This is a genomic window from Lactobacillus kalixensis DSM 16043 (assembly GCF_001434335.1).
Taxonomy (GTDB): domain Bacteria; phylum Bacillota; class Bacilli; order Lactobacillales; family Lactobacillaceae; genus Lactobacillus; species Lactobacillus kalixensis.
Genome location: NZ_AZFM01000013.1, coordinates 1 through 56,500 on the forward strand (window position 1 = coordinate 1; position 56,500 = coordinate 56,500).

At 36.6% G+C, this 56,500-nt stretch carries 32 protein-coding genes and 1 pseudogene; 9 read left to right on the top strand and 24 right to left on the bottom strand.

What is annotated here, in order from left to right:
* From FC46_RS05045 to FC46_RS05055, 3 genes are all read right to left on the bottom strand, one after another.
* Nucleotides 1–7,337 (bottom strand): mucin-binding protein (locus FC46_RS05045; protein ID WP_162253135.1); only part of this gene is annotated, 7,337 nt, incomplete at its 3' end.
* Nucleotides 7,338–7,915: 578 nt separating this feature from the next.
* Nucleotides 7,916–11,014 carry a mucin-binding protein gene (locus tag FC46_RS05050; protein ID WP_057798497.1) on the bottom strand — a complete coding sequence of 1,033 codons (3,099 nt, stop codon included), beginning with the start codon at nucleotides 11,012–11,014 and terminating at the stop codon, nucleotides 7,916–7,918.
* Nucleotides 11,015–11,230: 216 nt separating this feature from the next.
* On the bottom strand, nucleotides 11,231–12,571 hold the full coding sequence (locus FC46_RS05055) for an SLC45 family MFS transporter (RefSeq protein ID WP_057798499.1): 1,341 nt from the start codon (nucleotides 12,569–12,571) through the stop codon (nucleotides 11,231–11,233).
* Between the two features lie 219 nt (nucleotides 12,572–12,790).
* Here FC46_RS05055 and FC46_RS05060 point away from each other — a divergent pair, with 219 nt between their 5' ends.
* Nucleotides 12,791–13,027, top strand: a complete 237-nt coding sequence (locus FC46_RS05060; RefSeq protein WP_057798501.1) for a hypothetical protein — start codon at nucleotides 12,791–12,793, stop codon at nucleotides 13,025–13,027.
* Nucleotides 13,028–13,070: 43 nt separating this feature from the next.
* Here FC46_RS05060 and FC46_RS05065 read toward each other — a convergent pair whose 3' ends face one another.
* Nucleotides 13,071–13,712, bottom strand: a complete 642-nt coding sequence (locus FC46_RS05065) for a TetR/AcrR family transcriptional regulator (protein ID WP_057798503.1) — start codon at nucleotides 13,710–13,712, stop codon at nucleotides 13,071–13,073.
* A 210-nt stretch (nucleotides 13,713–13,922) separates the two neighbouring features.
* Here FC46_RS05065 and FC46_RS05070 point away from each other — a divergent pair, with 210 nt between their 5' ends.
* Entirely contained in the window at nucleotides 13,923–14,312 is a 390-nt protein-coding gene (locus tag FC46_RS05070) for a hypothetical protein (protein WP_057798505.1), read from the top strand.
* Between the two features lie 82 nt (nucleotides 14,313–14,394).
* Here FC46_RS05070 and FC46_RS05075 read toward each other — a convergent pair whose 3' ends face one another.
* From FC46_RS05075 to FC46_RS05140, 15 genes and pseudogenes are all read right to left on the bottom strand, one after another.
* Entirely contained in the window at nucleotides 14,395–16,380 is a 1,986-nt protein-coding gene (locus FC46_RS05075) for an SP_1767 family glycosyltransferase (RefSeq protein WP_057798507.1), read from the bottom strand.
* 9 nt (nucleotides 16,381–16,389) lie between these two features.
* On the bottom strand, nucleotides 16,390–17,391 hold the full coding sequence (locus FC46_RS05080; protein ID WP_057798509.1) for a glycosyltransferase: 1,002 nt from the start codon (nucleotides 17,389–17,391) through the stop codon (nucleotides 16,390–16,392).
* A gap of 2 nt (nucleotides 17,392–17,393) precedes the next feature.
* Nucleotides 17,394–18,398 carry a glycosyltransferase gene (locus tag FC46_RS05085; protein WP_057798511.1) on the bottom strand — a complete coding sequence of 335 codons (1,005 nt, stop codon included), beginning with the start codon at nucleotides 18,396–18,398 and terminating at the stop codon, nucleotides 17,394–17,396.
* A gap of 134 nt (nucleotides 18,399–18,532) precedes the next feature.
* Nucleotides 18,533–20,656 (bottom strand): serine-rich family protein, encoded by a 2,124-nt coding sequence (locus FC46_RS05090; RefSeq protein WP_057798513.1) that lies wholly within the window; start codon nucleotides 20,654–20,656, stop codon nucleotides 18,533–18,535.
* Nucleotides 20,657–20,758: 102 nt separating this feature from the next.
* Nucleotides 20,759–27,976: a hypothetical protein gene (locus tag FC46_RS05095; protein WP_057798515.1), complete on the bottom strand. Its 7,218-nt coding sequence runs from the start codon at nucleotides 27,974–27,976 to the stop codon at nucleotides 20,759–20,761.
* 103 nt (nucleotides 27,977–28,079) lie between these two features.
* Entirely contained in the window at nucleotides 28,080–28,271 is a 192-nt protein-coding gene (locus FC46_RS05100) for a hypothetical protein (protein WP_057798517.1), read from the bottom strand.
* Nucleotides 28,264–29,595 (bottom strand): accessory Sec system glycosylation chaperone GtfB, encoded by a 1,332-nt coding sequence (gtfB, locus tag FC46_RS05105; protein ID WP_057798519.1) that lies wholly within the window; start codon nucleotides 29,593–29,595, stop codon nucleotides 28,264–28,266. The genes FC46_RS05100 and gtfB overlap by 8 nt, the downstream gene beginning before the upstream one ends.
* Nucleotides 29,588–31,123, bottom strand: a complete 1,536-nt coding sequence (gene gtfA / locus FC46_RS05110; protein ID WP_057798521.1) for an accessory Sec system glycosyltransferase GtfA — start codon at nucleotides 31,121–31,123, stop codon at nucleotides 29,588–29,590. Before gtfA ends, gtfB begins: the two co-directional genes overlap by 8 nt.
* A gap of 16 nt (nucleotides 31,124–31,139) precedes the next feature.
* Nucleotides 31,140–33,500 (bottom strand): accessory Sec system translocase SecA2, encoded by a 2,361-nt coding sequence (gene secA2, locus FC46_RS05115; RefSeq protein WP_057798523.1) that lies wholly within the window; start codon nucleotides 33,498–33,500, stop codon nucleotides 31,140–31,142.
* Nucleotides 33,487–34,374 (bottom strand): accessory Sec system protein Asp3, encoded by an 888-nt coding sequence (gene asp3, locus FC46_RS05120; RefSeq protein ID WP_057798525.1) that lies wholly within the window; start codon nucleotides 34,372–34,374, stop codon nucleotides 33,487–33,489. The genes secA2 and asp3 overlap by 14 nt, the downstream gene beginning before the upstream one ends.
* Nucleotides 34,358–35,701 (bottom strand): annotated as a pseudogene (asp2, locus tag FC46_RS05125) (accessory Sec system protein Asp2); the annotation flags it as partial. The pseudogene asp2 and the gene asp3, both read right to left, overlap by 17 nt.
* A 27-nt stretch (nucleotides 35,702–35,728) precedes the next feature.
* The gene (locus tag FC46_RS10455) at nucleotides 35,729–35,902 is read right to left on the bottom strand and encodes a hypothetical protein (RefSeq protein WP_412363341.1); all 174 of its coding nucleotides are present in this window, start codon (nucleotides 35,900–35,902) and stop codon (nucleotides 35,729–35,731) included.
* Nucleotides 35,903–37,393, bottom strand: coding sequence for an accessory Sec system protein Asp1 (asp1, locus tag FC46_RS05130; RefSeq protein WP_057798527.1), 1,491 nt, complete (start codon nucleotides 37,391–37,393; stop codon nucleotides 35,903–35,905).
* Between the two features lie 2 nt (nucleotides 37,394–37,395).
* Complete coding sequence (secY2, locus tag FC46_RS05135) at nucleotides 37,396–38,586, bottom strand: accessory Sec system protein translocase subunit SecY2 (protein WP_057798529.1); 1,191 nt, start codon at nucleotides 38,584–38,586, stop codon at nucleotides 37,396–37,398.
* 223 nt (nucleotides 38,587–38,809) lie between these two features.
* Nucleotides 38,810–42,439 carry a DEAD/DEAH box helicase gene (locus FC46_RS05140; RefSeq protein WP_057798532.1) on the bottom strand — a complete coding sequence of 1,210 codons (3,630 nt, stop codon included), beginning with the start codon at nucleotides 42,437–42,439 and terminating at the stop codon, nucleotides 38,810–38,812.
* A 146-nt stretch (nucleotides 42,440–42,585) separates the two neighbouring features.
* Between FC46_RS05140 and FC46_RS05145 the strand changes: the two genes are divergently transcribed.
* The 7 genes from FC46_RS05145 to FC46_RS05175 all read left to right on the top strand — a co-directional run bounded on the left by FC46_RS05145 (nucleotide 42,586) and on the right by FC46_RS05175 (nucleotide 48,299).
* Entirely contained in the window at nucleotides 42,586–43,011 is a 426-nt protein-coding gene (locus tag FC46_RS05145; RefSeq protein WP_057798534.1) for a PAS domain-containing protein, read from the top strand.
* An 87-nt stretch (nucleotides 43,012–43,098) separates the two neighbouring features.
* Nucleotides 43,099–44,094: a dihydroxyacetone kinase subunit DhaK gene (dhaK, locus tag FC46_RS05150; protein ID WP_057798536.1), complete on the top strand. Its 996-nt coding sequence runs from the start codon at nucleotides 43,099–43,101 to the stop codon at nucleotides 44,092–44,094.
* Between the two features lie 12 nt (nucleotides 44,095–44,106).
* On the top strand, nucleotides 44,107–44,691 hold the full coding sequence (gene dhaL, locus FC46_RS05155) for a dihydroxyacetone kinase subunit DhaL (RefSeq protein WP_057798538.1): 585 nt from the start codon (nucleotides 44,107–44,109) through the stop codon (nucleotides 44,689–44,691).
* Nucleotides 44,688–45,059 (top strand): dihydroxyacetone kinase phosphoryl donor subunit DhaM, encoded by a 372-nt coding sequence (dhaM, locus tag FC46_RS05160; RefSeq protein ID WP_057798540.1) that lies wholly within the window; start codon nucleotides 44,688–44,690, stop codon nucleotides 45,057–45,059. Before dhaL ends, dhaM begins: the two co-directional genes overlap by 4 nt.
* Before the next feature lie 126 nt (nucleotides 45,060–45,185).
* Nucleotides 45,186–45,740 (top strand): ECF-type riboflavin transporter substrate-binding protein, encoded by a 555-nt coding sequence (locus FC46_RS05165; protein ID WP_057798542.1) that lies wholly within the window; start codon nucleotides 45,186–45,188, stop codon nucleotides 45,738–45,740.
* Nucleotides 45,741–45,754: 14 nt separating this feature from the next.
* On the top strand, nucleotides 45,755–47,476 hold the full coding sequence (locus FC46_RS05170; protein WP_057798544.1) for an ABC transporter ATP-binding protein: 1,722 nt from the start codon (nucleotides 45,755–45,757) through the stop codon (nucleotides 47,474–47,476).
* On the top strand, nucleotides 47,469–48,299 hold the full coding sequence (locus FC46_RS05175) for an energy-coupling factor transporter transmembrane component T family protein (RefSeq protein WP_057798546.1): 831 nt from the start codon (nucleotides 47,469–47,471) through the stop codon (nucleotides 48,297–48,299). Before FC46_RS05170 ends, FC46_RS05175 begins: the two co-directional genes overlap by 8 nt.
* 48 nt (nucleotides 48,300–48,347) lie before the next feature.
* Here the strand turns inward: FC46_RS05175 and FC46_RS05180 are convergent, their stop codons facing one another.
* From FC46_RS05180 to FC46_RS05200, 5 genes are all read right to left on the bottom strand, one after another.
* On the bottom strand, nucleotides 48,348–49,439 hold the full coding sequence (locus tag FC46_RS05180) for a serine hydrolase domain-containing protein (RefSeq protein WP_083478016.1): 1,092 nt from the start codon (nucleotides 49,437–49,439) through the stop codon (nucleotides 48,348–48,350).
* 129 nt (nucleotides 49,440–49,568) lie between these two features.
* Nucleotides 49,569–51,068 (bottom strand): LBA0864 family S-layer associated protein, encoded by a 1,500-nt coding sequence (locus FC46_RS05185; protein WP_057798549.1) that lies wholly within the window; start codon nucleotides 51,066–51,068, stop codon nucleotides 49,569–49,571.
* A 162-nt stretch (nucleotides 51,069–51,230) separates the two neighbouring features.
* Nucleotides 51,231–52,721, bottom strand: coding sequence for an SH3-like domain-containing protein (locus FC46_RS05190; RefSeq protein ID WP_057798551.1), 1,491 nt, complete (start codon nucleotides 52,719–52,721; stop codon nucleotides 51,231–51,233).
* Nucleotides 52,722–52,931: 210 nt separating this feature from the next.
* Nucleotides 52,932–55,016, bottom strand: coding sequence for a hypothetical protein (locus tag FC46_RS05195; protein ID WP_162253136.1), 2,085 nt, complete (start codon nucleotides 55,014–55,016; stop codon nucleotides 52,932–52,934).
* Nucleotides 55,017–55,270: 254 nt separating this feature from the next.
* Nucleotides 55,271–56,500: GNAT family N-acetyltransferase (locus FC46_RS05200; RefSeq protein WP_162253137.1), on the bottom strand; the 1,230-nt coding region annotated here is incomplete at its 5' end.

The window sequence follows — 56,500 nt, forward strand, 5'->3', positions numbered from 1 at the left end:
ACTGGTTCGTCCGGAGTTACCTTAGTTGGATCTGTTGGATCTGTTGGGTATTGTGGTGTTGGCACATTTGGAATTGGCTTACCACTTGGATCAACCGGAATAATCTTACCGTTTGGTGTGTAAGTTACAGTTACTTCAATATCGTCTTGAGTTACTGCAGTTGCGTTAACTTGACGCTTATCTGCATGGTAGCCCTCAACTACTGGAGTATCTACTTGATCGTAAACTGTCTTTTCACCCTTAGCGATTGACCAATCAGTAGTGTATTGACCGTTTTCAACAACCTCACCTGTTACTGCATCAACAGTAACGGTTCTAGTCCACTTAGAAGTTTGAACAACGTCAGCTGGAGTCTTGTCACCTGCACCAACATAGTGAACAGTTTCCTTAACGTCCTTAGACAATTCGTTTGGATCTACGCCATGCTTGTCTGGAGTATCTGGACCTACTGGAATTTGACCATGACGGAATGTTACCTTGAAGATTTGTTCATTACCATCAACATTATCAAATACTGGGTTGCCGCTGAAGCCATCGTTTACAAGAACATAACCTTGTTTTTCGTATTTAGCGATTTCATCAGCAGTTGAGTAATTAATTGTCTCTCCAGCCTTACCAGTCAAGGTATTAGATTCAGACATTACCTTATCATTATCATCAAGGTCAATGTATTGAACCTTAGCCTTTTCTTCCTGATTCTTAGTGTAAATAACCGGAGTATCTTCAGTTGGAACACTTGGAGTTACTGTTGGAACGCTTGGAGTGTAACCAGGAATTTCTGGTACTGGTTCATTTGGTGTTACCTTAGTTGGATCAGTTGGATCGTTTGTGTAAGGCTTGTTTGGAACATTTTCACTTGGATTCGTTGGATTTGGAATTGGAGTCTTACCATCTGGTCCTACTGGAACAATGTTACCAATCTTCTTGTAAACAACAGTGAATGTTCTATTACGTTGAGCTTCAGTTGAGTCGTAAGTAGTAGTAAATCCACCGGCTGTGTATTTACCATCGTTGTTTGTGTAACCAGATACAGCTACATAACCATTAATTACTGGAACATTTTCAGCAGTAAAGTTGTGATTAGTTGCAGACCAAGTTCCATCACTAATCTTTTGATCAGTAGTAGTGTCATAGACATCACCAGTGTAATGGAAGCTAAAGTCTTGTGACTTAGAATCAGCAAGTTTATTACCTTGTTCATCTACGTAGTTAACTATTTGTGAAGCCTTAACATCACGTTCGCCACGAGTTTCTGTACCGTTCTTAGCGTAAGTTACAGTAATGTTGATGTTGCTACTGTCCTTAGTCAAACCAGTAATTTCGGCAACGTTGTCGCCATCAGCATGGCTTGAAACGTTAGTTACGTGATAGCCACTTTCTGCTGGAGAAATTACTGCATCAAATGAAGTCTTACCGTCCTTAGCAGTCCAAGTAATTTGTGGAGTTGCGGTGTTGTCAGTATCAATTACCCATTTGCCATCTTCTTGCTTAGCATTTACCAATTGACCGGTAATCTTATCAACGTAAGCAGTACCAGTAAAGATTACGGTTTGCTTAGCGTTTGCTGGAACTATACCAGTAAATTGAGTACCATCAGCATTTACATAAGTTACATTCAAGTCAACGTTCTTAGTTAATTGATCTGGTTGTGCATCTGCTGGGGTATTCTTTGGTACATCTGGAGTTGGTGTATCTGGAGTAATTGGTTGTACACCATGCTTCATGTGAACAGTTACAGTTATATTTTCATTTGCTGGAATTTCAGCTGGAATAGTACCGTCAGTTCTTACATATACGTAACCTTGTTTTTCAAGATCAGTAATAGTTGAAGTGGTAGTGTAGTCAACCTTAGTACCTGCATCTAAATCACCAGAGTTGTATCCAACGTTTGGAATAGTGGTGTTAGTAGTGTCATCGTGGAAGATTACTTGTACTGCACCTTGATCCTTAACGTATGGTACCTTCACATCTTCGCCTGGATTACCTGGAACTGGAGGAACTTCATCCCCTGGTTTACCAGTTTCTGGGTGGTAGCCTGGAACATCTGGTTTAGTACCTGGAGTAGTCTTAGTTGGATCTGTTGGATCGTTAGGGAATGGAGTAGATGGTACGTTTGGAATTGGGTTGCCATCTGGACCTACTGGGATAATGTTACCAACCGGCTTGTAAGTTACAGTCTTTTCAATGTCATTTTGAGTTACAGCAGTTGCTGGAACGTTGGCTTGATCAGCGTAGTAACCTTCTACTACAGGAGTGTTTACTTGATCGTAAGTAGTCTTTTCACCATTTGGAATTGCCCAATCAGTAGTGTATTGACCGTTAGGAATAATTTCATTAGTTACTGCATCAACAGTGACTGTACGAGTCCACTTAGAGTTTTGAACAACATCTGCTGGAGTCTTGTCACCTGCACCAACGTAGTGAACAGTTTCCTTAACGTTCTTGGTTAATTCGTTAGGATCTACACCATGCTTGTCTGGAGTATCTGGACCTACTGGAATTTCGTTGTGATCGTAGTAAACATTAACAGTAGTGTTAGTAGTATTTTGATCTACATTTTGTTCTGCAACTTCTGCTGCTGAACTGCCGTTTTCAAAGCGTGGAGCCTTGTAACCATTGGCTGTCAAATCTGGTGAAGTTACGCTTGCCCAGTTGCCATCAATGATGTAGTCATTGTTAATAGTGTATGACTTTCCATCTTCACTTACAGTACCATAACCGAGTACATTTCCATTGCCATCAACAATTTCAGTACGGTGCATGTTTACAGTTTGTGAAACTGGGTTGTTTTGGATCAAGTTAGATGGAATCTTGTCACCAGTCTTACCGTCTAAGTAGTTAATAGTACGAGTTACTTCTTTGGTTTCAGTCTTGCCAGTGTGGTAAGTTGCTTGCTTGTTGTAAATTACGTTTACAGTCAAGTCTTGTGGGTTAGTAGTTGAAACTAAGTAACTTGAAACTGAACCATTACCAGCGTTGTAATTGCCTGGGTTTACTGAAGTAAAGTTGTAAGTTGAACCATTGTAGTCAATAGTTTGGCGTTGGTTAGTTTGACCAAATGTGTAAGTAGTACCATCTTGTGCAGCACCACCGTCTACTGAGTAAGTCCAAGTAAGTTGTCCGTTTTGATCCTTGATTGTACCATCTGGGTTCAAGTTTACTAAGTTACCAGTTACAGTATCTACAGTACCAGAAGCAGTGAATACTACAGTTGAAGTTACTGGGTCAGCAATCTTGTTACCTTCACTATCAACGTAGTTAATAGTACGAGTTGCTTGCTTTTGTAAATCGTTCTTAGTGTACTTGTCAGTTGGATTATCTGGGTTAACTGGCTTAGTACCGTGTACCAAGTGAACTGTGAAGCTTTGGTCAGTATTTGGATTGGTATCAAAGTTACCAAAGTTTGCACTGGCGTAGTTAGTAGTTGATAATGTTTGACCATTTTGATCATTTACAACACTAACAAACTTGTAACCACTGTTAAGGTAATTTTGAACAATTGAATCGCCATTAGTAAAGCTAATTGCAGTGTTTTCATCACCTTGAGCATTAAGGGTGTTCAAAGTTTGACCAGTAGTATCATCAACGATCTTCAAGTTTGCCTTTTCTTCAGCGTTCTTGTCGTAAGTTACGGTGATGTTGATATTTTGGCTATCCTTAGTCAAGCCGGTAATGGCTGCAACGTTGTCGCCATCTGCATGACTTGAAACGCTAGCAACATGGTAACCAGTTTCTGCTGGTGAGATTACTGCATCAAATGAAGTCTTACCATCCTTAGCAGTCCAAGTAATTTGTGGAGTTGCTGTGTTAGTTGAATCAACGACCCATTTACCATCTTCTTGAGTGGCATTTACTAATTGACCAGTTACCTTGTCAACGTAAGCACTACCAGTAAAAGTTACAGTTTGCTTAGCGTTTGAAGGAACAGTACCAGTAAATGTTGTGCCATCTGAATTTACGTAGTTAACAGTTAAGTTAACGTCCTTAGTTAAGTTAGCTGGATCAACAACAGTCTTGCCATCTGGAGTCTTAGGAACGTCTGGAGTTGGTGTGTCTGGATTTACAGGTACAACACCGTGCTTCATGTGAACAGTTACAACAGTGTTCACATTACCAGTAATTTCTGAAGGAATAGTACCATCAGTAGTTACGTATACGTAGCCCTTCTTTTCAAGATCACTAATAGTAGTTGAAGTACTGTAGTCAACCTTTGTTCCAGCATCTACTGAACCAGTGTTGTATTCAGTGTTAGGAATTTCAGTATTAGTTGTATCATCGTGGTAAACAACCTTTACTGAACCCTTTTCTACAGCTTTCTTATAAACAACAACTGTTTCATAGTTAGCTGGGATTCCAGTAGTACCGTTGTTCTTATATGCATCAGTTAATTCACCATCTTTAACAAGTGCATCATTATCTATCACTAATTTTGCAGTTACTGAGGAACCGTCTGCACCTGCAGTAATTCCAGGCGCATTTGAAGATTCAATAGTAGCTGTATAGCCATCCAATTTTGGAGAAGTAACTGTAGAATAAGGATCAGTGACAGTATTACCCTTAGCATCAGTATATTCCCAACCTGAATCTTGGGTTACTACTTGACTATTTTTAATGTACTCTAAAGTTTCATCTGCAGTATGGCTTAAAGCATATTTTTGAATATCTTCAATCTTGTCTGTAGTGATATCAAGTATTAAATTACGCTTCAAATCAACTGATTGAGTACTTTCTGGGAAGATTTCATTTCCATCTTCATCAACATACTTGATTGTATTTGTATGACTACCATCAACTTGTAATGTTGTTCTGTGTGGGAACCAAATTTGATGGCTAGCACGTTGAGTAGAAATTCCATAGTAAGGGGCATCTTTTCCAGTTAATGGAGTTCCATCGTAATTATGAACTTGGTTGGCTTTAATTCCACCAGTTAATCCATTACCGCTAATGGAAACATCTGGATTGGCACCATTATTCCAAATATCTTTGGTTTGGAACCCGTTCATTGGAATGTTAACGTCATTAACATTGAGCCAAATTTGTTTTGAGCCATCTGACTTAATTTGTTGGTAAACAACAAAACCTGAACTAGCAGGATTAGATGGATCATAATCTCCACCAGTAACACTAAATACTCCTTTATTACTAGACATGTAAATCAAGTTAGCAGTGTATTGTGATGAAGTAGTATTGATCATGTCGCCACCAGTTGCCATCCAACCAGTAGTAGCACCACCATTAGAATAACGTTGTAAGTTCAACATCAATGGATCATCAATAGTGATCTTTGAGTTTGCTGAACCCAATGGGAATGAAATTAATTCAGCATAGAAGTTGGTATTATCATCACGAAGGTCAACAATAGCACCTTGCTTAGAAGTAAAGGCTGCTGTTGTGCTAGATTGTCGTGAGTCAAGAGATACTACGTCATCCCATGCATTATCACCACGGTCTTCAAGGATTACACGGAAAGTTGCACCTTCACCGATAGTGATATTACCGCCTTCGTTAACCCCAATGTAGTTGTAACCGTCATAACTACCAGAAGGTCCAACGTTTTGACCACGGGCATTAGTTGTATTCTTACCAACTGAGTGGAAGTAAGTTACAGCGTGGTTACCGACATTAATGTTAGCATTATTTGCTAAATCAAGCGCAACACCACGACCCTTGTTTTCAAAGTGAACATTAGCGTAATCACCAACGTTAAAGTTAGAGTTATTACCTAAGATAACACCATCACGACCAGTAAAGTTCATTGTTGAGTACTTACCCAAATTAATTTGACCAGAACCGTTAGGACGTGATTGAGCAGCTGTATAACCACCGAAGCGGTTATTATCATAAGCGTTAGGACGCGTACCAGTCATGGCAATACCTTGACCAATACTGGTGTTAAGAGTAACAACTGACTTGTAACCAGTAGTGAAGTTACCAGTACTTTCAGCGAAAATACCAGCATCGTGGTAACGAGCTTGAGTATTCAAGTCGTTGTTAGTGTTCATGTTAATAGTTAAGCTAGCATTGTCACCAACATTAACCGCTGCATTACTATTTACTAAGTGAATACCATCACCAACAGATGAACGGTTAACAGTTAATGAAGCACCAGCTTCTACATTAACTGTAGAAGCTTGGAAGTTATAGCCTTTAGTTTGACTCCAATTAGTAAACTTTTCATTCTTCTCACTCTGAGTAAGATTATAACCATTGCTATCACTAACGTTTGAAGTAACTTTACCATTAATATTAACAGTACCAGTACCCATAACTGAACCATTAACAGTAATGTCTTCAAGGGTTAAATTACTTGTATTGTTAATCTTGTAAGAACCAAGGTTTAATGTAGCATTGCTGTCTGTACCCTTGATAGTGAAACCTGAAGTAATGTTAAGGTCACCTTGTGCAGTAATGTTACCACTAACTGTTACTTCACTTTGTCCACTATTAATGGCACTGGTAATACCGTTCCATGTAGTAACAACATTAGCATTAGCACTTACTGTTGAAGTAGCAGCAAGCTTCATCGCCTTAAGTTGATCTTCAGTAATTTGAGCACTTCTAGTACTTAATTCTCTAACTTGGCTTTGTAAATCCAATGCTTGAGTTGCACCCAAAGTCTTGTCAGTAGTAAGTTGACCCTTAAGTCCAGCTTCACTCAAGTCCATGTTGTTAAGATCTACCTTAGAAGTAGCAGCAGTTTCATCCTTAACTGAACTTGCTACTTCAGCTACCTTACCTGCAACATCTAATGAAGAACTATCAACTGAAGCAATTGCCTTCTTAATGTTGTCAGCAGCTACATCCTTAGTAGTTGTAGCCTTAGTTTCAGTAGAAGTCTTGGAACTACTATCAGTTGAAGTAGTATTATTGCTTGCTTCTTGAGTTTGAACATTCTGTTTAACTGCTTGACTATTGTTGTTAATAGCAGTTTCGTTCTTAACTGCAGCTTGTTCAACATTCTTATCTGCTGCTGCTTCAAGATTTGCGTCAGCAGCGCTTGTAATCTTTTTGTCGTTATTTGTATCTGTATTAGTTTGGGCAGAAGTAGCAGCGGCCGCATCTGTTTGCGCAGTCACAACGTCGCTGCTTGCTTCCTTAGTTGCAGCAGCATCAGTTGATGCATCTTCTGTCTGTGTACTATTAGCAGATTCTTCAGTTTGCGCATCCCCAGTGTCACTGTTTGTGTCAGCTTTAGCAGTATTTGCGTTATTACCTAAGAAGAAGGTACTACCAATCAATACTGAAGCAGCACCAACAGAAAGCTTACGGATACTAAAGCGATTTTGCTTATCCGCAGCTTTTTGTGCTCTGTTCAATGCATTCTTACGTGAACCCATATCTCTGTCTCCTCTTTGTTTATACTCAAAAACTGTATGCCGCATATGAAGGCGTGAAAAATACATCTTTTTTAATTTCCAGCTATATTTATATACGGTCACTACATTTTTCCTTCACAACTATAATAACACGTGTGATATTATTTTCAATACGTTTTGTGTTTTTTTATTTTTTTATTTTTGTCTACATCCCTATTAAATCAACAATTGTAAGTATTTTTTAATGTCACGTTTTGTAATTTTATTTGTTATTTTTGTATAAATTCGATAACAATATTGCAAAATTTCACAAAGTTTTCTATGATTTTATTTCCCATTTCGCCTTATGAAATGGCTTACATAATCAATACGTAGCTAGATATGAGCTGCTTCATCGCATAACTAATTGCAAAACATTCAATAACAAAGTAAAAAAATATTTTAATAAATCGTTTGTTATTTTACCTATCTCATCAACATTTTCTTTCTTCTCCATATTTTTTAACGGCTATTAACTAAAAATAACTCCTAAAAAACTTTAAAAAAAGATTGCATTTTTAGATTAAAAAATACAATCTTTTTTCTTTATTTACTAATTTTTAATTTTTCTTCCGACGCTTTTTATCAGCACCAGCAAGCAGAGCTAATGCAATTACATTAGTTAAAGCCAAACCCGCAGCAGTTAATACTTCATTATCATCTTCGCCTGTCTGTGGCAAGGTTGCTCTCTTGTCTTCAGAAGTAGCAATCGTCTTATCAGCTGCAGGAGTCTTCTTATCAACTGCAGCATGAGGTGTCACATCCCCATCCCTATTAGTAGTGGCGTGAGGAGTCACAGTGGCTGGCTCATCCGGAGTCTTATCATCAGTAGCATGTGAAGTTACTGTGTCATCTGGCGTTGGCGTATCCGGAGTTTCATCAGGCTCACTTGGTACATCCTGCGGATTTGGAGTAGGTGCCGGTGTATCTGGAGTCGTTGGATTAGTTGGCTGAGGTGCAGTTGGTTGTGGAGTTGGAATATCTGGCTTATCTGGAGTTGGCGTGTAAGGTACCGGTGTATCCTTACCTGGATCAGTTGGAGTAACTGACGGAGTTTGTGGCGTCATACCAGGAATATCCGGAACTGGTTCGTTTGGAGTTACCTTTGTTGGATCGGTTGGATCATTTGTGTAACTTGGAGTTGGCACGTTTGGAATTGGCTTGCCACTTGAATCAACCGGGACAATCTTGCCAAGCTTCCTGTAAACTACAGTAAGCGTGCGGTTTAATTCTTCTTTAGTGCCAGTATTTTCAGCAGTAAAGCCACCAGCTGTGTATTTGCCATCCTTGTAATCAAATCCTGATATAGCGTAGTAGCCATTGATTACTGGAACACCTTCTGAAGTAAAACCATGACTCGTAACATTCCAAGTACCTTTAGAAATCAACTCGCCTGTTTCTTTATCGTAAGTATCACCTGTGTAGGTAAAAGTGAAACTTTGTGAAGCTGATGGGTGAAGTTCATTACCATCTTCATCAACATACTTAACCAATTGAGAAGCTGGAAGTTCTTGCTGATTTCTTAATTCATGTTCATTCTGAGCATAGATTACAGTAGTTTCACTAATTGGATTATCCACTGTAACAGTTGCGCCATCAACCACCTTCTTATCTGGATGGTAACCAGTAATTGTTGGTGAAGTTACATTATCAAAGGTGTGGTTCTCCTTATTCCATTCTTGGCTGATCACTTGCTTAGTTACAGCATCTGTCTTGATAGTTTGGACAAATTCAGTGCTTTGAACACTATCATCATGAGCTGTTGTTCCATCTGTAAATACATAATGAACGATTTGCGATCCATTCTTAGTTACAGTGCTAGTAAGAATATCGTGAGCTAAATGAACTTCAAAGTTATTCTTAGTGCTATCTTGATTGAAAATATGTGTTGCACCAGAATAGTTATCTGAAACAAGCTTATAACCTTGCTTTTCATAGCCAGCAATTTTATCAGCAGTACTGTAATCGATTGTAGAATCGATTGTGCCAGTCAAATCATCAGTCGTTAAGACTTGATTAGTATTGTCATCAATATAAGTAACCTTACCAGCAGCTTCATTCGTGTAAACATAAGTTACATTGTAAGCAAAAGTAGTAAACTTACCTTCAGTAGCACCCTTTACAGTCTTGAGAGTATAGCCGTCAAAGCTCTTTTGTTCACTCTTCCATTCACCATTTGGATACCAGTTTTGTTTAGGATTGATACCATTATTAGTTTGATCTGGGTTATCTTTATTAAATGAAATAATCACAGAATCAGCCAATTTATTACCATTTTGGTCAACGTAATTCACAGTAACATTCTTATGTTGTAAGAAGTGAACTGAAATATATAATTCAAGTCGGTTAGTTGGATCACTATCGTCGTGATTATTCAAGACACCAATATAGCTGAAGCCTTGCTTAGTATATCTGTCTTCCATCTTCTTGATAGTCTCTTCATAAGAGTTTTGACCATAATTATCCTTAACAAGGTCAATATTTACACCGCCCGGGAGTTTACTCCAGCTAATACCATAATCTTCTCCAGTACCAGTGATCCCGCCGCCCTGTGGTAAACCATCTTCAGCGTGTTCTGCAATCTTCTTGTAAACAAACTTAAGAACCATTGCATTTACGTTATCTTTAGATGAAACCTGGGTAATTGGCTTTTCAATCTCCGGTTCTGAAACTAGTTCATATCCAGGAATATCGATTGCACGAGCTAAGAACTTGGAATCGTTAATTCCATCTTGATCACTAAACGGACTCTTTGAAGTAGAAGCTTTAGAAGAGTCGCTGAATTTAGTTAATAAGTTACCATCAGTATCAACATATTCAACAACTGTTGGGGCAAGCGGTGCAAAATGCAAGGTCAAATTAACATCGTGATCTGGAGCAGTCAAATAGGCATTACCAAAACCTGGACTAGTAAATTGATATCCTTCTAATGCTTCTGGATTCATCAATTTGTAACCAACATATCCGGTGTAAATCTTTTGCTTATCGCCTGCTTTTACTTTGTAAGTACCAGTGCCATATAATGTTTCACCAGTTACATCATCAATATTTGTGATAGAAATATTGTATTCTTGTTGATCATCCTTAGCAGCTTCTGACTTATTTTGATCTTGAACAGCTGGAGCCACCTTATTTTGATCATTAGTTTTCTTTTCAGCTTCCGTCTCAAGAGCTGCTTGATCTTCGCTTGGCTTATTTTCTTCAGAAGTAGTCGAATTTGAGGTAGAAGTTTCTGTTTGGTGTTCAGTTGCAGAATTTTCTGTTGAATGATCTTCTACATTAGTTGCTACTTTTTCTGCAGTTTGAGTTTCAACGTTATTTTCTTTTGTGTCGTTTTCAGAAACTACACTAGCTTGGTTTTCTACATCAGAAGTTGCAGAATTAACCCTTGCGGCAGCCGCTGCAGCACGTTGGTCGATTTCAGCAGCTTCTTTGTTTGCTTTTGAAGTCGGAGTTTCTTGAGTAGGATCAGACAGAACGTCAACGTTTTGATCACCACTATTGTTATTACTATTAGTGTTAGTATCAGCCTTAGCTAGAGTATTAGGCAAACCTAATGAGAGCCCTCCTAAAAGGACTGAGGTTGCACCAATTGTCAATTTTCTAATTGAAAAATGATCTTTTCTTTCCATTTTTTCAATCTTTTTCTTTTTTTCCATGATTTTTCCCTCTACTTATATCTATACACCAAAATAATTCTAAAATAACATCTGTTATTTACCCTTCAAATACTATGATATCACAAATTAATAGGCTTTATATGTTGTTTACACCTTAAATAATAATATGAAACTAATACTTTTGCATGTTTATTGCCTAAAGAGCAGAAAAAAAGACCAGAAAAAAAGTTTCTGATCATCATTTATTATTCATTTTTATTCTGCATAAGTTTCCTTAATAGAAACAACCGAAATTGCTGCTAAGAATGCGGAAATACCAGTAATTAGCATCATAGCTGGCATTGAATTACCTACCATTGGGAACAAGATGAAACTTACTAATGAAGCAACAATCTGTGGTAAACAGATTGAGCAGTTGAACAATCCTAGGTATGCACCCATGTGTTCACCAGAAATCGCATTTGACACCATCGTCAATGGATACGTGTTCATCCCTGCCCATGAAATACCAATCAAGATGAATGATAAAATCAGCAAGTTTTGATCATGAATCAAAAAGATTGAAGTATAACCAATTGCTCCAAGTAATAAGCTGATACCATAACCAGCCTTGTGGTGGTTATTAGGTACTTTAGCCAAAACATATGACCAGACTACTGCAGCAATTGATTGAACTGCTGTTAATACTCCAAACCAATTACCCGCGATTTGGTAACCAGATGATGAAGCATTAGTAGTGTTCCAAACATTTTGAGCAATCGCACCAGTTGCATAAGTTGATAAATATTGGAATGAAATCCAGCTAAAGAATTGAACTAAGCAGACTTGCCAGAAAATCTTAGGTGCAACTTTTAGCAAATGAATCCAGCCGCCATCAGACTTTTTAGTAGTACTACTTAAGCCATGGTACTTAGCATATGTATCAGGATCATATTCGTGAACCTTTGTTACTGTTAACAAACTAGTAATAACAAGAATAGCAGCACCAACATAAAATGAAATAATTACTGATTGTGGTACAACACCCTTCTTAGCGGTGTTAGCCACCCCAAGCGTAGTTAACAAGAATGGGAAAAATGCGGCAATTACGGAACCAGAGTTAGATAACATACTCTGAATACCATAAGCATAAGACTTCTGCTCGTCATTAACCATATCACCGATCATCATCTTAAACGGCTGCATCGCCATGTTAGCAGCAACATCCAAAATTGCAATCGCAACCGCACCAACCGTCAAAGCTTCAATTGACCCATATCCCAGACCAAAGCCACCAATATTAGGCAAAATCAGCATTGTGATTACCGCGAAAATCATCCCTACTAATAAATATGGAAGACGACGGCCAATTTTAGGAATCCAAGTACGATCTGACATTGTACCAATAGCTGGTTGAACGACTAACCCTGCAAGTGGTGGTAATATGAAGAACCATCCTAATTTAGTAGGGTCCGCACCTAAAGTCTGAAAGATTCTACTCATTTGGGAAGTTTCAAGAGTAAAGGCAATTTGCACTCCTAGATACCCCATATTAATCATCCAGATTACATTGCTTGCTAAAGTAGGCAGACCCGTGCCTCTTTTTTCCTCTGTCATAATGATATCTCCTCGTATTAAGCGTTTACATTGATAAATTATATCCTTTTGGTAATCGCTTTCAATATGCAAAACGCTGTTACCGGTAACTAAAAAAGCGCATTCAAGAAAATAATTATTAAGAAATTTTCAAGAAGTAAGCTTTTCTCTTTTAAAAAGTGACACTGTGTCATATTATACTTTTAGAGATAATAACTAATGTCGCAGGAGGTCCTTATTTTGTTAAAATCCAATTTTACTGTCAAAGAAGTTAACTACTACGATATTTTTGGTACAAAAATCTGCCAAAAGCATGTTTCAATGCCGTATAGTCTAAACCAATCCAAGATGGTTCAAGCAGTTGAAGAACACCTTCCAAAAAATTATCGTGTAATTTCTAACTTCTTCTATCCACACTTCAAACAGAGTCAACTCAACATCGCCATTGAGCGTATTAAAGAGTTTGATGAAAACTAACAAAAAACGACAAATTCCTTCATAAGAATTTGTCGTTTTTGCTTTAATTATCTTCTGCACTGCCAAGAGAAAGATTTGAAATTGGGGCATTTCTTAAGAAAACTAGGATGTTCTGACGAACATCATAAGGTGATAAGCGATCACTATAGTTAAGTAAAACTCTAATAAGACCAATCATGCTATGAACAAATACTTGAACACTAATTGTCAATTTCATTTGCTCTTTTTCAGTCATATTCAAGTTCTCTATGTCATTCACCTCTCCCATTCGCTTGATGAATTCATCGCAGCCAGCCTTGAAAATTAAATTGTAAAATCTTATATCACCGTTATCTGATAATAAGACTTGAATTTCCTTCTTGCGTTCAAAGCAAAAAGCAATTGTATTCTTTGTAGAGTTAAGGACCGCTTCAAGTTGTTCTTGGACTGGCAAATTTAAGTCAATATCTGCCAAATTTTCACGATCTTTTTCTACACTCTTTAAATAATCAGTAATAAAAGTATCTTCCGCATCTTTTAGCAAACTATTCACATCAGAGTAATATTGGTAAAAAGTACGGGAACTAACTCCAGCGGTTTTAATAATGTCTTTCACTTTTAACTCATTTATTCTCTTTTCTTCAAGACATGTTAAAAGTGCAGAGATTAAATTACTCTTAGTATTTTGAATTCGAATATCTACCATTAAATTTTGCCAACCTCACCATCTTTTCTAGATTATAAGTAGTCATTTTCTTCATTTTCCATTGCTTAGCAATATTATATAACAAAGAAAAATATTTTTTACTTATGGCTCTAACTTTTTCATTTTTTCGTTTAGACTTTAGAATAATTGTACGCAAATTATACCAATTCTATAATGAAAGTAAAGAAAAGTGCGATAGGATAACTAAAAATGATTAACTTAGAAAATAATTATTTACCAAGTGAAAAGGATAATGTATTACTAGATAAGTTCGAAGAAATGCTATTGAACCAGAACATTTACTATCCTTTTCAACCAATGAAACACATTAATCAAGAATTTATCAATTTCATCAGTAGCCTAGGAAGAGATCTCTTGACCAATTTTGCTGTGAAGTCGAAGTCACGACAAGTGATCTTTAATAGGTTGATGAATATCAGTTATCAGTATTTAGCAAAAAATAACGTTGCTATTGATAATTATGCTTTAAGTCAAAATTGGATCAATTTAATTAATGTAACCTACTGCAATTATGGCATCGACATCAACATGGCTTCACTTCTCGAAAAAGTTGAAGAAGCCAACAAGATGTTTAGTTAATTAACCTTGAGCGAAAATATTATTTTCTTCCTAACTGCAACAAACCCACTAGACTAATTACGAATCTAGTGGGTTTTATTGTTTATTTTTCAATCCTAGCACAAATTTCTGCATCAAACTCCGGATCATCTGGCAAATCAATATCTTGATCAAAGTTAAATTCTGCAGTGTGTTTATTTTGTAATTTAACTTTATGGTCAACCCCCATCTTGAACCATTCATATTCCCCAATATCAATCATTTGCTGGTGTAGATCAAGCAAATCATCGACAACAACTTTAGCTGTAGGTCCAAGCATTAGTAAGACAAGACGACCTTGGCAATTTTCCCTAATCGCATCTTCAATTTCGTTAAGTTTAGCAAAGGCGTTGTGAGACGGACAAATAATCCGCTTGATTGATTTAGCGTTGTTGAATAAATCATTACCTTCACCGGATCGAGTCAATTCACCTTCAACAATCAAAATGTCCTTATCTTGCCACAATTCTTTTAATTTATCAAAATATGTAGCTGATTTACTCTTATCAGCAAGATCAATATAAGGCCGTGAAATGAAAGTCGAAATATAGAAATTATCTTTGTCAGCGATGTCTTTGAATAAATTGGTGTACTTTAAAAAGGCATCACTCAACTTATTACCAAAGATATCTGGCAAGCCGACAGCCAATCGTTTATCACTGCCGCGAGTCATTAATAATTTCAATCTTCTAGCTAAACTTGGATCATAATCTTGATAAGCAATATTTTCGCCGTTCATTAAACGAAATTCACTCTCACCTAAATTAACTACTGAAGATCTTTTTTTGAGCAAATAAGCTATCGACTGATCACAATTCATGATTCTGATTTTTTCATCAAATTTTTTCCAATCAGCCAACATTGAAATAGCATCAATCATTTCGTCAACATCGTCATCCGAAAATACCTGATAGTAATTGTCGAAGCTTTCAGTTTTTACATTTTCAAATGTTAAAATCGGCTTACCTTGTTTATCTATCTGATTCAAAATATTATCTATTTTTCCTGATTGATCATTAATATCAAGATAAATATCGGTATTTTTAATTTCATGATCGACTCGCCAATTTGTAGAACTTTGATCCAACTGAATATTTGGATATTTTAATAACGCCTTTAACACATGAGACATCTCAGTATATGCACCAATGACAAATTTAATATTAGGTAATTTTTGAGCTAATTTTTCAATAAATTTAATATCATCAGTATTGGTTAAAGTGTAAGTCGTTAAATCGAAATGTGGGTCGTGAATTTCACTTCTATCAAAATTGGCCCATTTATTTACAATTTCTGACCATTCTAGGAAATGATAGTGCCACCAATCTTCTCTCATTCTAACGGAAGATAAAAAGTTAAACGGTTTGTCGGCAGTAACATAATGAACAATCACTGGATTCTTAATAGAATTTATTTTATCTAAGACATCTTGTCGATCTTGCATTCCAATTAAAAGATCAAACCCTACTTGATCGTTATATTCTAATGGCAATTCTCCAATTTCGCCTTTAAAATAGTTATTAAATACAGTTTGATCACCATTAGATAAATTTTTTTCAGCACCTAAATTAAGTAATTTTTTTGTTAAATTAGGATCTTTTTTCAGTTCTTTATTATTCATCAAAATGACGCCTGTATTTAACTCGAACTTTTCTTCAATATAGAAATCTCTGACGCCTAACAGTTTATTATCATCAAAATCATATTTAAATAAATCATTTAATGAATGAACAACTATCGTATCGGAATCCAAATAAAGAACCTTATCTTCCGGCACAAGCATGGGAATCAGGCAACGAGCATATGAAAGCAAATTGATATGATGCCAGCTAACAACTACATCTTCAAGCAGATCCGGATTAAACTTCGCATCCACAATTTCTGCACCCATCTGCTTAGCATATTGATTAACGCGAACGAACCACTCTTGTGGAATGTCAAAATTGAGTAGATAAATTTTAACATCATCATTGTTCCACAAAATTGACTTAATCGTAGTTTCCGCATTATTTAAATATTTATAATCTGCACCTAACGCGATTGTTTTCATAATTTTCACCTAGTTAAAAACTCTGTAGACTGCTTCCATCAATGCTTGCTTTAAGAAATAACCATTTCTAGTCAATTTTCCCATCTTATTAACGTTATCAGCTAATTCCAGATACTCGTCTTCGGTTGTATGATCGATAAAATCTACAGCTTCATCTTCGGTTTCAATAACCTTACCCAAATGGTACTCACTCACAATTTCTTGTTGAGCAATACCTTGGTGAACAAGAATTGGTAAGCCTGCTGACAAATATGTTCCAAACTTCATTGAGGAATTCATCTTCCAATAAAGTTTCATCTCAGGTGGTTCCCACAAAACACCATATCCACCGATTTTGTGCATTTTTAACATTAGTTCTTCATTGGGAAGCGGATGATGTTGAATTAAATTAGGATTACTACTTTGGTCTTTTGAATAATAGTGAAGTGGAATGTCGTGACTTGGCCATGAATTTGCAAATTGGAACTTATTTGGATCACTTGGAAATTGAACAAGCTTTTTCATCTCGTGAAGTGGCTGTTGGAGTTCAATAATATCCGTTGGATTATCCCAGACATAATGATATACGAACTTCTTAACAGTGCAGCCGTGCGCAATTAAATGCTCTTTCATCACATGATTCGGTACAATCAACACCTCTGCTTGGTTATAAATTTGGATCCACTCATCCAATTCATCCCAGTGGCCAAACATATACGGACCAATATCATGGATAAAAATTACAACGTGAGCACTATTCATCCGTCTCTTAACACCTTTAGCTAACTCCATATCAAACTTAGAAGTATTCCAAGAAGGGAGTTGCAAAACTACCACATCATTACTTTCAACAGCAGATAAAGTTCCACTAATGCGCGCTCTTAACTGGTCCTCAGGTTCTTCAAAATTGGGACCCGTGCAATATATGCCAATCTCGTTAAATCCTAATTCTCTACCAATATCGACTGACATCATCTGTGCTAAGCCAGCCGTTCTCTTGATCCCGTGCAGACCTGTCATCCATACTTTCATATTTATTCACCCGCCTTACTAATCTTAGGAAGATTTGCGTCAAAAACAGAGCGAATCAGTGCGTTTTTAATCGAAATACCATTTCGCGTATCTTGTACCATTTGCTCCACGTTCGTTAGCAGTTGTTCATATTCAACATCAAGAGTTGCAGGCAGGCGGTTAGCTGCTTCTTCGATACTGTTTACGACCCAGCCAATTTTTTTATTAATAACTAAATTTCCGGCAGCAGTACCACTTAATGCAATGACTGGTAGACCGGCGCTAATAAACATACTGAGTTCAAAAGGAACAGTATCTATTTTTTCAGGTGGCATAACTAAGCCAAAGCCACCTTCTTTATTAAGTTTGTAAGAAAGCAAGTCATCATCAAAATCGCCAGCATATTGCAGACTTCCATCATCAACAAAGCCTTGATTTTGATAAACCAAAAAGTTAGTAGCTTGATTTCTCATCTGATCAAAATATTGATCACTATTTGTGCTATTCAGGTAGTTAATTGATACTTGAAAGTTTGCCTTTTTATTCCCCGTAAAGTGGACTTTTTCAGTCACCAAACGTGGTGCAAAATCATAAAAGTTGAAGATTTCAACAGTATTGTTAGTTAATCCGTGATTTTTCAAATAATTCAAAACCGATTCATTCTCAACGATTAAGCTGTCGCAATTATTATAAAAATCGATCAAATAGTCTTTAACTTCATGGATAAAAGCAACTATCTTCACACCCATTACTGCGCGCAAAGTTGTTAGCTTATCTAAAAACATATCAACATAATTCTTGCTCATTTCAATTGGTGTCTGAACAATAACTGTGTCACCCCAAGTGATCGAGCTCATAATTCCATCTAATCGACTGCTTAATTGTGCATCCGGTTCATTTTCTGCAGAAAACTTGAATAAGCTAATTGGTAAAATATTTACTTCCTGGGCAAAATCAGCGACAGTTTGTTGTCTAAGTGAAGCCACGCCTTCAGTATATCCATACAGCCGCGTTATATATGCTTTCATAATACGTTCCTTATTGTTTTAAAATCACTAATCATTTACTTTTAATTATAGCATTTACCGTTATCCTATTAACAAAAAAGCCACATTGAGCTCGCTTAAACGAACATAATGTGACTTCTTTTTATTTCGAATTTTTAATTGTTTTCTTTCTTATCTTCTTTGTTCTTTTTTCTTCCTTTAGCGAACAATCCGAGCAACCCACTTAAAGCAAGAGCCCAGATCCCGGCTTTGGCATCATCACTCATAGCTTCACCAGTAGTTGGTAATTCTTCTTTAGTCTTTCTACCTTCCAAACCTGAATGCTTAATTTGTTCATTCTCTTTCTCAGTTTGACTTAGAACGTGACTGGTTTCAATGTTTTCAGTTGTCTTAGATACGTGATCTAGAGTATGAGTTTTAGCATTTACACCACTCTTGTGAGACTTAGTCTTGTTTGGCTTGGTTTCAGACAATGGACGAATAGTTTGATCCGTGTTGTTATCTGAATCATTAACAACTGAAGCACTAGGTCTTGTAGTGGTCGTAGACGGGGTTTCGGTTGGCAATGGAGTGATAGTAGTAGGAGCTTGTGAGTTATTTATGTCGCTTTGACTACTGTTAGATGCAATGCTGGTGCTATTGATAATTGAGTCACTAGCGCTTTCGTATGTACTCTCACTTGCGGAAGTTGAGCCAGAACCACTTTGGAATTGGCTTTGAGTTTGGCTATCGCTTTCACTAGCAATCATTGAAGCGATAATGCTTTGTTCAATACTTGCGCTTTCGCTATTAACAATGCTTTGACTAGTTTCAGCACTTTGCTGTCTACTCAAACTTTCTTGAGTTGAAGCTGTTTCGCTTTGAGCCGCACTTTGACTTGCTAATTGTGAAGTAAGAATGCTGTTAGAAATACTGCTGCTATCGTTAATTGACTTATTGTGGGAATCAACTTCACTTTGTGAAAGACTCTCACTCTTATTAGCAGAGGAGTTTTGACTCTTTTCAGCACTTGCACTTTCGCTGTTTGCTAAGCTTTGGCTTTCATTTGCAGAAACAGTTTGACTGTTAGATAAGCTTGCTTCGCTTTGTTCTGCGCTTGTGCTTACCAATTGTGATGCCAAGATACTGTTGGAAATGCTTGAACTATCATTGATTGATTTTTCGTTTGAGTTAACTTCACTTTGTGACAAGCTTGTACTCTTTTGAGCTGAGGCAGCTTGACTGTTCTCTTGACTTTGAGCAATACTTTCACTCTTTTGTGCGGATGCAGCTTCGCTAGCTTGGGTACTTGCAGCCTCACTTTGAGCTAAGCTTTCACTCTTTTGTACTGATGCGTCTTGACTGTTAGCGATGCTGTTGGACAAACTTGCCTGACTCTGTGCAGCACTTTGGCTCGCTAATTGAGATGCAAGAATACTATTTGAAATGCTGCTACTGTCATTAATTGATTTATTTTGATCATTTGACAAACTTGCGCTCTCATTTGCTGAAGCTGACTGACTGTTGGAAATACTTTGCTTAATACTTAAGCTTTCTTGAGCAGATTCTTCATCCTTGATGCTTGCGCTAGCCTTCTCGCTTTGGTCAAGACTTTCACTCTTTTGTGCAGATGCAGCTTCGCTCTGAGCTATACTTTCACTCTTGTTTGCTGAGGCAGCCTCACTATTAGCAATACTGGTGGACAAACTGGTGCTTGTATTTTGTGAAGTTTGAGCGCTAGCACTCTCGCTATTCACAAGACTCTGACTTTCTAATTGTGAAGCAAGAATACTGTTGGAAATACTGCTGCTGTCATTGATTGAAGTCTTAGTACTTGCACTTTCACTCTCAGCAAGGCTTTGACTTGCATTAGCCGAAGCTGTTTGACTATTTGTAATGCTTTGCTTTTCACTCAAACTCTGTTGAGCTGATGCGGCTTCACTAGCTTGAGTACTTGCGGCTTGACCTTGGGCTAAACTCTCACTCTTGTTTGCGGAAGCAGCCTCACTGTTGACAATGCTGTTAAATAAGCTTTCGCTCGCATTTTGTGATGCTTGAGCACTGGCACTCTCGCTGTTTGCCAAACTTTCACTAGCATTAATAGAAGCATTTTGACTCTTTTCAGCGCTAGCATTTTCACTATCAGCTATACTTTGACTCTTATTTGTGGAAGCAGTTTGACTGTTAGCAATACTTTGTTTCTCACTCAAACTCTTCTGAGCAGATGCAGTTTCACTTTGTGCTAAACTTTCACTCTTATTAGCTGAAACAGTTTGGCTATTAGCTATGCTATTGGACAAGCTTGCAGTACTTTGAGCAACACTTTGGCTTGCTAATTGTGAAGCTAGGATGCTGTTAGAAATACTACTGCTATAGTTAATGGACGCAACTTTGCTGTTAGCTTAGCTCTGTACGATGCTTTCGCTCTTTTGAGTGCTTGCAACTTCACTTTGAACTAAGCTTTGACTTTCGTTGGCCGAAGCATTTTGGCTATTAGCTATGCTATTGGACAAACTGGTGCTTGCATTTTGTGAAGCCTGAGCGCTTGTACTTTGACTGTTAGCTAAACTTTCACTAGCATTGGTTGAAGCGTTTTGACTCTTTTCAACACTTGCGCTCTCGCTATTTGCAAGACTTTGGCTCTTGTTTACACTAGCAGCCTGACTATTTGTAATGCTTTCTTTTTCACTCAGACTTTGTTGAGCTGAAGCTGTTTCACTCGCTTGACGACTTGCATTTTCACTTTGTGCAAGACTTTCACTCTTGTTTGCTGAAACCGTTTGACTATTAGCTATGCTGTTGGACAAACTTGCTTCACTTTGAGCAACACTTTGACTTGCTAATTGTGATGCCAAGATACTATTTGAAATACTGCTACTGTCATTGATTGATTTGTCGTTAGCGTTGACTTCACTCTGTGACAAACTTGTGCTCTTTTGAGCTGACGCGGCTTCACTGTTAGCTATGCTGTTAGATAAGCTTTCGCTTGCATTTGCTGAGGCATTTTGTGATGCTTCAGTGCTTGCGCTTTGACTATCAGCTACACTTTGGCTCTTGTTGGCTGATGCGGTTTGACTATTAGTAATACTATTAGACAAACTTGCCTCACTTTGTGCTGCACTCGTGCTGTCATTTGCAGAAGCAGCAGCGCTGGTAGAAGTGCTATTATTACTATTTACGATGCTTTGGCTTGCCAATTGTGATGCAAGAATACTGTTTGAAATACTGCTGCTATCATTAATTGACTTGCTTTGTTCGTTTGCTTCGCTTTGTGAAAGACTTGTGCTCTTATTTGCACTAGCTGCTTGGCTGTCGGAAATACTTTGCTTCTCACTCAAGCTTTGTTGAGCTGTGGCAGCTCGACTGGCTTGCGTGCTTGTGGCTTCGCTTTGGGCCAAACTTTCACTCTTGTTTGCAGAAGCATTTTCGCTCTTTTCAACGCTTGCACTTTCACTATTAGCAATACTTTGACTTGCATTAGCTGATGCCACTTGGCTATTAGCGATACTATTGGACAAGCTGTTTTCACTTTGAGCTGCACTGATACTTGCGTTTTCCGAAGCCACTTTACTGTTAGATGCATTTTCACTTTCATTAATGGATGCTGATTTGCTGTTTGCTGCACTTTTACTTTCATTAATTGACCGTTCATTACTTGCACTCTGACTATTAGCTAAGCTTTCACTAACAATTTGTGATGCTTGGTTACTTGCGTTTTCGCTTTGTCCTGAACTGGTACTTGAATTGTGTGAAGCAACAATACTATTGGATACGCTAATGCTATCGTTAAGTGATTTATCAGTACTTGTACTTTGACTGTTGGCAATACTTTGGCTTTCATTGATCGAAGCAGTCTGTCTGTTAGAAAGGCTTTGCTTTTCACTCAAGCTCTTTTGAGCGGAAGTTTCATTCTTGATACTTTCACTTTGAACAGCGCTAGTACTTGCGTTTTGTGATGCAACAATGCTGTTAGATGCGCTAGTACTGTCGTTAATAGACTTTTGAATGCTTGCACTTTGGCTGTTAGCTATGCTTTCACTCTTGTTGGCTGAAGCATTTTGACTTTCTCTAATACTGTTTGATTGACTTGCTTCACTATTTGCTGCACTTGCGCTTGCGTTTTCTGAAGCAACAATGCTGTTGGAAATACTGATGCTATCGTTGAGTGATTTATCTTGTGCATTAGATTCACTTTGGGCAGTGCTTACACTTTCATTAATTGATTTTTCAGCGCTTGCACTTTCACTATTTGCCAAGTTTTGACTCTTATTTGCAGATGCAGTCTGACTATTTTCAATACTTTGCTTCTCACTCAAACTTTGTTGTGCTGATGCAGTTTCACTTGCTTGGCGACTTGCTGCTTCACTTTGAGCTAAACTTTCACTCTTGTTGGCTGAAGCAATTTCACTATTAACAATACTATTAGATAAACTTACACTAGCATTTGTTGATTCATTTTGACTCTTCTCTACGCTAGTACTTTCGCTATTTGCAAGGCTTTGGCTCTTATTTGCAGAAGCTTCCTGACTATTGGCTATGCTCTGCTTTTCACTTAAGCTTTGTTGTGCTGAGTCTGTTTGGCTATTTGCTAAGCTGTTAGACAAGCTTGCCTCACTTTGTTTAGCGCTTGCACTTGCCAATTGTGATGCAAGAATACTGTTTGAAATACTGCTGCTATCATTAATTGACTTACTTTGTGCATTTGCTTCACTTTGTGAAAGACTCGTGCTCTTGTTGACTGAAGCGGTTTGGCTATTTGCTATGCTCTCTTTTTCACTCAAACTTTCTTGAGCGGATGCAGTTTCACTTGATTGACGGCTTGCATTTTCACTTTGAGCCAAACTTTCACTCTTATTTGCGCTGGCTGTCTGGCTGTTGGCAATACTGTTAGACAAACTTGCTTCACTGTTTGCTACACTAGCACTTGCGTTTTGTGAAGCAATAATGCTGTTAGATGCGCTGATACTATCATTAATTGATTTTTCAGTACTTGCAGCCTGACTGTTCGCTAAACTCTTACTTGCATTTTGAGATTTAATAGTACTGTTTTGCGCACTTGTACTCTCATTGATTTCTGCTGATTTGCTGTTTGCGGCACTAGTGCTTGCATTCTCTGAAGCCACCTTACTATTTGAAGCATTGATACTATCATTAATTGACTTCTGAATACTTTCACTTGCACTAGCCTTTTCACTTTGAGCCAAGCTTTCGCTCTTATTTGCAGATGCAGCTTGACTATTCGCAAGACTATTAGATTGGCTTGCTTCGCTGTTTGCGGCACTAGCGCTTGCATTTTGTGATGCAACAGTGCTATTGGACAAACTTGCACTGGCGTTAGTAGATTCGTTTTGACTCTTTTCAACACTAGTACTTTCACTGTTTGCAATACTTTGGCTCTTGTTTGCGCTAGCTACTTGACTGTTAGCTATACTGTTGGACAAGCTAGCTTCGCTTTGAGCGATACTTGTACTTGCATTTTCTGAAGCTGCAATGCTGTTGGCAATACTTGAACTGTCATTGATTGACTTACTTTGCTCATTTGCTTCACTTTGTGACAAACTTGTACTCTTATTTGCTGAAGCAATTTGGCTGTTAGCAAAGCTTTGTTTTTCACTCAAGCTCTGTTGAGCTGAGGCTGCTTGGCTATTTGCAAGGCTATTAGATTGACTTGCTTCACTGTTTGCTGCACTTGTGCTTGCGTTTTGCGATGCAACAATGCTGTTAGATACGCTGATACTGTCATTAATTGATTTTTCGATACTTGCACTTTCACTGTTAGCCTTGCTTTGACTAGCATTAGTGGATTCGTTTTGACTCTTTTCAACACTAGTACTTTCACTATTCGCTAGGCTCTGGCTCTTATTTGCGGAAGCAGCCTGACTATTTGCAAGACTGTCTTTTTCACTCAAACTTTCTTGAGCTGATGCAGTTTGACTGTTAGCTATACTGTTAGACAAGCTAGCTTCGCTGTTCGCTGCACTGGCACTTGCGTTCTGTGATGCAACTATACTGTTTGAAACACTAGTACTATCGTTTAATGATTTGTCTTGTGCATTAGATTCACTTTGAGCTGCGCTCGTACTTGCATTTTGTGAAGCAACAATGCTATTGGATGCGCTGGTACTCTTATTGATTGAGTCATTAATAGACTTCTCAACACTTGCGATTTCGCTATTTGCAAGGCTTTGACTCTTGTTTTCTGAAGCAGCCTGACTATTTGCAGCACTTTGCTTTTCACTCAAACTTTCTTGTGCTGATGCTGTTTCGCTTGCTTGGCGACTTGCAGTCTCACTTTGAGCCAAACTCTCACTCTTATTTGCGGAAGCTATCTGGCTATTTGCTATGCTTTGCTTTTCACTCAAGCTTTGTTGAGCTGAAGTTTCATTCTTGATACTTTCACTTTGAGCGGCGCTTGTACTTGCATTCTCTGAAGCTACCTTACTATTTGAAGCATCGATACTGTCGTTAATAGACGTCTGGACACTTGCACTTTCACTATTCGCAAGACTTTGACTCTTTTCAGCTGAAGCATTTTGACTTTCTCTAATGCTGTTAGATTGACTGGCTTCGCTGTTTGCCGCACTTACACTTGCGTTTTGTGAAGCAACAATGCTATTGGATACACTGGTACTTTCATTAATGGATTTATCTTGTGCATTAGATTCGCTTTGAGCAACGCTTGTACTTGCATTTTCTGAAGCTACTTTACTATTTGAAGCATTGGTACTGTCGTTAATAGACGTCTGGATACTTGTACTTTCGCTGTCTGCTAAGCTCTTGCTTTCGTTTTGTGATTGAGCAATGCTGTTGAAAGCACTAGTACTCTTATTGATTGAATCATTTTGACTCTTCTCAGTACTATTCTTGGCACTTGTACTATCATTAATTGACTTCTCAATGCTTGCACTTTCGCTATTAGCAAGACTTTGGCTCTTGTTAGCTGAAGCTGTTTGACTGTTGGCTATGCTATTGGACAAACTTGCTTCGCTTTGAGCTGCACTGGTACTTGCGTTTTGTGATGCAACGATGCTGTTGGAGGCGCTTGTACTCTTATTAATTGAATCATTTATTGATTTCTCAGTACTTACGCTTTCACTATTCGCCTTGCTCTGACTTGCGTTAGCCGATTCATTTTGACTCTTTTCAACACTTGCACTCTCACTATTGGCAAGACTTTGGCTCTTATTGGCTGAAGCGGTCTGGCTTTCTTTAATACTATTAGATTGACTTTCTTCGCTTTGAGCTGTACTTGTGCTTGCGTTTTGTGACTGAACAATGCTATTTGATACACTAGTACTTTCATTAATAGACTTTTGCGTGCTTTGAGCAGCGCTTGCGCTTTCGTTTTGTGACTGAATAATACTATTAGAAGCGCTGTTTTCACTATTTACTATGCTTTGACTCTTAACAGCTGAAGCAGCTTGACTATCTTGGATGCTCTTACTTGTACTGTCACTTTCAACTTGCTTTTGACTATCACTAATTGAATCGACTATCGAATTACTAATTGATTTGCTTATTGAGCTTTGGGTGCCCCCATTATAAGTAACATTAGTAGTTCTATTGTTATTTACATTTTGTAAAACATCCTTATCTTCTGTAGTAACATCATTACCATCAATCGAATCAATTGATGTCGATGTTTCACCAGCAGTATTAGTTCCTTTAATTACAGTGGTTGACCCACTCAAAACTTGACTTTCACTACTATTTTTCTGGAAGTCAACTGTAGTCACGTTAGTATTATCAGCCTTTACGGTAATTTGGCTGCTTGAACCGTATGATTGATATGCGGCACCACCGTGGTTTTGTAAATGAACACTTTCTGGATCATTAATATTTACCTGTAAATTGTTCAAATCAGTAACGATGTTTCCTGTATTTTTACCAGCAGCAACCATGTTAACACTGGCACCTTTTTCAATATTAATGGTACCTGTATTATTAGGATAATTACTTGTAGTAGCTGGAATAGATCCAGAATAATATCCACCTTGAGAATAAATTACAACATTACCTTGTCCGCTATTAGAGTCTGGATTAGTTGTCGTTAAGTTAACAGTCGCATTGGAACTAACTGTCAAATTAGAATCGTGGGTACCACTAGCACCACTTCTCATAACAATATTGGCAGTTGGTGCAGTCATATTAACCGTTGCACCATCACCGATATTTACATGATTATTCCAACTACCACCATTTACAGATTGGTCTAAGTTTACATTAGCAATAGTTGATCCTGTTAAAGTAACATTTGCATTGTTTCCGACAATAAAACTATGGTCGTTATCGTTATCTTTTTCAAGAATGTTAAATTGAACTCTATTATTACCATCAACATTTAAGGTGGCACCATCAGCTACAGTAACATTATTACCAACATATAATTGAGTATTTTGTCCATCAACTGCCCAGAAGTTAGGGGTCTGGTTAGTACCTGAAGCGTCAGTATAATTATCAGCCTTTATTGAGTTATTACCTTCAAATTTCACATTCTTAGTATAAGAATTGTTAGTATCTGTCCATACAGCAGTACCACCAGTAAAGGTTATACTCTTTAAGACTAAATTAACGTCACCTTGTGTACCATAAAGTGAGTAGGTTCCAGTGCTTGTACCATAAATTTCAGCATTATTAACATTAACATTCAAAGGACTATGATTTTTACTATCATTATTAGTGATGGTTTGGTAATAACTGTTATAGTAAATTTTGTGCCCATTACCGTTAATCGTTAAATTTCTACTGATAGTAGAAGGATTACTAGTTATAGTAATATCTTTGGTCAAGTTAATGATAGAAACATTAGTATTACTAATAGCTTTACTAAAACTGTCATAATCACTAACGTCCGTACCACCATTAATAGTCGCAGTTTGTTCAGTTAAATTATTAGTCTGCACAAAAGAAGCGCCAAACAACTTGGCAACTGCCTTTTTGTCGCTTAAGTCTAAAGTATTCAGTTTATCTCTTGAAATACTCAAAGAATCAGCCAAACTGCTACTATTCACTGAAGAATTACTAGTAGAGTCAGTTTCGCTATTAATTTGACTATTTGAACTTGAAGTTAACTTGCTATCACTACTACTATTTCTAGCAATTGAATTGCTTTCTGAACTGCTAGATTTCTTATTTACTACACTATTTGATACGCTATTTTGTTCAACTTTACTTGAACTATTTTCAGTTTTTACAGCACTAGTACTATCTTCTACAGATTTACTCTGAACCTGGCTATCGCTAGTACTTTCTTTATTTGCTTCACTACTACTGTTGGTTGCCTTGCTAGAATTACTTTCGTCATTTTTTAATGACTTTTGACTTTCATTATCTACATCTGAACTTGAGCCACTAGTTTGGTTAGCTTGCGAACTTGAACCAACAACTTGCGACTTATTATCAACCACACTTTCAGCAGCGTGAACTTTATTAGGTGTAAATGCTAAGCCTGCTGCACCAACGCCAAAGACGGCAGTCAAAGCTGCCATCTCCTTCAAGTAGTCTTCATTGCCTTTCTTTTCTTTTAATGAATCCGGATCAAAGTAATCGTCTTCAGGAATACGACTATTCTTTTGGTGTAAGTCTTTATCTTCCCGGTTGTCTCTGCTGTTTCTTTTCATAGTTATCGCACTTTCTTTTTTGTTATGTTAAGCGTTCTATATCCGTCATATTACTTACTATGTTAGTATCTATGTACAGCATTGTCAAAGAGCGTGGCGTTATTTATTGCCTAAACATGGAATAAATCATTAATCCTACGATCAATGCAAAAACCAATACCATAATTAATCGATTGAAGTTAAAGGAGCTAGATCGCTTCTTGTAAGCCCGTTGATGATCTTTCTCTACTTCTTGCAAGCGATCTAAGGCATGTTTACCAACGTAAGTTTGATTTGAATCGTTATCTTTATTCATTTTCCAGCGCCTCTATCTTTTCTTTAAACTCGCTAATCGTAGTATCACTTGCCATTCGCCTTTGATAATCAAGGGCTTCTTTCATATTTATTTTACTCTCTAATACATGATCTATTAACCGTTTGATCTTATCAATTTCACTAGCATCAAAGATATACTTATCAGCGACAAATTGTGGCTCGTGTAACGTATCTCTAAAACCGATAATGAGCATATTTTGTTCAAAAGCAGAGCGAACCGCTGACAAAATTTCATTATTATAGTTAATATCGAAGTACAAATCACATTCCTTTAATAATTCTGCGGCCTTATCTTTTTTAACGACGGGATATAACTTCACGTTGTCATATTGATCAAACGCCATTAGTTTATCAGACATTTCAGTAACTGCGGCGATATTAAAGCGAATGTTAGGCATTGCAGTTACAATTTTGTCCAATGCTTCAATTTGATCAGAATTGGTAAAAATCAAAGCGTTAGGTCGAAGCTGGTTGCTACGTGAATGCGGATAAACCATCCCTAAATACTGAAAATCAACATTCCCCGTATCTTCCGGAATCATGCTCTGCGCCTTCATCCATTCATCATATCTTTGAAAAACAATATGTTTAGTCCGAGACTTAGTGTTCATCAAGTATTCCATATTTCCTGGCAAGGCACCGCTCACTGGTTCGTGCCAGAACATCGTATCAGTACCTTTTTCATTCAAGTTCAACGTAACATTCATCGACTCGTTCAAAGTATTGTAGAAAATATGGTCAAGACTATAACCGCGATCTTTTAAATAATGAATTGTAAATTCAGCTAAGCTAGCAAAATGCTTTTTGGTGCCTTGATAATCCAGATAAAAATCATCAGCAATTAAATTATGTTCAATTACACACTTGCCATTTTTATCAAATAACTTTCGCACGACCGCACGACCATTATTGAAAAAAGTCTTGGCAAACTTCCAACCACTCTTGTTGTAATGATCAATCCAACTAAGTTGCCCATTCTTATTCAGCCATTGAACCTCTTTAACCAAACGACTATTGTCAGTTTTGTCATAGAAAATTGTTGCTCGCTTGTGATCCAAATCATAGACATCTGCCTGAAGCGATGAAGCCTTGAAACGCCAATATTTGGGGAGCGGTAATCTATCAAAGTAGAGTGGCTTTATTTCATCAGTGAAGCCGCAATAAAACTTAGCTGGTGAATTAACATTATCTGGCAAAAAGCCATTGTCATGCATGACCACTGTTGGAATTTTCAAATCCGCAAATTCTTGTGAGCGAATGAAGGCTAATGAAGGCATGTCCAATCTTTCAATTAAATTAATCATCTTTCAAATCCTCCAATAGTTTCTTCCATTCTTGTGCTACATTGTCTAACAAATATGGTTCCGCAATTTCATATGACCGCTGATTAAACGCCGGTACATCAGAGCTCTTAAACATTTTGACAATTGCTTCAGTTAATTTATTAATCTTTTCTCGAACATCCCAGTCCTCATCGTATGGAAGAAGATATCCATTCTTGCCGTCATCAATAAAAGTTGGATTCCCGTATGGTACATCAAAACCAATCATGGCACATCCCGAGCTAACTGCTTCTAGTAAACTCAAGCCGAAACCTTCACTAGTTGAAGCAGCAATATAACCTTCATAATTAACATAAACATCATCAAGATCACGTTGACCCATCAAACGGATATAACTTTCCGCATTGTTTTCGCGGATAATTTCTTCAAGACGCGTGCCCATGCCGCCGCGACCATAGATATCCAAATTTAGTTCAGGAATTTCCTTCTTAGCTGCAATTACTGCACGAACAATCCAATCAACGTGCTTTTCTGAAGCTAAACGTGATGCTGTAATTAAAGAATATGGTTTACGCTTTTTATCAGATTTAACCAAAGTCTTGACACAACCAACAGGGATACAGTCAACGCGAGCGTCGTTATTGTAATACTTCTTCTCTTGCTCTCTTAACAATTCCGTCTGCTTAGGCGTGGCACAAACAAAACTGTCAACATCGTCATTATGAGTAAACTGAAACTCATAGAAATTATTCCAGAGAATATTTTGATCGTCGGTATAGTGCACATCATAGTGATCAGCATGAACAATCACGATTAATTTTGCAGGTTTATGTTCCTCAAAGAAAATTTGCCCATTACTCAAATCATCATTTTCATCTTCACGGTCCATGATAATGACATCATCTTTTTGAAGATTGAGCTTCTTCACCATTTCACGGTAAAGGTCGTTCTTGGTCATCAGAATATTTTTGTCAGGAAATTCAAATAATTCGCTATTATCGTCTAAGTGTTGAACGTAAGCAACCGAGCCGTCTTCGTTGTAGAACTCACGGAAAGTCACCTTATTTGAACCATTTCCTTCATAATATTCAGTTGCATATTTGGTGTACGAATAAAACTCACGCTTGCTCATCTGATCCTTATCAAAATAAGTCACCTGATCAATTGTCTGCTCACGCAAATTATTCAAGCGAACAGCAATCGACAAATTTTCATCAGGCAAGCGGTAGGTCATTTCTTTGCTACCAGTGCGATTAACGCTAGCAACACTACGCTTACGTAAATTCAGGTCTTGAACAATCCGCTCAAGTTTATACGTTGACGGCGCAATTTTTACATCAGTAAAAAAGTTATACAACCAGATAATTTGATCATCATCATAACCCATATTTTTGGTCAAATCTTCGATATTATTTCCTAAGATTAAATCCGAAAAGATAAACTTTGCCGGAATATGCAATTTTTCAAAAGACTCATTTCGATATTTCTGAGCATATTCAACGCCGCTGCTAGCCCATCCAATACCTAAATTTACACTATAGACAGTCATTTTTATCCTCTAATTACTAATTAAATACGACCACAAGTTGGTTCTTCTCATTCAAATAAATTGGACTCAAAAGCAAGTTATCAACGATCATACAATTGATGCGCTCAATCATTTTTTCAAAAGAATTAAAAGCACGTTGTTGGTAGATAAAATCTGAATTGTAACCAGCTAGTGGCCATTTATCAACGTACATCTTCAATGACGACAGATAATCCATCTGATCAATCCAGCAGCCATCCATTGCGTGTAAAATTACCGTTCGATAAAACTGTGTTAATTGTTCATCATTAATTAAAACTTTAGCTTTTTGCTTAAGCACTTCGTGACACAAATCAAGTAAATAATCTTCGATCTCTTTCTTGGTCTTTAAATTATGTTTAACCCCTAAAACTTCATAACTGATATGGTCATTAACTAACCGCAACAAGTCTGCGCTATCCCAGCGGTCTTGCTCATTAAGATAATATTCAATTCCTTTATGCAAATAGCGCTCTACCCGCTCCTTTAAGTCGTCTGCCATCATAATCTTTCTACGATTCTGATAGAAAGTATTACGCTGCATTCGGAGAACTGCTTCGTATTTGTTAGTTTGCATACGCGACATTGCACCTTGTACAGCAACTCTTTGACGAAGCATCTGCAAACTAATTCTTAATGGGATACCATCAATTTGAATAATCTTCTGTCCATCTTCTTTTTTCGCACGCAACTTACGATAGTATCGCTTCATCCTTTCTGTACTTGCACGAGAAACGTAGTGGTCTTCTAAAGAAATATAAAACTGACTCGTTCCTGGGTCTCCCTGACGCCCCGCACGACCAGCGAGTTGCTGCTTAACGCGCTCCGATAGCATTTCGGTACCTATAACGGCTAAGCCACCTTTTTCTTTAACACCTGGTCCCAGCTTAATATCAGTACCACGACCAGCCATATTTGTAGCGACCGTAACGGCGCCTTCTTGCCCCGCATTCTTAACAATTTCGGCTTCACGCACGATATTAAAGGCATTCAAGACATTGTGTGCAATCCCATCGTTCAACAATAATTCCGAAATGATTTCGGAGTTTTCTACTGAACCAGCTACTAATAAAACGGGGCGCCCTTCATTGTGAAGTTTAATTACTTGATCAATTGCGGCCATTAGCTTATCAGAAGTTGTTAAGAAAATTTTCGATTTATAATCTTTTCTGATAACTGGTTTTCTTGTTGGAACTGGATAGATTTTCAGGTTGTAAGTTTTCAAAAATTCATTTTGTTCTGTCCTGACTGTCCCACTCATTCCAGAAACTTTTTTAAACAGGCCGAATAAACTTGGGAAAGTGATCGAAGCCGCAACCTTTTGTACATCAGTTAACTTAACATTTTCTTTTGCTTCAATCGCCTGGTGCAGACCAGTACCAACCTGAACGCCTTTTTTCAAACGGCCATCGGCTTCATCGAGCAAGACAACCTTACCTTGAACTACTAAGTATTCGTGCCCTTTACGCATTAATAGATGTGCCTGCAGAGCTAAAATCACGTGGCGGTAGATTTCGCGGTTTTCTTCACTAAACAAATTATCAATTCTAAAGTATGTTTCTGCACGTTTAATGCCATTATAGGTGAGCCAGAATAGTTGCCGGTCACGCTTATAAATATAATCGCGCTTTACTTTTAGCAACTTCACAAAACGATCGGCTAAATTATATAAGTTAGATTGCAGCTTTGGCTGACTGGCGATAACGAATGGTGATTCCGCTTGATCCAGTAAAACTTCGTCTACTTCATCGATAATAACAAAGTTATATGGTCGCAGGTATTGCTCATCTTTACTTGAAGCTAAGTTATCGAATAAGTAATCAAAAGCCAGTGTACTAGCGGTTGTATACAAGATATCAGAGTTGTACCATTCTCTTTTTTGTTTAGCTGAAACTTTGATAGTCTCATCAGTGTTTGCCTTAGGAAACCCGGTACTAACAGTTAGTCCCATCCATTCATAAACAGGCTTCAGAGTCTCCTCGTCACGACCAGCCAAATAATCGTTAGGCGTTACAAGCATTGCGCCTTCACCAGAAAGAGCATTTAGGTATAACGGCATTGTAGCGGTCAAAGTTTTACCTTCACCGGTCTTCATTTCGGCAATCGCACCTTCACTCAAGATGATTCCACCCATCACTTGAACATCGTATGGAAACATCCCTAACACCCGGTAGTCAGCCTCACGCATTGCGGCAAAAGCTTCCGGCAAAATTTTTCTTAAACTTTCACCATTTTTCAGCTGCTCACGAAAAATATCAGTCTGATGCTTTAATTCATCATCTGACATCGCCCGCATTTTTGGTTTTAATTTATTTATTTTTTTAAGCAATCTGCGAATTTGCAGTTTAGATAAACTCATCCTGCGCCTCCATATGCTTACGTTTCAAAAAATGTTCAATCGCAATCCAGTCTGGATCACAGATATTCTCTGAATACCAAGTAGTATCTTTTTGCATCAAATGATTCTTGCTGCGGATGGAATTGTTGTCATAGTATTCAACATTGAAACGATCGATAAAAATATCAGGAATCAAACTATTTAATTTGGTGTTAGTACTAATCAAACGAAACTTAGTGATCTTATTTTCTGCAAGCCATTCTTTTACTACTTGACCAGCTTTTTCACGACCTTGCCAACTAATATTAACTACTAACATTGGCGAAACACCTGCAAAACGCTCCAAATGACTCCAAATCTTGCGACCATGCATATTATCCATAACCAAAATTACATTAAGTGTCTGCTTCGGATTCGGATTAATCTCCTCACTAAAGTAAATATCGTCGAAGATCTTTTTTGGCAGATCTTCATCAGCAATTTGCAGTCTTTTAAAACGGATCTTTCTACATCCCGCATTAACAATTTCAAATTTATAAGAAGTAGCATTTTCTGGAAAAACAAAATTGTATTCAAGCGATGTAAAGTCCTTATGTTCAATTTCATCGTTTTGAGCATCATAAAAGGTTAGCCGGTTAACAAAAGTATTGGCCGGCTCAGTTTCACCTTTAATAAAAATGCGGTAAGAATGTCCCTTAATTAAGATTGGTAACTGCGGTACAGCCTTACTACTCTGGTAGTTATTAGTTGAAGTCCAAGTCATGATGCTATGACCTGGTGCCATCAAATTATTTTCAAATTCAATTGTTTTATCAGAGAATTTTTTAAATCTGGTGCCTGGCATGTATGTATCATTGACACCGTCCCAATAAATTTGATTAATAATCTGTTCCATTTTTCATCTTTCTACCAAAATCCGTTGCAAGTATCTGTTGAACTCTTTCAATGAACCATTGGACAATCTGGGGATTGTCATTGTGGCGGCCTTCATAACCCTTATATACTATCTGTCTAGCCTTCTTGATCGTCTTTGATTCTTTCAACCGAGCAACAGTTCTGTTGTCGTAATCATCGTTAATCATATAACCGATGAACAGACGCGTTTTGATTAAATCACACATTTCAAATCGTTCCCAGAAAAGTTGGTCCAATTCCTTTAAATGATCTAAATCAAGATGGTTAACAAATTGATTATCAATATCAAAAATCGTATCAAACTCATCAGGCCTTTGCAGACGCTCACGTGAAGCAACATAGCCAAGGTTCGTAATTGGTTTAGCCACAATAATTGCGTGCGCCTGCATTTGAGCGCCATATTTAAGCGCTGGATAAGTCCCCATTGAAATTCCAGTCATCACTAATTGATCATGAGAAAAGCCGAGTTTCTCAAGTGTCTTATCGATAACTGCCATAATCTGTTCACCGATTGATTGACTAGCGTCCTCATAGAATTCACCCACTGATAATCTCATATCGGTAAAAAGTAGCGCTGGTGCCTTCATTTTTCTAAACATTGGATATGCTTCAAAGCCTTCCAAACCACGGGCACCGGAAAAATATACATTCAAAGGCGGCTTCATATCACCTGGATTGAAGTGATAAGCAATGTCATCGTGATTAATCTGATCAACGATTCTTTGTCCTCCTGGAATAAATGTACCAACTTCCTTGCGTGACCAACGCCAGTGAAGTACCCCTAAAATCAAAGCCCCTTCACCTTTTGCTTCAACGTTGCAGCTAACAACTCGGGCCTTTTTTAACGCCTCCAGTTTTAATTGATACTCTTCCTTTTTTTCAGGATCTATATTGATCACTTCATATTCAGAAATACTACCATTTGTTCCCATAAATGATGGGAATATCCGCAAGCGTACTTTTATGTTCAAACTTCTTAACGAAAGCCAAATCTTAAAAATTCGATCTGGATCCACATAGAAACTTGCACGATATGACCCAATCGTGATCCACTTCTCGTTAGTATCCAAAATCAGTTTCAAGTGAGCCGAATCAAGAAATTCATACTCCTCAATATTTGGATTAGTAATAACAATATCCGTTGGAAAATATCGAATACCAGACTGTCCAACAAAATATTTACTCAAAAGTGAATTGATCAAATCTTGTGGATCTTGAGTAAGCTCTTTACCAACCTGATAGACAATAAAATCTTGTCCAGCGGAACTCAATTTTTCTTTAACACCAGGTAAATATAAAACTCCATAAGGTACTGAGAGCCACTGTAATTTTTTTCAATCTTGATCTTGCAAGTTGTTCTCACCAGTAATAATCACAACCGCAAACTTACTGATGTTTTTTTCTTTTTGATATTTTTTTGCAGAAAAATCGTTAAAATGCCAAACCACATCATCAGGAATTTCATATTTTTCTGCCCAGTTATCTGGACCTATCTGCAAAACATCCATCTATATCTCTTCCTCATTATTTAAAACACTCTGCCATTGCTTCAGAAGATTATCAGCCGAGTAAGCATTCATAAGTTGAACATCGAAAACTAACGCCTGGTTCCAATTTCCTAAATTTCCCAGGTAATAATTTACTCCATCAGCCACATCTTCTGGCGTTTTACAAATCAAACCGTTACGATGATTAATCAGCTGCAAAGTCTTGAAATTTTGTAATTGCGGAATACCAACACTGACGGCCGCAGTTTGAATAAACGGATCAGTGACATTCCAATTAATTAAAATACGAGCCTTATCTAAGAAATTCATTGCATCAGCGATACTAGTTAGACGCTTACCTTTAATGATCAGATTTGGCAATTTTTCTTCATCAGATAAATTGTTTTCTAACTTACTCTTTTCAGGCCTGTTCAAGCTAAACTCGTTTGGGTGCTCTTTTTGTAAATCTGCCACTACTTGGTTAATCATATTTTCTTTTTCTGTATTGTAGTACAAGAAGTAAATTCGATCAGTACTAGCATGGGTTAAGAGTCTTGGATATAAGGCAAAAAGAATACTTTTTAGTTCTTCATAACGCATATGCTCAATCATAATCCCGATATCTTGATTTTTATAACGCTGACTATGACCTAATTTGAAGTCAACTAAAAACGATGGAATAACAATAAATGAAACCGATGGATCAATCTCCGATATCTTTTGACGATTATCGACAACTAAAGTGTGATTACCTATTTTTTTAAAATCACCAGTATATGGATAAAGTTGATTCAAAGTAAAAATCGTTGGATAAACCATAAAAGTCTCAATTGGAACTTGAGCTTGATCATCCAGAGTCACAATCAAGTGATCATTCTTTTTTACATTTGGTAAAACTTCATCCCTGATAATTTCTGTAATCAGAGTGCTCAGATGATCGTACTCAGTTTTTTCACAAAAATGGAAAAGTTGATTAATCAAAACATGATCAGTCTTGATGTTATGCTTGAAGCGCCAATGACCCATCTGGTCATAATAAGTAGTCACATCGCCTTCTTCAACAGTTGATACAAAGCCGCGAGTATCAAAAACCAGCTTCTTAGTTTCTTTTTCATCTTTATCAAAATAATTAACATTTAAAACGCGTCCATTAAAATCAAAGATGATACTGGCATATAACCTGTCTTTTGAAGAAGCTAAAATTCTAAATGGTGTTAAATCGAAGCGCACATCATCTGGCCAATTCAAGTCAAGATAATCAAACACTTGGCTTTCATTTGAACTGATTCCTTGCAAAAAATCGAAAACTGAAAAAATCTTATCAGGATAAAAACCAACTTGATTTAATTTTGACAAGAATTGTGGTTGATAATCGGTCAGTATCAACCCAACTTTGCGACCTCCACTGCGAAGCAATTGCATATTCACAATAGCATCATATATTTCAATTCTTGGGATACTGCTAGACCAGTCAGATAATTGACCATGCCAGGCAGGAATAAAATACTCCATATCTAAACTTCTTTCTGCAACTTATTGTATTTATGTGGAAAAAGTAAAATTGTGATCTGATCTTTGAAATTATTCATAAACATCGTGACCATTACGGCGTTCATTGGTAAGATCGCAAAGCCTGCATAATCCCCTAATAGTTGCATCCCCATTAAGCCAAAGGTCAACTGAATCGCAGTTAAACAAGCTCCTGGAAAAGTGATTATCCATAGCAGCTTTCTAATATACTTCTGCGTTGGTAAGTTGGGACGTATACCTAAAATGTAGGCACCGCTGTTTCTAAGGCTCTTAGCCTGCTCTTTAGGATTGAATTGCATGAAAGTAAAGAAATAAAAGAGGGCAAAAGCTAAAATCGTACTTACAATTGCTTGGAAAAGAACATTGTTAAAAATAGAGTTAGCACTGAAATATGCTGCAAGAAGCGTAGGTAATGACAAAATTGCCATCCCCATCATATAAGTCATCATAGCACCCATATTAAGACCGAGTGGGATAATGATCGGATCAGAATAACTATCAAGCGCAGTGTTGATTGTCTTTAGTGGATAATACGCATGGGAAAAAGCATTCCAGAAAATGATCAAAAGCAGCGTTACAACGATCATAACGATGATATAAATACTAAAGTGAGGCACATCCATAATATTTTGAATAGCTGTAATCAATGATGGCACTGACCTAGTCAAAATATTAATCAGAATAATCGGCATTGTACCGCCAATTCCAAACTTGATGTTCATCACACTCATCCAGTTAACTAGCATACTGCCAGCAACCAAAACAACTATAACTATAAAGTTTTCATACGGATGGGCAGTTAGATGTAAACCTAAAGTGAAGACGGTTGATTGCAAAATAGCAAAAACCAAAATCATAACTTGTTGAATAATTTCAATTTGTTGCGTCGGTAATGCATCAAAGCCAAATGCTTTTGTCATCATTAGTAACTGAATTAGCATCATTGCAATCATCATCGGGTTTAAACCGATTGAAAAAATTGACAACCGCAAAAAATCCGCACCACTCATCATTCCCATAATAGAAATAGGCGTGTCTTTGATAAATTCAGTATATCCTTTTGTAATATCTGCAAACGGTAACGGCATATGTGTCCCTAATACATAAACCATAATTATCAATGCCGTAATAAATAGCCGCTTTAACAGCGGTTTAATCTGAACTTCGTTTTCCACATTTATTACCTTGTCTCTATAAAAATATCGATATCAGCAATTGAAATAAACCAACTTAATTATAACATGCAATATTAATTTTTCTTCCTTACACCCTTATATCTTAGGGGGTTTTGCTTTTTTAAAATAAAAATAACTGGAAAATTTTCTGTGTGAATTTTTCCAGTTATTTTATTGATCTATATAAAATTTTTCGATAGAACTTATTATCTATCAAATTAATTTATCTACCCAAAATCTTGAGCAAGTCTTCTTTATCTAAAGCGTTTGAACCGATATTTTCACCATTTAGGACAGCTTCAGCGAGTTTTTCCTTCTTTTCCTGCAAGTCGACGATATTCTCTTCAATCGTATCTTTCGCCACCATCTTGTAGATCGTTACATCGTTCTTTTGTCCCATTCGGTGCGCACGGTCAGTTGCCTGATTTTCTGCAGCGACATTCCACCATGGATCGTAGTGAATAACAACATCGGCACTAGTTAAGTTAATCCCAGTACCACCGGCTTTTAATGAAATTAGGAAAATTGCTGGTTCCTTGAGATCATTGAATTCTTGGATCAATTCTTGTCGCTTTTGTTTTGGCGTTGAACCGGTAATTACGTAAACTGGAATCTTATTTTTCTTCAATTTTTGTTCAATAATATCCAGCATTGAGGTAAATTGTGAAAATAGCAAAATCTTGTGGCCGTCTGCAAGTGAATCTTTGATTAAGCCCAACGTTGTTTCAAGCTTGGCAGACTTGCCGCGATAATCTTCATAAAGAAGGTGCGGATCACAGCACAACTCTCGCAATTTTGTAATTGCAGCTAACACTTGGAAACGTTGCTTCTTGAAGTCTTTATCATCTTGTTTATTCAAGTCCTGAATCAACTTTTGAGATTGGGCTTGGTATAGATCGTTTTGTTTACCTGATAATTTAGCGTAAACAACTTGTTCATTTTTATCAGGCAGATCTTTCAAAACATTCTTCTTCAACCTGCGCAAAATAAATGGTGCAATAATTTGACTTAGCTTCTGCTCTGTCGCTTCATCACCATCTTTAACGATTGGCTTTTCATAAGTGCTCTTGAAATAGTCGTATGTACCTAAGAAGCCAGGCATTAAGTAATCAAAAATACTCCAAAGTTCACTCAAGTTGTTTTCAATTGGCGTACCGGTTAAAGCGATTCGGTGATTGGCATTAATAACTTTGACAGCTTTGGCAACAGCAGCGCGGGCATTCTTGATATTCTGTGCTTCATCAATTACTTCAAGATCGAACTTCAGCTTGCCGTATTCTTCAAGATCACGCTTAAGTGAATCATATGAAGTAATTAATACATCCGACTTTTCTGCATCTTTGAGCTGCATTGCTCGCTCTTTTTTTCCGCCACCTAATACTAAAGTCTTAAGCTCTGGAGCAAATTTCTTAAATTCTGCTTCCCAATTATATACAACTGAAGCTGGCACAATGACTAAGCTTGGCAAGTTACTCTTATTTTGGCGAGAAAGCAAAACAGAAATCACTTGGAGCGTTTTACCCAGACCCATTTCATCGGCAAGCAAACCGCCTAATTGGTAGTTAACTAGCGTCGTTAGCCATTCAAAGCCTTTTGTCTGATATGGTCGCAAAACTTTCTTTAGTTTATTTGGCACTTTAGCGGCTTTGACATTGCCTTTGTCTAGATCATCAATCAACTTGTTGAAAGCATCGTTACTGGTATATTGCAGATCGTCACGATTTTTTAGCATTTTTTCAAGATAAAAAGCGCGATATGCTGGCACTGCCATCTTGCCTTTAACAAATTTATCTAGACTGATGTCCATTGCCTTCATAACTTGAGCTAATTCTTCAATTGAAGGTGAATCAACAGCACGCATTTGGCCGTCTCTGAGCATGAAGTAGTGTTTCTTTTCTTGATAAGCGTTCAAAATTGCTTGGATATCTTCTGGTGCAAGTTCATCACCTTTGATTTCAAGATCGATGGTATTTTCACCAAGGCGAATTCCGAGACTTACAGTGAACTTAGTCTTCGTATTTGCAATCAGGCGTTTAAAAGCGGCAGTAGCTTCGACTTTACCAACAGATTTTAACTGGTTAAGCCCTTCATCGAAGAAATAGTCAATTTTATCGCTGCTGCCAATTGAAAGCTCGTAGTTTCTCTGGTCCTCATTTTGACTAAAACCAAGATCTTCAACCAGCTTCTGTGCTGCCTCTTCTTTATCAAGTTCACGGGTAAAGTTACGCGTTTCTTTGTCTTTTTCAAGCAGTTGATACTCATGCTCACCGTATTTTACGCTAGGACGACAAACAATGTTCTTGTCTTGAAAATCAAGTTTGAAGAAGATTTTAGCAACTGGTGGAAGTTCTGCTTCAAGTTGTTTTTCACCTTCAATTTCAAAAAGATTACTTTCTTTTAGAATCGGTAGAATTTTACGGCCAAAAGTTGGCATCGTTTCTGCACCAAATTCTAAGTGGTTACCAAACTCAATTCCGGATCGCTGTATCTTGCGTGGGTTAATATTTTTGAAGTTAATCCAGCTATTTTTGCTAATAAAGTAAAGATGTTGGTTACCCCAAATGACATGATCAAAATTATTTGGATCAACAATGTAATCAACAAAGATTTTAGCGGTTTTTGTCTCTGGATCTGTTGAGATCTTCATTGAAATTTTCTTATCTGAAACTTCATACTGAATAGTCGCTTTATCTCGATGTAAAACGGCACCTTTTTGCAATAAATCATCTACTCGATCGGCAATAGAGTCAGCTAACGGAAGTGTATTTAAGCTGGTATTATAGTAATAAGTATATGTATCATCTTTGGCAAATTTATAATAGTCACACATTTCTTCTAAGAAATAGAACCATAATTTGCTACTTTCATCCATTTGATTGACATCAATAACTCGATCGAAAAACTTACCTAACCTAACTTTTTTTCCATCATTGGCATCATCAACTAGACTGATTAGATTCTTAATTTTATAAAGATGACTGCCCTGCCCTAACCTAAAAGAAATTTCTGGTGCAGAATAAGCATTTTCAACATATGCATAAAGCTTAATAGGAAGATTATTCTCTTCATACGTATCTTTATCATTATTGATAATATTTTTATACTTATCCAAAAAGATTAACGCTGCTTCATTTGTGTCTTCAAGCGGATTATCTTTAAGGTAATATTCAACAAAATCGAATAAAGCTTTTAAATTGAATGCATTTTTTTCAAAGTTTCTAATTGGAGACTCAATTTCAATATTTTTGATCGTATCAATATCAAAAACAATTCGAACAGTATACTCTAAATAGCCTGTCCGATATTCAATAACAAAGCGATGATTACTATCATCCAATTTTTCAAAGTAATGAGCTTGCGTACGTAAACGGTGATTTAGAGAATGATATTCTTCATAATCATGGTAAGAAAATTTCACATTCTTAGCAATTTCAAGTGGATCCCCTAGGACACTATTATCCTTTGAATAATTCAATGCACTTTGTAAGTAAATATCTTTAAAGCTAATATCCTCAACTTCACCATTTTCTCTATACTCTTGTGAAGCCTTAAGACAGACATCTTTTCCCACAGTATCAATCGTAATTAAAACGGCAGCCATATGTTTACAAAGATGTCCTTCTTCAGCCCATGGACAAGTACACCTTAAGGCCAAAACTTGGCCATCATCCTTGTAAACTCCAGTCACGATATACGTCGATGTTAAATTCGAACTTATAACGAGAGATTCAAAATTTAAGCTATTATTCTTAAAGTAGACATATCTCACAAATTGTTTTTTACTAATTTCACGTCCTCGTTCAAGAATTTGAGGATTAAAGTTATCCATCCAACTACCAATATAATTCGCCATTTTTATCACCCTTCAATTCATCTACACAAGATTATATAGGTCAGAAAAATGCCTTGTCAAAGATTAAATAACGTTAAGCCGCGGTTCAAAGCGATTTTTGCATGATAAAATAAATTCTATGAAAACGATTTATTAAGGGGATTTTTATGACAGAACCAATTAAATTAAAGGGTGGGCATTTATCCTTAGACGAATTAAATGCTATTTTTACAACTATTCCACAAGAATTTGATGTCTTAGACGAAAATGATGTCGTCGTTTGGTCATCAATGAATGATAACCGCTTATTCCCGCGCACCGAAAAAGATGTTGGCAAAACAGTGTTTGAAGTGCATCCCGGAAAATCACAAGATCACGTTAAAGCAGTTTTGAAGCAGATGCACGAGGGAAAGCGTAATTCCATTTCAATCAACATTCATAAGAATGGTCAACCTGTTAACATTTCTTTCTATAGCTTGCACGATGATAACGGCAAATATTTGGGTTGCGTTGAAGTTACTCAACCAGTTGCTAACTACCAAGTTAAAGGTAGCAAGTGGCGTAATATTATGAATATCTTGAAAAAGAGGTAGATTTCTTATTTAACGATGTAAGCGGATACTGATATAATTTTAACTGTATATAAGTTCTTTTTTATAATAAAGAAAGAGGTTCTTTTGATGAAGAAAATTATTAATGATCCGCACCAAGTTGTTCCTGAAATGGTCAACGGCATGGTCCGCAGTTATCCTCAAATTATTGAAAAAATTCCTAACACTGAAGCTGTTGTTCGGGCAGATAAAGATTCAATGAAAGGTAAAGTTGGCATCGTTTCTGGTGGTGGTTCAGGTCACGAACCTACTCATGCCGGTTATGTTGGTAAAGGTATGCTTAGTGCTGCAGTTTGCGGACAAGTTTTTACTTCACCTACTCCAGACCAAATTTATGAAGCAATTAAAGCCGTCAACCAAGGCAATGGTGTCTATTTAGTTGTCAAAAATTACTCTGGCGATGTTATGAACTTCGATATGGCAAAGGACTTAGCCGCAATGGACGATATTGAAGTAAAAAGTATTGTCGTTGACGACGATATCGCTGTTGAAAATAGTCTGTATACTCAAGGTAGACGTGGAGTTGCCGGAACTATCTTTATGCACAAGATTCTTGGTGCTGCTGCTCAAGAAGGTGCAAGCCTTGATGAAATTGACAAGTTAGCTCATGAAGTTTTACCAAACATCAAGACCATCGCTGTTGCCCTGTCTGCAGCAACAAACCCTGAAGTTGGCAAACCTGGATTTGTTTTGAAAGATGACGAAATCGAATTTGGCGTTGGCATTCACTCAGAACCTGGATACCGTCGTGAAAAGATTAAGCCTTCAAAAGAACTAGTTGACGAATTAATCGACAAGCTAGATGATGAGATGCACTTAAGTAGCGACAAGAAGTATGCTTGTTTAGTTAACGGAATGGGCGCTACTCCATTAATGGAACAATACATCTTCGCAAACGATGTTTACAACAAACTTGAGAACTTTAACATTAAGCCGGTATTCACTAAAGTCGGTAACTACATGACTTCTATTGATATGGCTGGTATTTCACTAACCTTATTTGAAATTAAAGATGACAAATGGCTTGAAGCTTTAAACGAGCCTGTTGAGACTATTGGTTGGTAGAAAGGAATAATTATGGCATTAACTGTTGATACTTTAACTAGTTGGATGAACGATTTTGCTGGAAAAATAGAAGCAAATGCTCAATATTTAAGCGATTTAGATACACCTATTGGTGATGGTGACCACGGTTTTAACATGAAGCGTGGAATGACTGCTGTCCAAGAAAAGTTGCAGACTAAACCTACCGATCTTCAAAACGGTTTTAAGACAATTGCTATGGCATTAATTTCAACTGTTGGTGGTGCTTCAGGTCCTCTTTATGGAACAGCATTTCTTGAAATGGCTAAGAAAACTTCATCAACCGATGACCTTGGCGAACTGCTTGATGCAGCATTAAAGGGAATTGAAATGCGCGGCGGCGCTAAGCCTGGTGACAAGACCATGGTTGATGTTTGGAATGCATTAGTTCCTGAAGTTAAGAATGGCACTTTAACTCAAGAAAAAATTGATGCAGCGGTTGAAGCGAGTAAGGATATGATTGCTAAGAAAGGACGTGCATCATACCTTGGTGAACGTTCTAAAGGCCATATCGATCCAGGTTCACAATCAAGTGGCTATCTCTTTCAATCATTGCTTGAAACGGAGGGTTTACTATGAGTTTAGGTATTACCCTAGTTTCACACGTTCCAGAGATTGCTAATGGTTTGCCTAAGCTATTAGATCAGGTAGCTGGAGATGTTTCAATCACAACTGCTGGTGGAACTGATGATGGACGCATTGGTACTAGTATGGAAAAAATCATGAATGCTTTTTCTGAAAATGGAGCCGACGAAATTTTAGCATTCTACGATTTAGGTAGTGCCAAGATGAACCTTGAAATGGCAATAGAAATGAGTGATAAGAAAGTTCACTTATACGATACAGCCTTTATTGAAGGGGCTTATACAGCAGCTTCATTAATTCAAGCTGGCGTTGGTTTGGACGAAATCGAAACACAACTAAAACCTTTAACAATCAAAAATTAAAAAGAAACCGATTTCATAATACGCACGATTTATCATTTTAATTGATAATTGTGCGTATTTTCCTTGACTTTTTTCTATATACTTTATTAAATTAAAGTTAAAGAATTTTATTGCGAGGAGAACAACATGAAAGAAAAAGGTTTATCTGTAAAAAGTGTGGTAGCCATTGGTATTGGTACAGCGATCTACGTAATTTTAGCTCGTTTCACCTCCATCCCAACTGGTATTCCAAACACTAACATCGAAATTGTCTACCCATTCTTAGCTTTAATCGCTACAATCTACGGTCCAGTCGTAGGTTTCAGTGTTGGTTTCATCGGCCACACTCTTAGCGATTTCTTAATGTACGGCCAAACCTGGTGGAACTGGGTTTTAGCAACTGCTGTACTTGGTTTAATTATCGGTTTGTATGGTATGCGCTTAGACCTGGAACATGGTGCATTTAATGGTAAACAAATCGTCATGTTCAACGTTGTTCAATTAATTGCCAACTTACTCAGCTGGGACTTAATCGCACCAGTTGGCGATATCTTGATCTACAGTGAACCTGCTAACAAGGTATTCTTACAAGGAATCACTGCTACAATTACTAACTTTCTTGCAATCATGATTTTAGGTACAATACTACTTAAGGCATATGCTGCAACTAAAGTTAAAAAAGGCAGCTTGCATAAAGATTAACAAAGGATTTTTATATGAATAAGCCAATCATTCAATTTAAGAATTTCAGCTTTAAATATGATAGCCAAGCTGATGACACACTGAAAGAGATTAATTTAGAGATTCAACAAGGAGAAAAAATTCTTATTGCTGGACCTTCTGGCAGTGGCAAGTCAACAATCGTCAGATGTTTAAATGGACTGATTCCTAATGAAGACCATGGCGAAATTAAAGGGACTTGCTTAGTAAATGGAAAAGACATTACTAAGGCAAGTCTTTTTGATTTGTCATTTACCACTTCAACAATTTTACAAGATTCAGACAGTCAATTTATTGGTATGACTGTTGGTGAAGATATTGCTTTTTCTTTAGAAAATGACTGCCAACCTCGTGACAAAATGCATGAAAAAGTTAATAAATGGGCAGCTGAACTAAAGTTAGCTAATCTTTTAACGCAATCTCCTCAAACTTTATCTGGTGGTCAAAAACAAATCGTTGCCTTAGCTGGTGTTTTGGTTGATGAATCACCTATTTTACTTTTCGATGAACCTTTAGCTAATCTTGACCCTGCTACCGGACTTAAGACAATTAGATTGATCGACCGCATCCAAAAAGAAGTTAACGCTACTGTGATCATTATTGAACACCGAATTGAGGAAGTTTTAGCGGAGCATGTTGACCGCATTGTTTTAGTTAACGACGGAAAAATTGTAGCAGATCAATTGCCAAACGATTTATTGCATACTCATTTACTCGAAAAAGTCGGTGTACGTTCACCGTTATATATAAATGCTTTGGAAAAAGCGGGCATTAATTTAAAAGAAGTTCCAGAACTTGATTCAATTACAAATCTCCCAGTTGATGATACGATTAAGAATCGCTTAGAAATGTGGGAAGAAAAGCAGAGCAAAGTAGATGATAAAAAAGACGTTCAACCACTTTTAACTTTAGAAAATGTTGGCCACCGTTATACTAAAAAGCAGACTCATCCCCTTCATAACGTAACCGCAACAATTAACAAAGGCGACTTTGTCTCAATTGTCGGCCAAAACGGTGCAGGCAAAACGACGTTATGTCGCATCATTTGTGGTTTTATTTCAAGCGAAGGTGAAGTTTCTTTTGACGGTCACAATCTATCAAACTTTTCCATTAAGGAACGTGCTGAAAAGATCGGTTACGTCATGCAAGATCCAAATCAAATGATTTCTGAGAAGATGATCCTTGATGAGGTAGCACTAGGTTTAAGACTAAGAAACGTTGATGAAGATGAAATCAAAGATCGTGTAAACAAAACTTTAAAGATTTGTGGGCTTTATCCTTTTAGAAACTGGCCAATTTCCGCTTTGAGTTTTGGTCAAAAAAAGCGAGTAACAATCGCTGCAATTTTGGTATTAGAACCCGACTTAATCATTTTGGACGAACCAACTGCTGGTCAAGATTGGCAAACTTATACTGAAATCATGAATTTTTTAGGTGATTTAAACAAGCAAGGTAAAACAATCATGATCGTTACACATGATATGCACCTCATGCTTGAATACACTACTAGAAGTTTGGCCTTTGCAAATGGTGCATTAATTGCCGATACAACGCCGATTGCGCTATTAACTAATCAAGATTTGATCAAGCAGGCTTCACTTAAACGTACAAGCTTATTTGAATTGGCTACACATTATAACTTGCCAGACCCTAACGGTTTCGTTCAAGCTTATATTGATTCTGAACGCCATGGAAAGGTAGGCGTTGAAAATGAATAGCGATAAAATTTTAGGCTATCAACCTGGTAATTCTTTCATTCATAGATTAAATGCCACAACTAAGTTAATCTTTTTACTGGTAGTTTCGATTGCTTGTATGGTGACTTATGATACACGTTTTTTAATCTTAGTATGTATTTTTTCAATTGCTTGTTTAAAGATTGCTGGAATTAAATGGCATCAAATTTCATTTATTGTGAAATTTATTATTGTCTTTGCAGTTATTAATTTGATTGCCGTTTATATTTTCCAACCAACTTATGGACAAAATTTGTATGGTACTAAGCATGTGGTTTTTAATGCTGGTTATTTCACATTAACTCAAGAAGAACTATTCTATTTATTTAACTTGATTTTGAAATATATTTGCTCTGTTCCACTCGTTCTACTTTTCTTACTTACAACAAATCCAAGTCAGTTTGCTTCAAGTTTGAATAAAATTGGCGTTAGCTATAAGATCTCTTACGCCGTATCTCTGGCGTTGCGTTACATCCCAACAATTCAGACAAACTATTGGGAAATATCTGCAGCGCAACAAGCTCGTGGCAATGAGCTTTCTAAAAAAGCTAGCTTAGGCAAACGAATTAAAGGTACTTTAACAATCGTTATTCCTTTGATTTTTTCAAGTTTGGACAGAATTGATACAATCAGTACAGCCATGCAACTAAGACGTTTCGGTTCTAAAAAGAAGCGGACATGGTACGTTTATGAACCGTTCCAAACTAAAGATTATCTTGTTACTCTTCTCGCATTTTTACTTGTAATGCTTGTTGTGATTTTATGGCAAGTAAATAATGGCCGCTTTTTTAACCCATTTAAATAGAATTATTCAAAAAGGCTCTGAATCATTTTCCGATTCAAAGCCTTTTTTCTATCCTCTAATAAAGGTATTTTTCTTTAAATGTTTTAATATTTGATAACCAACTTTTTTGACAGGTTTACTACTTGACTCAGTTTGATTCAAGAAGATCACAATCCCATTTTGATTATCAGAAGTGATTTGCATCCAATTACTAAAATGAGTATCGCCAAAATTACCATAAGCTAATTGGAGCCGACCTTTATCCTTAAGATACATTCCACCTGAATAAGTGCTATCTTTTGACTTTAAATGTGTCAGATATTCAAATTGATCTTGATTCAAAATCTTACCATTTGATAAGCCTGCAATAATTTTTCGATAATCACTTGGATTGGAGAATAGATCCCCTGCACCCGGTAATTGAGAAACAACATATTTATTAACATATGCACTATTTTGATAATTCCGACCGCTTGAATAAAGATATGAAATCGCATCTGTCTTATTTCGTGGAATTTGAGTGTAGACGTAAGTATGTTTCAACTTAAGGGGCTTAATAATCCTACTCTTTACATTTGAAGCATATGATTTGCCAGTTACTTTTCTAATTATCCCAGCCAGCAAAACATAATTTGCATTGTTGTAATTAAACTTTCCCAGAGAAGTATGACTTTGAAGATTATCCCTTAGAACAGTCCAATTAATTGCACCCTCTTCTGAAAAAAGAACGCCGTGACTTGATTCTGTACTTGACATATTAATTCCAGAAGTATGTGTCATTAATTGACCTACCGTTATATTTTTAGCATTTTTCAGATGTGGATACCAACATGAAATTTTAGTATTTTGTGTAAATTTATTTTGATAAATCAGTTGGGTAATAATCGCACCAGTCACAACCTTTTGAAGCGATCCTAACGGATATACTAACTTATCACTACCATTTTTTATTTTTCTACTATAATAACCATATCCACTACTAATTTGTTCTGCTTCACCATCCTTGATAATAACTACAGTACCTTTTGCGTGATACTTTTTTAGAACTTTTTGAACATAAGCGCGCTCACTTGCCGCTTTAACGTGAAAAGTATTTCCATTAATGCAAAACAAACTAACAGCTATAAATAAAAGTCCTAATAAAACCTTTTTAACTTTCAATCTCCAGCAATACCTCCTACATAAAATCAGTAAATATTCTACCACGTTTGAAATATTTCCTAGGAAATATTTTTTAAAAAATAAAACTGGGAATTTCAACAAAGTGATAATCCCAGTTTTTTTAAAAAATTATTTAGCTTGTCCTGAAAGAAGTTCTGCACGTTGCGCTAATTGAACATACAATGTTGAGCCGCTTACTGATAAGCCTTCTAATTCTCGACGAGTATTGAAGTGATAACTCTTTTGAGCAGTACCATTTTCAGATACCTTGAAGATGTAATCGTTAAAGCCAATGTAGAACGAACCGTTACCATATGCAAATCCTTGTACAGGTGAGTTAGTAATAAATCTACCCTTAGTAGCACCAACTTGAGTAGCCTTCCAAGCACCATTTCCTTGAAGATCTAATTTCCAGTATTCGTACTTGTTGTAGCCACCATTACGGAATAACGCATACATAGTACCATCGCCAACAAAAGTTGCGTTGTGAATGTAACGGTTTGAAGCGATGCTAAATGTCCAAATCTTATCAATCTTCATATCACTCTTACGAATTCGAAGAATTTCTTCTGATTTAGGACCATTAGTATAGTTATTATCATTAGCCATCACATAGATATATGAGCTTGAAGAACCTAATGATTGACCATGACCTAGTTTAATGTATGGACTAACTTTAATGTTTCTTGAATATGACTTAAATGCACTCCAACTCATAGTAGTTAAATTTTGAGCAGCTGTTTTACTTCGAATGGCATTCAAATTGTACATTGCAAGGTGTCCATATTGGCTTGAACTACTAGTATACAATGAAGTTACGAATTGACCATTGTTAACAGTAATACCTTCTGGAATTACGCCAACTTGACCCATTGCATCTCCTGCTTGACCATAACCCAAACTTAAGAAGCGAGGTTGGAACAAACGAGTTCTTAAAGTTAAACCATTTGATGAGTAAGTGTTACCACTAGTTTCAGAAGTGAAGTGGTGTGCAGCATTCCAATTCTTTGAAGAGCTTTTTGAGCTACCAGTCCAAGTAGTCGTATCTTTGAAACCTGTTTTTGGATCAACATTACTTGCGCCTTTTTCTGGTGCATCTACAACATCAACCTTAACACTAGCTTTAGCCTTACCATAGCTATAATTTACAGTTGCAGACTTTGTTGATACTCCAGCTTGAGAAACTTGTACCTTGCTTGGATTAATCGCGGTCCCTTGACTATCTGTTACATAGTTAATTGCATCTCTAGTTGAGAAGCTTGATGCACTGTTACTTTGAACAGTAACTTCCTTTGCCACTGAAATTTCATTACGTGCAAAGAAGTTTTGGCTTACCCAGCCAACATGACGACCATTTACATAGATGTCCCAGAAGTTACCCTTCTTAGTTGAAACATAGCGCTTTGACTGAATTTGACCATATTTAAAGTCAGCAGTTGAACCAATTTTACTTGAAGGGCCACTACTTGAAACACTACGGTAGATATCATAGTTGCCGTTACCAGCAATCTTAGTGACAGCCTTACTAAAGCTTTTAGCCTCAACATTTTGCGCAGCAACATTACTTGCAAGTACACCACTAAATAACAAAGCACTTGCAGCTAATGCAACAGTAAACTTTTTATTCATTCATTTTCTCCCTCGTATAAACACTTTATTATTTATGCTTTGAATAAAATACACGATTGATTTTACCACATAGCTTCACAAAAAATAACATGTATTATAAGAAAAATTGAAAAAGCGAGTAAAAAATAAGTTAGCGCTTCACGTGAAACACTAACTTATTTTTCACAATTTTCCATGAACCAATTCTGATCTTTTGGCTAATTCTACATAAATTGTTGAGCCTTTAACCGACAAGCCTTCGATTTCGCGACCGATGTGGAAATGATAATGTTTGAGAACTCTACCATTTTTAGCCACCTTAAAGATATTGTCGTTAAAGCCAACATAATATTTACCGTTTGAATAAGTAAAAGCCTGGACTGGTGAATTTTCGACTAGAACTCCTTTAGTTGCACCTAATTCTTTTGCTCGCCAGACTCCCTTCTTTAATGATAGCTTCCAATATTCATACTTATCATGAGTCAAACTATGAAACAATGCATACATCGTTTTTCCATTTACAAAAGTTGCATTGTGAATATAGTGGTGCGGTGAAATGCGAAAAGTCCAAATTTTATCAATCAGCATATTACTTTTCTTCACCCGTAGAATTTCCTCTGAGCGATTTCCATTGAGGTACTTGTTGTTATCTGCCATGACATAAATATATTTTCCTGTAGATCCCAAGGACTGACCGTGACCGATTTTTATATAAGGACTCACACGAATATTTTTAGCGTAATGTTTAAAAGTATCCCAATCAAGTTTTCGTAAATTCTGAGCAGCTGTTTTACTCTTTATCACATTTAAATTGTACATGACAAGATGTCCATGCAAACTATCTGCGCTTGGCAAAATGGAAGTAACGAATTTATTGTGGTGGAGCGTAATCCCCTCTGGAATCACGCCAACTCGACCAATCCATTTTGAAGGAATATGATCACCGATGCTAACAAAACGTGGTTGGAACAAGCGTGTTTTCAGCGTTAAATCACCGGCTTTAAAAGTATTACTCTGAGTTTCTGGAGTGAAGCCGTGAGCAGAATTCCAGTTCTTTGAAGATTTAATCGATGACCCTTTCCAACCCTTTACCGCCTTTGATCCGCGCTTGGGCTTTTTTGTAACATGACCATTAGTTTTTCGATAAACAGTAAACTGCGCATGCGCCACAGCTTTTCCGTATCGGTAAGTCACATAAGCTGATCTAGTGCTAACCGCACTTTGAGATACATGCACTTTAGATGGTAAAACAGCGGTACCTTCCTTGTCGGTTGCGTAGTTAATTGCATCTCGAGTTGGCATACTGTAACTTGGATTTCTTTCTACAGAAATATTTTTAGCAACTGAAATTTTGCTCCTCTTGAAAAACTTCTGATTAACCCAACCAACGCGGCGACCATCGACAAAAATATCCCAGTACTTTCCCTTATGAGTTCTGAACGAAGCATCAGATTGAATCGTACCATGTTTAAAAAATCGTGTGCTAGTAATTCTCTGAGATGGTCCACTTCTTGTAACTTGATTAAAAATTCCATAGTTGCCGTTGCCAGCAATTTTGGTGACAGCAACTGGATAACTCTTAGCATAAACTGTTTTAGTATTTGCTTTATTGGCAAATGAAACACTTATCAGTATTGCGCTTGCCAATAGAGTAATTCGAAACTTTTTATTCATTTTTACTCCAGAATTGAAATTTCCTTTCTAAAATCCAATTGATTATTTTAGCACAACATTGATCTTTAAGATCCATCAATTAAAAATATTTATGCGCCAAAAAATCCTTTAGAAACAGTTCGTTCCAAAGGATTTTTATTTATTATATTTATACTTATATTTCTATTTATTTTTATGTGTCAATGCATATATCTGTTTGTACATATTAATCTATATAAGTTTTAAATCTGAAGTTGAAATCCAGACTTGTTTTTCACTTATACGAGCCATCCAAATACCATCAATCTGCTTCAGTTCAAAAATTCTTACTTTCCTTTGTCTTATCTTTTGTCTTGATAGTTTACCTGATTTTAAATAGAGTTTTACGATTTTATTTTTAAGACTTACTTTACCACTGAATTTTAAATTTGATCTCTTAGTTAAGTCTTTTAACTGTTTGAATGAGATCTTCGTCCACACTCCATTGATCTTAGCAATTAACTTACCCTTTTTAATTTGAACTAGAATTGTCGTTTTCTTTGCAGTTTGTGTCGATTCATTGTTAAGCTCTGCTGAAAATTGAGTAGTTTCAGTATTTTGATTTGTCGAAACAGAATCAGTTTTAACTGACGTGTTCGTTTCTCGTTGTGAATTTTCAAAAATAATTGGGTTTGACGAATTATTTGAATAATCTTTTTGATTAGACGTTTCTTTAGTTTCAGTCTGAGTAGATTCGTCTTTTGTGACTGGAGTTTGTGATTCTGTTTGTGCACCGTTATCACTTGTTGACGGATTATCTGTCTGGCTTCCTTGATCTACTGTGTCTTTCTTATCGTTTTCAGTTTGAGTTGAACCATCTTTAGTTTCGGTATCTGTTTGTGCACCGTCATCACTTGTTGACGGATTATCTGTCTGGCTTCCTTGATCTACTGTATCTTTCTTATCGTTTTCAGTTTGTGTCGAATTGTCTTGAGTATCAGGCTTTTCTAACAACTCAGCCAAAACTTCATACTGAGCAAGTTTTTTCTTTTCCTGAGTCAATTTTTCAGTTAACATTGCTCCCTTATCGTTCAAGGACGTGATTTTCTCAGAGATCCGCGCTAACGAAACTGCAGTATTATTCTGATCGTCATTCAATTCTTTTAATTGGTCAAAACAGTTAGTCTTCTTTTGAACTAGTTCTACACTCTCTTTATCAATTTCATTTAATCGTTTCTGAATTTTATCAATTTTAGAATTTAATTCCATTACCTTAACTTGATTAACTGACTGATCTTCTTTTAAGGAATTTAATTTATTTTGAAGTTCATCCTTTTTGATTTGAACAGCCGCTAATTGTTTTTCGAGTTTCTCCTCTTTTTCAACTCCCGAATCAATTTGAGCTTGCAGTTTTTTCTTTTGATCAAAGTGTGCCTTAATATTAGGCACTTTTGAAGCTGCTTTTTCTAGATCGGCAATGTCCTTCACCACAGCATTTTGATATTCTTTTACACTATTTTCATAACTCGCCTTTCCTTTGATTTTTCGATTCAATTCACTTTCGAACTGTTTTATTTGCTTAGTTAAAGCTTCTTTCTCTTTTTCTGATTGCTCTATATTTAATAAACTACTTAAATTTTCAATTTTCTCCTCTAACTGACCAATCTCTTCAGTATATTTGTTTACTAATTGTATTCTCTGTTCCAAATAAGACATATCTCTACCATAATTTTGAAGAGCTATTCTACTTTTTTCATCATTAGCAACAACCAACTTATCATTTATCGTCATTGCATCTAACGTATCCTTCAGATTCTGCAAAATTTCTTTTCTATCCTGAAGAGTTTCTTTAATCAAATTGAGCTGATCTTCATTTTCATTGACTCTTTCTTCTAAATTAATTTGAACCGTTTCAGAATCAATTAATTCATCTTTTGTTTTGCTCAAATCCCTTCCTAGCTCACTCAATTCTGATTGATTTTTCCTATTTTCGGAATTTAATACGTCCAGTTGTTTATCAATTGAGTCTTTTTCTTGTTCAATTTGTGCCAATTTTTCTTTAGAAACAGAAAACTGTTCATTCTTTTCTTGCAGTTTATCTTTCAGACTCTCAATCTCTTTTTGGTTCAATTCAATTTGTGTTTCAACATTAGCAATTTCCTTCTTTTGATCATCAATTAGATTTTTAACTAAATCATTTTGAGATTTTTCTCTATCTATTTTTTGATCATCAACTTTATCAGCTTTTACAGAATTTGAACTGTTTAAAAATAAAGTTGCAATGGCTGCAGAAGCTACTAATGGGATCATTTTATTAGAAATTTTCATTTTAGACATTTTTCTCCTTAATTAAAATAAATAGTCCTCTATTTATAAATACGCAAAAAATGCCTAAATATTTTTTTGAAAATAAAAAATAATCAGTAAATATAATTGTACATTTGCTGATTATTATCTTTAGAAATATATTTTATATTAAACGTTATAACCTACTTATCAAATAGTCTCATAAATATATTTATACTTGTTAATTTAAATATATTCTTGTGTCTAATAATATTGTTCTATATATGTTTTCTAAAAAGGCTGGATTAATAGTAATCATAGAAGCTAATTGTTCCTTTTGAAAAAGCCAATTTGGTATACTTGTCACCTTTAATTTCTCCAAATTGAATTGCTTCTTTAACTGTTAATTCACCTAATAAAACTTTGGTCCAGCTTTTAATAGTTCCTTTAATTTCTCCAGGTTTATCAGTTTTGGATATTTTCAATTCCTTATCCGTTTTGGTGATTTCCCAACTACCTTTATTCCAAGGGCACAATTTATCTTCTTTTACTTCAACAACAAAAGTTCCCTGATTCACTAACTTCATACTTGATAAAATTGTCTCAAAGTCAATGATGCGAGACATCATATATGGACGAATTTTAATATCTAACAGACTTTGATTGGAGAAAAAGTCAGCTAAATTATTGTTTGGCGCCGTAAGAATAGTGTATTTTGTACTACTATCTCCTAAACTTTCTAAAAAGCCTAGTAATCCTCTAAAACCATCGCCAGTTGTCGAGTACAGATCATCTACTTTTACGTTGGATCCATTAACTGTATAAAACATATATGCTTCAGGCAACCCAACTCTACCAAAATAGACGGCTAACTTGCGATCAGGATAGTAAGTCTGAAATCTTTGCCACCACCAATAAGGCCGATTCATAGTATTTCGTTCATTGGTACTATGCATTGGTATTTCGTAAAGTTGCGCAGCACCATTTTGAATAATAAGATCTTCCCACTTACCATATTTCACCTCGCCATCAGATGTCTTTTTGACGGTTTTTAAGGCCTTCTGAGTAAAATCGTATGACTTAAGGTAGATTGTATTCTCAAACCCGTATTGCTGGTAAAAAGACTCAGAGAACGGTGCTAAGTTCGTATATGGAATACCTTGATCATGAAGATCTTTTAGAATTTCCAGTATCAATTTGGAAATATTACCTTGTCCTCTACACTCCTTTGATGAGGATACATAACCAATTGCAGCCATCGGCAATTTCTTGGTAAAAACTCTGCTGTCAAAAGTATTAACCATTACATAACTAGCCAACTTATTTTCGTTTATAATTCCATAGCCATCACTATGTTTGTACCGACTATAAAAATTTGGATCTTTAGTCAAATCGCCTTTTTTATTAAAAGCTTCTTTAACAAGTACGGCGATTTGATTTAATGTTTCTTCATTCTTTTGTAGCTTCATATCGAGTATTTTAACTGAAACTTGAAAGCTAAGAATCACGCTCTTTCCGCGTGGCTCTTGGCTTTT

What these genes read in the sequence shown, in the direction of transcription:
- FC46_RS05050 (WP_057798497.1), bottom strand. Translation starts at nt 11,014, where the DNA reads ATGGAAAAAAAGAAAAAGATTGAAAAAATGGAAAGAAAAGATCATTTT.
- FC46_RS05055 (WP_057798499.1), bottom strand. Translation starts at nt 12,571, where the DNA reads ATGACAGAGGAAAAAAGAGGCACGGGTCTGCCTACTTTAGCAAGCAAT.
- FC46_RS05065 (WP_057798503.1), bottom strand. Translation starts at nt 13,712, where the DNA reads ATGGTAGATATTCGAATTCAAAATACTAAGAGTAATTTAATCTCTGCA.
- FC46_RS05070 (WP_057798505.1), top strand. Translation starts at nt 13,923, where the DNA reads ATGATTAACTTAGAAAATAATTATTTACCAAGTGAAAAGGATAATGTA.
- FC46_RS05075 (WP_057798507.1), bottom strand. Translation starts at nt 16,380, where the DNA reads ATGAAAACAATCGCGTTAGGTGCAGATTATAAATATTTAAATAATGCG.
- FC46_RS05080 (WP_057798509.1), bottom strand. Translation starts at nt 17,391, where the DNA reads ATGAAAGTATGGATGACAGGTCTGCACGGGATCAAGAGAACGGCTGGC.
- FC46_RS05085 (WP_057798511.1), bottom strand. Translation starts at nt 18,398, where the DNA reads ATGAAAGCATATATAACGCGGCTGTATGGATATACTGAAGGCGTGGCT.
- FC46_RS05095 (WP_057798515.1), bottom strand. Translation starts at nt 27,976, where the DNA reads ATGAAAAGAAACAGCAGAGACAACCGGGAAGATAAAGACTTACACCAA.
- FC46_RS05100 (WP_057798517.1), bottom strand. Translation starts at nt 28,271, where the DNA reads ATGAATAAAGATAACGATTCAAATCAAACTTACGTTGGTAAACATGCC.
- gtfB (WP_057798519.1), bottom strand. Translation starts at nt 29,595, where the DNA reads ATGATTAATTTAATTGAAAGATTGGACATGCCTTCATTAGCCTTCATT.
- gtfA (WP_057798521.1), bottom strand. Translation starts at nt 31,123, where the DNA reads ATGACTGTCTATAGTGTAAATTTAGGTATTGGATGGGCTAGCAGCGGC.
- secA2 (WP_057798523.1), bottom strand. Translation starts at nt 33,500, where the DNA reads ATGAGTTTATCTAAACTGCAAATTCGCAGATTGCTTAAAAAAATAAAT.
- asp3 (WP_057798525.1), bottom strand. Translation starts at nt 34,374, where the DNA reads ATGGAACAGATTATTAATCAAATTTATTGGGACGGTGTCAATGATACA.
- FC46_RS10455 (WP_412363341.1), bottom strand. Translation starts at nt 35,902, where the DNA reads ATGGATGTTTTGCAGATAGGTCCAGATAACTGGGCAGAAAAATATGAA.
- asp1 (WP_057798527.1), bottom strand. Translation starts at nt 37,393, where the DNA reads ATGGAGTATTTTATTCCTGCCTGGCATGGTCAATTATCTGACTGGTCT.
- FC46_RS05140 (WP_057798532.1), bottom strand. Translation starts at nt 42,439, where the DNA reads ATGGCGAATTATATTGGTAGTTGGATGGATAACTTTAATCCTCAAATT.
- FC46_RS05145 (WP_057798534.1), top strand. Translation starts at nt 42,586, where the DNA reads ATGACAGAACCAATTAAATTAAAGGGTGGGCATTTATCCTTAGACGAA.
- dhaK (WP_057798536.1), top strand. Translation starts at nt 43,099, where the DNA reads ATGAAGAAAATTATTAATGATCCGCACCAAGTTGTTCCTGAAATGGTC.
- dhaL (WP_057798538.1), top strand. Translation starts at nt 44,107, where the DNA reads ATGGCATTAACTGTTGATACTTTAACTAGTTGGATGAACGATTTTGCT.
- dhaM (WP_057798540.1), top strand. Translation starts at nt 44,688, where the DNA reads ATGAGTTTAGGTATTACCCTAGTTTCACACGTTCCAGAGATTGCTAAT.
- FC46_RS05165 (WP_057798542.1), top strand. Translation starts at nt 45,186, where the DNA reads ATGAAAGAAAAAGGTTTATCTGTAAAAAGTGTGGTAGCCATTGGTATT.
- FC46_RS05170 (WP_057798544.1), top strand. Translation starts at nt 45,755, where the DNA reads ATGAATAAGCCAATCATTCAATTTAAGAATTTCAGCTTTAAATATGAT.
- FC46_RS05175 (WP_057798546.1), top strand. Translation starts at nt 47,469, where the DNA reads ATGAATAGCGATAAAATTTTAGGCTATCAACCTGGTAATTCTTTCATT.
- FC46_RS05185 (WP_057798549.1), bottom strand. Translation starts at nt 51,068, where the DNA reads ATGAATAAAAAGTTTACTGTTGCATTAGCTGCAAGTGCTTTGTTATTT.
- FC46_RS05190 (WP_057798551.1), bottom strand. Translation starts at nt 52,721, where the DNA reads ATGAATAAAAAGTTTCGAATTACTCTATTGGCAAGCGCAATACTGATA.
- FC46_RS05195 (WP_162253136.1), bottom strand. Translation starts at nt 55,016, where the DNA reads ATGTCTAAAATGAAAATTTCTAATAAAATGATCCCATTAGTAGCTTCT.